This window comes from Nocardioides flavescens (assembly GCF_009823805.1).
GTDB classification, from domain to species: Bacteria; Actinomycetota; Actinomycetes; order Propionibacteriales; family Nocardioidaceae; genus Nocardioides; species Nocardioides flavescens.
Genome location: NZ_WUEK01000006.1, coordinates 113,534 through 170,220, shown reverse-complemented (window position 1 = coordinate 170,220; position 56,687 = coordinate 113,534). Strand labels below are relative to the sequence as shown.

Sequence of the window (56,687 nt, the reverse complement as noted above, 5' to 3'; positions counted from 1 at the left end):
GGCGCCCAGCAGGAGCAGCAGCCCCATCGCGGTCATCGTCTTCTCGCCGGCCTCGCCGGCACCCGCGCTGATGGTGGTGAAGGAGACGGAGCCGAAGGTGACGAAGGCGAGCATGATCGCGGTCGACAGGCCCATGTCACCGACGCGGTTGATGACGAAGGCCTTCTTGGCCGCCGCGGCCGCCGAGTGCTTGTGCTGCCAGAAGCCGATGAGCAGGTACGACGCCAGGCCGACGCCCTCCCAGCCCAGGAACAGCCCGATGTAGTTCTCGGACATGATCAGCACGAGCATCGCGGCCACGAAGAGGTTGAGGTAGCCGAAGAACCGGACCCGTCGCGGGTCGTGCTCCATGTAGCCGATCGAGTAGACGTGGATCAGCGACCCGACGCCGGTGATGAGCAGTAGGAACAGCGCTGTCAGCGGGTCGTAGAGCAGGTCGAAGCCCGCGTCGAGCTCGCCGACCCGGATGAAGGTCCACAGGTGCTGGACGACCTGGCGGTCGGCCTCGTCGCGTCCCTGCAGCTGCAGGAACATCGCCAGGCTGAGCGCGAACGACCCGATCGGCATCAGGGTGCCGAGCAGGTGCCCGAAGGAGGCGAACGCGCGCGGCGCGAGCGCCCCGCCGATCAGCAGCACCGCCGCACCCGCGGCGGGGAGCGCGATCACCAGCCACATCAGGGAGAACACGCCGTCCGCGCTGGTCGGGTCGACCAGCGGGACCGAGTGCCCGCCCTCTGCCATCACATACATCTCGTCGGTGGTCCCGTCAGTACTTGAGCAGGCTCGCGTCGTCGACCGAGGCCGAACGACGGGTGCGGAAGATGGTCATGATGATCGCCAGCCCGACCACGACCTCGGCAGCGGCGACGACCATCACGAAGAAGGCCGCGATCTGACCGTCGAGGTTGCCGTACTGGTGCGCGAACGCGACCAGCGCGAGGTTGCAGGCGTTGAGCATCAGCTCCACGCACATGAACACCACGATGGCGTTGCGTCGGGTCAGCACCCCGATCGCCCCGATGGTGAACAGGATCGAGGAGAGGACGATGAACGGCGTCACGCTGTCCATCACTCACCGCCTTCCGGGGTCGAGCCAGTGTCGGGACCGGTGGAGGCGCCGGGGGCGCGGCCGGTGCTCGTGGAGCGACCGTCGGGCGAGTCCTGCGAGGCGGGCACGCCGGAGCCGGGGCCGTGGTCGATGGCGCGCTGCAGCTCGTCGACGTCGCGCGGGATCGTGCGTCGCACCGATCCGCGGGCGGCGAGCACCCGCGAGACGGAGTCCTCGGCGACCGAACCGTCGGGCAGCAGGGCCGGCGTGCCGACGGCGTTGTGGCGGGCGTAGACGCCGGGGGCCGGCAGCGGGCCGAGGTGCTCCCCGCTCTCGGCGTACGCCGCGACGCGCTCGGCCGCCCGGACCGCCTGGGTCTTGCGCGGGGTGAGCCGCTCGCGGTGGGCCAGCACCATCGCGCCCATCGCGGCGGTGATGAGCAGCGCCGAGGTCACCTCGAAGGCGAAGACGTACTTGGAGAACAGCACGTTGGCGATGGCCTGGATGTTGCCGCCCTCGTTGACCGAGCCGAGCCCGACCACCGAGCCGAGGCTGATCTGGGCGAGACCGAGGACCAGCGTGAGACCGAGCGCCAGGCCGCCGACCATGGCGAGGATGCGCTGGCCGCGGATGGTCTCGATGACCGAGTCGGAGGCGTCGACGCCGACGAGCATGAGCACGAAGAGGAACAGCATCATGATCGCGCCGGTGTAGACGATGATCTGCACGGCGAAGAGGAACGGCGCCTCGAGCACGAGGTAGAGCACCGCGAGGCTGATCATCACGACGGCCAGCAGCATGGCGGCGTGGACGGCCTTGCGCACGAACAGGATCGACAGCGCGGCCAGCACCATGATCGGCGCGAGCACCCAGAACGCGATCACGACGCGGCCCCGTCGTCCGACCCGGGAGTCTGCGGGTCCTCGATCGTGCTGCCGCTGGACGGCGTGGGGGTCGTGGCGCCGCGGTAGTAGTCGCCCTCGTCGTCGCCGAGGAGCATCGCGTGCGGCGGCTGCTCCATGCCGGGCAGCAGCGGCGCGAGGAGGTTCTCCTTGGTGTAGATCAGGTCGGCGCGGTTGTCGTCGGCCAGCTCGTACTCGTTGGTCATCGTGAGCGCGCGGGTCGGGCACGCCTCGATGCACAGGCCGCACAGGATGCAGCGCAGGTAGTTGATCTGGTAGACGCGGCCGTAGCGCTCCCCCGGGCTGAAGCGGCCCGAGCCGTCGGGCAGGTCCTCGTTGGAGGCGCCTTCGACGTAGATGGCGTCGGCCGGGCAGGCCCACGCGCACAGCTCGCAGCCGATGCACTTCTCGAGCCCGTCGGGCCAGCGGTTGAGCTGGTGGCGACCGTGGAAGCGCGGCGCCGTCGGGACCCTCTCGAAGGGGTACTGCTCGGTGACGACCTTCTTGAACATCGTCCGGAAGGTCACTCCGAACCCGGCGACCGGGTCCCAGAACTGCTCCTTGAGCGTGGGCACGTGCTCAGCTCCCGTCTGCGGAGGTGGGGGTGCCGGCGGGCACCGTCTGCTGGCTGGTCCGGCTGGTCGGGAAGGTCAGCGGGGCCGCGCCACCGCGGACCGCGCCGCCGGCGGGCATCGCCGGGGTCGGGAACGCGCCGGGGCGCGCCTCCTGCTGCTCCCCCGCGTCGTCGTCCTCGGCCACTTCGCCGCCGAAGAAGAACAGCGCGATCATCGCGACCGCGAGGACGCCGATGCCGATGAGGAGCCACTGGCGCGAGATGCCGCCGTCGAGCGAGATGGCGCGGATCGTGGCGACCGCGACGATCCAGCCCAGCGAGATCGGGATGAGGTACTTCCACCCCAGCGCCATGAACTGGTCGTAGCGCATCCGAGGCAGCGAGCCGCGCAGCCAGATGAAGACGAAGACGAAGAACAGCACCTTGCCGAAGAACCACAGCACCGGCCAGTAGCCCTCGTTGAACCCGGCGTACAGCTCGTCGATCCAGAACGGCGCGTGCCAGCCGCCGAGGAACAGCGTCGTGGCGAGCGCCGAGACGGTGGCCATGTTGATGTACTCGGCGAGGAAGAACAGCGCGAACTTCAGCGAGCTGTACTCGGTGTGGAACCCGCCGACCAGCTCACCCTCGGCCTCGGGGAGGTCGAACGGCGCGCGGTTGGTCTCGCCGACCATCGCGATGACGTAGATGACGAACGACGGCAGCAGGATCAGGCCGAACCACAGGTTGTCCTGCGCCGCGACGATCTCCGAGGTCGACATGGAGCCGGCGTAGAGGAAGACCGCGACGAGCGCGAGGCCCATCGCGACCTCGTAGGAGATCATCTGCGCGCTCGAGCGCAGCCCGCCGAGCAGGGAGTACGTCGAGCCGCTGGCCCAGCCGCCCAGCACGATGCCGTAGATGCCGATCGAGGCGATCGCCATCACGAACAGCACCGCCACCGGCATGTCGGTGAGCTGCAGCGGCGTCCGGACCCCGAAGAAGTCGACCTCCGGCCCGAACGGGATGACCGAGAAGGTCACGAACGCCGGCACCGTGGCGAGCACGGGGGCGATGAGGAACACCGCCTTGTCGGCGGCCGTCGGGATGATGTCCTCCTTCAGCGCCAGCTTCACGCCGTCGGCCAGCGACTGCAGCAGGCCGAAGGGCCCGTGCACGTTGGGGCCGACGCGGTGCTGCATGCGCGCCACGACGCGGCGCTCCCACCAGATGTTGAACAGGGTGAGGAGCACCAGGACCACGAAGACCATCAGGGTCTTGATGAGGATGACCCACCAGGGGTCGTTGCCGAACTGGTCGAGCGCCATCGGCGTCACGGCGAGCGGGTTCATGCCTGGGCTCCTGTCACGGTGACGCGGCTGCCGGGCGAGGCCAGGTCGGCCAGGACACCGCGTCCGCTGCTGCGGGCGGGGACCCACACCACGTCGTCGGCGATGTCGGCAGCCACCTCGGCGGGCAGGGTGATCGTGCCGCGGTCGCCGGTGAGGGTGAGCAGCGGGCCGTGCTCCTCGTAGGTCGCCGCGCTGACGCGCACGAGCGCCGGCCGGGCGGTCGCCCGCAGGTGCTCGTCACCGTCCTGCATCGTGCCGAGGTCGAGCAGCTGCTTCCAGGTCGCGAGCGCGTAGCCCCCGCTGGCCGAGGAGTCGGCCACCCCGCCGGCCGAGGAGGTCGCGCTCGTCTCGGGACCACTCACGTCGTGCGCCACCCGCTCCCCGTCCCACGGCCCGAGCTGCTCGAGCTGGCGGCGCACCTCGGGGACCGTGCGGAAGCCGAGCGGGCGGCCCAGCTCCTCGGCGATCCCGGCGAGCACGCGGCTGTCGGGCAGGGCCTGCGGGTTGGTGAAGACGGCCTCGAACGGGCGCGGGCGCCCCTCCCAGGTCACGAACGTGCCGGCCTTGTCGGTGACGGCGGCGACCGGGAAGACCACGTCGGCCGCCTGGGTCACCTCGGTCTCGCGCAGGTCGAGCGCGACGACGAACGACGCGGCGCGCAGCGCCTCGCGGAACGCCTCGGGTTCGGCCGTGTCGTCGGGGTCGACGCCGCCGACGACCAGGCCGCGGAGCTCACCGGAGCTGAGCGCGGCGACGATCTGGTCGGCGTCGCGACCGGGCGTCTCCGGCAGCGAGTCGAGACCCCACGCGGTGGCCACGTCGACGCGGGCACCGGCGTCGGTGACCGGGCGGCCGCCGGGCAGCAGGGTCGGCAGGCAGCCCGCCTCGAGGGCTCCGCGGTCGCCGGCGCGACGGGGCACCCAGGCGAGCCGGGCGCCGGTGCGGGCGGCCAGGGCCGCAGCCGCGGTCAGCGCACCGGGGCTCGTGGCGAGCCGCTCACCGACCAGGACGACGGTGTCCTTGCCGATGCCGTGGTCGGCGCGGGTGCCGAGCGACTGCAGCGCCTCGGCCTCCTCGCCGGGGGCGGCCTGGACCAGGGTGCCGTGCAGCTTGCGCAGCGCGCGGGTGGAGTACGCCGCGACCGCGAGCACGCGGGTGCCCGGCGTACGACGCGTCGCCTTGCGCAGGCGCAGGAAGATCGCGCCGGCCTCGTCCTCGGGCTCCAGGCCCGCGAGCACGACGGTGCTGGCCGACTCGAGGTCGGCGTAGGTGACTCCCCCGCCGCCGGGGCCGCGGAGCACGACCTCGGCGCCGAGGAACGACGTCTCCTCGGCCGAGAGCGGACGGGCGCGGAAGTCGACGTCGTGGGTGCCGAGCGCGATCCGTGCGAAGGCGCTGTAGGCGTAGGCGTCCTCGACGGTCAGGCGACCGCCCGGGAGCACACCGGTGGCGCCGGCCTCGCGCAGCCCGCGGGCCGCGACCGCGAAGGCCTCGGTCCACGACGCCGGACGGAGGACCCCGGCCCCGTCCTCGCTCCGGTCCCGCACCTGCGGGTAGGTCAGCCGGTCCTCGGCGGTGAGATAGTGGAAGCCGAAGCGGTCCTTGTCGGTGATCCACTCCTCGTTGACCTCGGCGTCCTCGCCGGAGAGGCGGCGCATGACCTTGCCGCGACGGTGGTCGACGCGGATCGCCGAGCCGCAGGCGTCGTGCTCGCCGACCGCGGGGGTCGAGACGAGGTCGAAGGGCCGCGAGCGGAAGCGGTAGTCGGCCGAGGTCAGCGCGCCGACCGGGCAGATCTGGATGACGTTGCCGGAGAAGTAGGAGTAGAACGGCTCGCCCTCGGCGATGCCGATCTGCTGCTGCGCACCCCGCTCGACCAGCGCGATGAACGGGTCGCCGGGGATCTCCTCGGCGAAGCGCGTGCAGCGCTGGCACACGATGCAGCGCTCGCGGTCGAGGAGCACGACCGGCGAGATGGAGATGGGCTTGGGGAAGGTGCGCTTGACCCCGCCGGAGGTGGAGAAGCGCGACTCGCCGCGGCCGTTGGACAGCGCCTGGTTCTGCAGGGGGCACTCGCCGCCCTTGTCGCAGACGGGGCAGTCGAGCGGGTGGTTGACGAGCAGGAACTCCATCACGCCCTGCTGCGCCTTGTCGGCGACCGGGCTGGTGAGCTGGGTGCTCACGACCATGCCGTCGGCGACCGGGAGCGTGCAGGAGGCCTGCGGCTTGGGGAAGCCGCGGCCGTTGCCGGCGTCGGGCACGTCGACCAGGCACTGGCGGCAGGCACCGACCGGGGCCAGGAGCGGGTGGTCGCAGAAGCGCGGGATCTGCACGCCGATCTGCTCGGCCGCGCGGATCACCAGGGTGTTCTCGGGGACCTCGACCTGGACGCCGTCGATGGTCACGGTGACCGTCTTGACGGCGACCGGGGTGTTCTCGGTGCCGGAGCTCTGGGCGGTCTTCTCTGGGGTGGTGGTCATGGCTACGCCATCTCCAGCTCGTCGGCGAAGAGGGTGGACCGGGCCGGGTCGAACGGGCAGCCGCCCTCGGTGAGGTGGCGGAGGTACTCGTCGCGGAAGAACTGGATCGAGCTCGTGATCGGGCTGGTGGCGCCGTCACCGAGCGCGCAGAACGAGCGGCCCAGGATGTTGTCGCACTGGTCGACGAGCAGGTCCAGGTCGGACTCCTGGCCGATGCCCTTCTCCAGGTTGGAGAGCGTCTGGACGAGCCACCACGTGCCCTCGCGGCACGGAGTGCACTTGCCGCAGGACTCGTGCTTGTAGAACTCCGTCCAGCGCAGCACCGCGCGGACCACGCAGGTGGTCTCGTCGAAGAGCTGCAGCGCCCGGGTGCCGAGCATCGACTTGACCGAGGCGACACCCTCGAAGTCGAGGGGGACGTCGAGGTGCTCGGCGGTCAGCAGCGGGGTGCTGGACCCGCCCGGGGTCCAGAACTTCAGCTCGTGTCCCTCTCGGATGCCGCCGGCGAGGTCGATCAGCTCGCGCAGCGTGACGCCGAGCGGCGCCTCGTACTGCCCGGGGCGTGTGACGTGCCCGGACAGGCTGAAGATGCCGAAGCCCTTGGACTTCTCTGTGCCCATCGAGGCGAACCACGCGGCGCCGTTGTCGACGATGCTCGGGACCGAGGCGATCGACTCGACGTTGTTGATGACCGTCGGGCTGGCGTAGAGACCGGCGACCGCGGGGAACGGCGGGCGCAGGCGGGGTTGGCCGCGACGGCCCTCGAGCCCCTCGAGGAGCGCGGTCTCCTCGCCGCAGATGTAGGCGCCGGCCCCGGCGTGGACCACCACGTCGAGGTCGTAGCCCGAGCCGTGGATGTCCTTGCCGAGGTGGCCCGCGGCGTACGCCTCGGCGACCGCGGCCTGCACCCGGCGGATGACGTGGACGATCTCGCCGCGGACGTAGATGAACGCCTTGTTGGCGCGGATCGCGAAGCTGCTGATGATCACGCCCTCGACGAGGACGTGGGGGTTGGCCATGAGCAGCGGGGTGTCCTTGCAGGTGCCCGGCTCCGACTCGTCGGCGTTGACGACGAGGTACTTCGGCTTCGGGTTGTCCTGGGGGATGAACGACCACTTCATGCCGGTGGGGAAGCCCGCACCGCCGCGACCGCGCAGCCCGGAGTCCTTGACCGCGGTGATGATGTCGTCGGGCGCCATGCCCAGCGCCTTGTCGAGGGCGCGGTAGCCCCCGCGGCGCGTGTAGGTGTCGAGCTTCCAGGACTGCTCGTCGGCCCAGATGTCGGTGAGGACCGGGGTCAGGGTGTTGGTCGTGCGTCCGGCCGTCTGCTCGGTCTGCTGCTCGCTCACTTCGCCTCGTCCTTCTCCGCCGCGGTGGTGCTCGTCGGGCTGGCGTCCTCGACGGCGGCCTGCTCGGCCGCGCGGTCGTCGGACTCCTGGGCTGCGCCCTGCTCGGTGCCGGGCTGCGAACTCGTGGTGCTGTCGGTACGGCGGCCCTCGCCCTCGGGGGCGGACCAGCCGCGCTCGCGGGCGATGCCGAGACCGACCAGGGAGGCCGGACCGGCGCCCGGCCCCTCGTCGACGCGGCCGTCGGGGAAGCCGGCCAGCACGCGCTCGGTCTCACGCCAGGTGCCCAGGCGCGGTCCACGGGTGGAGGTGACCTCGACCCCCGCGCGCAGGTCGTCGACCAGCTGGACGGCGCTCTGGGGCGTCTGGTTGTCCATGAACTCCCAGTTGACCATCACCACCGGGGCGTAGTCGCAGGCCGCGTTGCACTCGATGTGCTCGAGCGTGATGCTCCGCTTGCCCGGCTCCTCGGCGGTGGTCTCGTCGTTGCCGACGTCGAGGTGGTCCTTCAGCCGCTCGAAGATCGCGTCGCCGCCCATGACCGCGCACAGCGTGTTGGTGCAGACGCCGACGTGGTGGTCGCCGACCGGCTTGCGCTTGTACATCGTGTAGAACGTCGCGACCCCGCTGACGTCGGCGGCGGAGAGGCCGAGGAGCTCGGCGCAGACCTCGATGCCCTCGGCCGTCACACGGCCCTCGACCGACTGCACCAGGTGCAGCATCGGCAGCAGGCCGCTGCGGGCCTCGGGGTAGCGCGCCGCGATCTCCCGGAGCTCGGCGTGCGTCTCGGCGGTGAGTGTCATCTGTCGACGCCTCCCATGACGGGGTCGATCGAGGCGATCGCCACGATGATGTCGGAGACCATGCCGCCCTCGCTCATCACGCTGGTCGCCTGCAGGTTGGTGAACGACGGGTCGCGGAAGTGCGCCCGGAACGGGCGGGTGCCGCCGTCGGAGACCACGTGGGCGCCGAGCTCGCCGCGCGGCGACTCGACCGGCACGTAGGCCTGCCCGGCCGGCACGCGGAACCCCTCGGTGACCAGCTTGAAGTGGTGGATCAGGGCCTCCATCGACTCGCCCATGATGTGGCGGATGTGGTCGAGGCTGTTGCCCATGCCGTCGCTGCCGATGGCCAGCTGGCTGGGCCAGGCGATCTTCTTGTCGCCGATCATCACCGGCGCACCCTCGAGGCCGGCGAGGCGCTCGGTGGCCTGCTCGACGATCTTGAGCGACTCCCACATCTCGTTGAGGCGCACCCGGAAGCGACCGTAGGAGTCGCTCGTGTCCCAGGTCTGGACCTCGAAGTCGTAGTCCTCGTAGCCGGAGTAGGGCTGGGTCTTGCGCAGGTCCCAGGGGTAGCCGGTGCTGCGGAGCACGGGGCCGGTCAGACCCAGGGCGATGCAGCCCTCGAGGTCGAGGTGGCCGACGCCCTCGAGACGGCCCTTGAAGATCGGGTTGGCGTTGCACAGCGCGGCGTACTCCGGCAGCCGCTTCTTCATCAGGGCGGTGAAGTCGCGCAGGTCGCCGATCGCGTTGGGCGGGAGGTCCTGGGCGACCCCGCCGGGACGGATGAACGCGTGGTTCATCCGCAGACCGGTGATGGTCTCGAACAGGTCGAGCACCAGCTCGCGCTCGCGGAAGCCGATCGTCATGACCGTCAGCGCGCCGATCTCCATGCCGCCGGTCGCGATGGCGACGAGGTGGGAGGAGATGCGGTTGAGCTCCATGAGCAGGACCCGCATGACCTGGGCCTTCTCGGGGACCTGGTCCTCGATGTCGAGCAGCCGCTCGACGCCCAGGCAGTAGGTCGCCTCGTTGAAGAACGGGGAGAGGTAGTCCATGCGCGTGCAGAACGTGACGCCCTGCACCCAGGAGCGGTACTCCATGTTCTTCTCGATGCCGGTGTGCAGGTAGCCGATGCCGCAGCGGGCCTCGGTCACCGTCTCTCCCTCGAGCTCGAGGATGAGTCGGAGCACTCCGTGGGTACTGGGGTGCTGAGGCCCCATGTTGACCACCACGCGCTCGTCGGCCTCCTCAGCCACGCCCTGGGAGATGGTGTCCCAGTCCTGGCCGGTGACCGTGAAGACGCGGCCCTCGGTGGTCTCGTTGGTGCCGGCGTAGAGGTCCTGCTGCTGGTCGGCGTGCTGGTCGGTGCTCATCAGTTGTAGCTCCGTCGCTGGTCGGGCGGCGGGATGGTGCCGCCCTTGTACTCCACGGGGATGCCGCCCAGCGGGTAGTCCTTGCGCTGGGGGTGACCTGGCCAGTCGTCCGGCATCAGGATGCGCGTGAGCGCGGGGTGGCCGTCGAAGATCAGCCCGAACATGTCGTAGGTCTCGCGCTCGTGCCAGTCGATCGTCGGGTACGTCGCCACGATGGACGGCACGTGCGGGTCGGCGTCGGGAGCGGTGACCTCGAGGCGCACGCGGCGGTTCCAGGTCATCGACAGCAGGTGGTAGACGGCGTGCAGCTCGCGACCGGTGTCGTCGGGGTAGTGCACCCCGGAGACGCCGGAGCAGAGCTCGAAGCGCAGGGCCGGGTCGTCACGCAGCGCCTTGGCGACCGCGGGCAGGGCCTCGCGCCGCACGTGGAAGGTGATCTCGCCGCGGTGGACCACCACGCCCTCGACCGCCTGCGCCTCGACTCCCGCACCGGCGAGCGCCGTGTCGAGCGCCGCGGCGACCTCCTCGTGCCAGCCCTCGAAGGGACGGCGGCTCGGCGCCGGGAAGACCACCGGCTGGCGCAGCCCGCCGTACCCGCTGGTGTCGCCGCTGCCGCGCACGCCGAACATGCCCTGGCGCGCGCCGACGACCTGCACCTCGGGGTCGAGGCTGGCCGGGGCGTTCTCCGGCGACTCCTCGAGCGCCGACTGCGAGGGGCCCTTGTCGCCCTTGATCGGGTCCTCCTGGCCGCCGCTGCTCATCGCAGGAGCCCCTTCATCTCCGAGGTCGGCAGCGCCTTGAGGGCGTCGTTCTCGCGCTGCTCGATGCGCTCGCGCATGTTGGCGCCCATCGGGCGCGACTGCACCTGGTCGTGGAGCTTGAGGATCGCGTCGATGAGCATCTCCGGGCGCGGCGGGCAGCCGGGGAGGTACATGTCGACCGGCACGACGTGGTCGACGCCCTGGACGATCGCGTAGTTGTTGAACATGCCGCCGCTGCTGGCGCACACGCCCATGGCGAGCACCCACTTGGGCTCGGCCATCTGGTCGTAGATCTGGCGCAGGACCGGGGCCATCTTCTGGCTCACCCGGCCCGCCACGATCATCAGGTCGGCCTGGCGGGGGCTGGCCCGGAAGACCTCCATGCCGAAGCGGGCGAGGTCGTACTTGGGCCCGCCGCTGGTCATCATCTCGATGGCGCAGCAGGCGAGGCCGAACGTCGCCGGCCAGAACGACGCCTTGCGCATGTAGCCCGCGACGCCCTCGACGGTCGTCAGCAGGACGCCGCTGGGGAGCTTCTCCTCGATACCCATGTGCGTGGTTCCCGTCAGTCCCAGTCCAGCCCGCCACGGCGCCACACGTAGGTGTAGGCGACGAAGACGGTGGCGATGAAGATGACCATCTCGACCAGACCGAAGAGCTTCATGGCGTCGAAGTGCACGGCCCACGGGTAGAGGAAGATGATCTCGATGTCGAAGACGATGAAGAGCATCGCCGTGATGTAGTACTTCACCGGGAAGCGACCGCCACCCACCGGCTGCGGCGTCGGCTCGATGCCGCACTCGTAGCTGTCGAGCTTGGCGCGGTTGTAGCGCTTGGGCCCGGTCTGGCTGCTCATCACGACCGACCCGGCCGCGAACAAGAAGGCCAGAGCGGCCAGCGCGAGGACTGGGATGTAGAGGTCCATCAGCAGCGCTTCCCTTCACCGTGCCCGTCAGGTGTGCCCCGTGAACTTGTGAATGCGATCACTAAGTGGCGCGGACCTCATCCTGCCACTCGGCGCGATCTGCGTCACGCCGGGGGGACCCCGCCGTTGACCTGCGGATATAGGTCACGTGAGCGTGTGGTAATTGCCGGCCCCGGTGGTTGAGGAGGTCCGCCCGGACCGTCTCGAAGCCGCGTCACCCGGACAGTGGTTTCGAGACAGGACTTCGTCCTTCCTCAACCACCGGGCCCGGCGGTTGAGGAGGTCCGCCAGGACCGTCTCGAAACCACCCGCTACGAGGCGCTCGCCTCAGGCGGTGGCGCGGTGCAGGGCGACGATGCCGCCCGTGAGGTCGCGCCACTCGGGGCGCTGCCAGCCGGCCTCGGCGATCATCGCGGCCAGCCCGGCCTGGTCGGGCCAGGCGCGGATCGACTCGGCGAGGTAGACGTAGGCGTCGGGCGAGGACGACACCGCGCGGGCGATCGGGGGCAGCGCCTTCATGAGGTACTCGACGTAGACCGTGCGGAACGGCGACCAGGTCGGGTGGCTGAACTCGCAGACGACCAGGCGCCCGCCGGGGCGGGTGACGCGGCGCAGCTCGCGCAGGCCGGCGGCCGGGTCGACGATGTTGCGCAGCCCGAAGGAGATCGTGACCGCGTCGAAGGTGTCGTCGGCGAACGGCAGCCGGGTGCCGTCTCCCGCGGTGAACGGCAGTGCCGGACGCGCCTGCTTGCCGACGCGGAGCATCCCGATCGAGAAGTCGCACGGGACGACCGTCGCGCCGCGGTCGGCGAAGGGCTGGCTCGAGGTGCCGGTGCCGGCCGCGAGGTCGAGGACCCGCTCCCCCGGCTGCGGGTCGACGGCGCGGATGACGTCGTGGCGCCAGCGGCGGTCCTGACCCATCGAGAGGACGTCGTTGGTCAGGTCGTAGCGCTTCGCCACCGCGTCGAACATCCGCTGGACGTCGGCGGGCTGCTTGTCGAGGTCGGCACGGGCCACGCTCGAACCTTAGGGCGTGTCGGCAACCAGCCGACCTCCGCGGGCGTCAAGGTGGTGTCGACTCCACTCTCTTCCCCAGGAGCCATGTTGTGACCGCTGCTCGTCGCGCGGGCCTCGGCCTGCTCACCGCCCTCCTCCTCGCCGCCGCCGCGGTCGGCGTCGCCTCCGCCCTGCGACTGCCCACCGGGCCCGACATCCGCGTCGAGGCCTCGGCCGTGCAGGCGAGCCCGTCTCCCTCGGCGGCACCCACGCCCGCCCCGGTCCCGACGCCGACCGCGGCCCCCACACCGGCCGTGACGCCGACCCCGGTCGCCGCACCCACGCCGAGCGTCGTCCCGACTCCCGAGCCGGCCCCGACCCTCGAGCCCGGCCCGGCGCTGCTCGCGTCGGGGGCCGAGGGCGACGAGGTCCGCGACCTCCAGGCGCGGCTCAAGGCGATCGCGTGGTTCTCGGGCGACGTCACGGGCACCTACGGCGAGGTCACCGCCGAGGCCGTGCGCGGGTTCCAGGCCAAGCGGGAGATCCCGGTGACCGGCGCGGTCGACCAGCGCACGCTCGACCGACTGCACGCCATGACCGCCGAGCCGTCGTACGAGGTCCTGCACAACCTCGCCCAGCCCGGGGTCAACGTGCCCGGCGCGCTGGACGCCCGGTGCGAGACCGGGCGCGTCCTGTGCGTCGACAAGTCGAGCCGCACCCTGCGCTGGGTCGTCGACGGGCAGGTGCGGGAGACGGTCGACGTGCGGTTCGGCTCGGCGTACACCCCGACCCGCGAGGGCGCCTTCTCGGTGGAGTCCAAGAGCCGCGACCACGTCTCGTCGCTCTACGACACGGCCATGCCCTACGCGATGTTCTTCTCCGGCGGGCAGGCCGTGCACTACTCCAGCGACTTCGCCGCACGGGGCTACTCCGGCGCCTCCCACGGCTGCGTCAACGTGCGCGACCGCGAGGCCGTGGCGCGGCTGTTCGACCAGGTGCAGGTCGGTGACTCGGTCGTCGTCTACTGGTCCTGACCTGCCGTTGGCCCGCTGCTGACCTGCCGCTGACCTGCACCGGTGTCGCCGATCTCACCGCGTGCGGACTCGGCCGCCCGGCGTACCCGTGGGTACGCTCGAGTGTTGTGAGCAGCCAGATCACGGACGTCGCACGGGGGGCCGCGAGCCCCCTCGTCGTGCGCACCGTCGAGCTGGAGCTGCCCGCCGACGCCCCCTTGGTCGACCTCGTCCCGGAGGACCACCCCGTCACGTGGCTGCGTCGCGGCGACGGCCTCGTCGGGTGCGGGGTGGCCGCGCGGCTGCGCACCAGTGGCGCCGACCGGTTCGCCGAGGCCGACGCCTGGTGGCGCGAGCTCACCGAGCGCGCGATCGTGCGCAGCGACGTCGACGAGCCGGGCAGCGGCCTGGTGGCGTTCGGGACGTTCGCGTTCTCCGACGACAGCGCCGAGGAGTCGACGCTCGTCGTGCCCGAGGTGATCCTCGGCCGCCGCGGCGAGCGCGCCTGGCTCACCACCGTGTCCTCGCGCGGCGGTCTCGACATGCTCGACCGCCGCCTCGAGCTGGCCACCACCCCGCCCGCACCGGTGGGCGTCACCTTCGCCGACGGTGCCCTCGACGGTGAGCAGTGGATGGGCCGCGTCGCCGACGCCGTCGCCCGCATCACCGCCGGCGAGCTGGAGAAGGTCGTGCTCGCCCGCGACCTCGTCGCCACCGCCGAGGAGCCCGTCGACGTCCGCTGGCCGCTGCGCCGCCTCGCCGAGCTCTACCCCACCTGCTGGACCTTCCACGTCGACGGCATGTTCGGTGCCACCCCCGAGCTGCTGGTGCGCCGCGAGCGCGGCCTGGTCACCTCGCGCGTGCTGGCCGGCACGATCCGTCGTACCGGCGACGACGCGCGCGACCTGCACCTGGCCGCCCGGCTGGCCCGCTCGTCGAAGGACCTCGAGGAGCACGAATACGCCGTCCGCTCGGTCGCCGAGGCGCTCGAGCCGCACTGCTCGTCGATGAACGTGCCCGAGGCGCCGTTCGTCCTGCACCTGCCCAACGTCATGCACCTCGCCTCCGACGTCGCCGGCGTCGTCCACGACTCGCGCACCGTCTCCTCGCTCGACCTCGTCGCAGCGCTGCACCCCTCCGCGGCCGTCGGTGGCACCCCCACCGCCACCGCGACGCGCCTCATCGCCGAGCTCGAGGGCATGGACCGCGGCCGCTACGCCGGCCCCGTCGGCTGGATGGACGCCGACGGCGACGGCGAGTGGGGCATCGCCCTGCGCTCGGCGTCGGTCGAGGGACGCACCGTCCGCCTCTTCGCCGGCTGCGGCATCGTCGCCGACTCCGACCCCGAAGCCGAGCTCGCCGAGACCCAGGGCAAGTTCGTGCCCGTCCGCGACGCCCTCACCCGCTGAGCCGAGGTGTCGGAATCCCAGCATCTGCTGGGATTCCTGACGTTCTGGGGTGTTGCAACACCCCAGAACGTTGGCGGTACCAGCATCTGCTGGGGTTCCGACGGCGACGTCTAGGGTCGGGCGCATGCCGACCGGAGCCCAGGACCACCAGCCCGACGAGCGCAACGCCGACATCCTGGTCTGGGTCAACGGCGAGCTGAAGCCGAAGGCGCAGGCGGTGGTGAGCGTCTTCGACTCCGGGTTCGTGCTCGGTGACGGGGTCTGGGAGGGCCTGCGCGTGTACGACGGCCACCCGGCGTTCCTCGACCAGCACCTCGACCGGCTGTTCGAGGGTGCGACGGCGCTGATGATGGACATCGGGATGACCCGCGAGGAGCTCGAGGCCGCGGTCTACGAGACCCTGCGCGGCAACGACATGACCGACGGCGTCCACGTGCGGCTGATGGTCACGCGCGGGGTGAAGTCCACGCCCTACCAGGACCCGCGGGTCACGATCGGCCCGGCGACGGTGGTGATCATCGCCGAGCACAAGCTCCCGACCCCGGCGACGACCGAGCAGGGGCTGGCGCTCTTCACCACCCACGTGCGGCGCGCGACGCCCGACACGCTCGACCCGAAGCTCAACGCCCACAGCAAGCTCAACGACATCACCGCCTGCATCCAGGCCTACACCGCGGGCGCCGACGAGGCCCTCATGCTCGACCCGCACGGGTTCGTCGCGACGTGCAACAGCACCCACTTCTTCATCGTCAAGGGCACCCCCGACGACCCGGAGATCTGGACCTCCGACGGCCGGTTCTGCTTGGCCGGGATCACCCGCTCCAACGTGCTCGCGATGAGCCGGGCGGCCGGCCTCCCGGCGTACGAGAAGACCTTCAGCCTCACCGACGTCTACAGCGCGCAGGAGGCGTTCTGCACCGGCACCTTCGCCGGCGTCTCGCCGGTGCGCTCGGTCGACGGCCGCACCATCGGCTCGGGCACCCGTGGCCCGGTCGTCACCCGCCTGCAGGAGCTGTACGCCGACTGGGTGCGCCAGGACCTCGTCCGTCGGGGGAAGGCGTGACGACCCGGGTGGGCGGCTGGTCGGGGCCGCGCAACATCTCGACCGCGATGATGCGGGCCTGGGAGAACCGCCCTGACACCGTCGTCGTCGACGAGCCGCTCTACGCGGCGTACCTCGCCCGCACGGGCATCGACCACCCCGGCCGCGAGGAGGTGCTGGCCGCGCAGCCGACCGACCTCGACGAGGCGGTCACCGAGCTGCACGCCCGGCTGCCCGACGGCGTGAGCGTGCACTACGCCAAGCACATGGCCCACCACGTCGACATCGGCAGCGACGTGGAGTGGACGACGGCGTTCCGCAACGTGCTGCTGATCCGCGACCCCGCCGAGGTGGTGGCGTCCTACGTGCGCTCGCGCGAGGCGTGCGAGCCCGAGGACATCGGGCTGCTGCAGCAGCAGTGGCTGCTCGAGCAGTGGGACGACGCCGGCCTCGACGTGCCGGTCGTCGACTCGGGCGACTTCCTGCGCGACCCCGAGACGCACCTGCGCTGGTTCTGCGACTGGCTCGAGATCCCGTTCTACGCCTCGATGCTGTCGTGGCCGGCCGGCCCGCGCGACTCCGACGGCGTGTGGGCGCCCTACTGGTACGACGCCGTGCTCGCCTCGACCGGGTTCGAGCCCCACCGCCCCCGCGTCGTCGAGCTCAGCCCGCACGACGCCGCGGTCGCCGAGGCTTGCCGGCCGGCGTACGACGCGCTGCGCGAGCGCAGCCTGCGGCTCGTCTGAGGTCAGCGCAGGGTCAGGCCAGGTCCTCCCCGTCGGTGATCCGCAGCCACTCCTGGCCGCGCGGTCCGACGAGGGTCTCCATCTGCTGGGCGAGGATGCCGTGGGCGGCCTCGGTGTAGATCCGGTCGTGGATGGCGAGGTTGCGCGGCGCCCCGACCGCCCGGACGAACTCGACCGCCATCTCGCTGCGCAGCCACGGCGCCGACGAGGGGCAGAGCAGCAGGTCGACCGGCTCCTCGGGGACGGCGAGCGCGTCGCCGGGGTGGTAGACGGTCGTGTCGCCGACGGTCAACAGGTAGCCGGCGTTGTCGGGGACCGGCAGCTCGGGGTGGATCACCGCGTGCCGCTCCCCCACCACGGTCACGGGCAGCCCGGCGTCGAAGCGCTCGCCCGGCCCGACCGTCGTCACCCGCTCGGCGACGTCGGGTGCCTCCTCGCCGATCTGCGCGGCGAGGTCGGCGACGGTCAAGACCGGCGCGTCGGTGCGGCGCAGGTGGTCGGCGAGGTAGTGGTCGGGGTGCAGGTGGGTGATCAGCACCGCGGTGGCACCGTCGACGGCCTCGGGCTGGGTGAACATCCCCGGGTCGAGCACCAGCACCGTGCCCTCGTGCTCGATCCGGACGCAGGCGTGGCCGAACTTCGTGATCCGCACGCGTCCTAGTCTGCACGGATGGCCCTCCCCGACGGCGTCACGCTGCGCCCCGCCACCCCCGACGACGCCGAGGCGCTGACCCACCTGCACCTCGCCGTGTGGGACGACGCCTACACCGGGCTGATGCCGCCGGGCGTGCTCGAGTCACGTCGCTCGGACCTCGACCGCCGTGTCGAGCGGTGGCGCGAGATCCTCACCGACGCCGAGGAGACGACCTGGCTGGCGGTCGACGCGTCGTCCTCCGAGCCCGGAGGGCTGGTGGGCTTCGCCACGGCCGGGCCGGCGCGCGACAACGACGTCGACGTCTCGCTCGAACTGTGGGCGCTGTACGTGCGCGCCTCGGCGTACGGCACGGGCGTGGGCTTCGCGCTGTTCGAGCAGGTCGTGGGCGACCGGGCGGCGTACCTGTGGGTGCTCGCGGGCAACGAGCGCGCGATCGGGTTCTACGAGCGGCAGGGGTTCCGACTCGACGGCACCGAGGACGAGCTCGACGACGGACGCCACCTGCGGATGGTGCGCGCCGGGGTCTAACTTCTGGTCCATGCCGCTGCACACGTTCGAGGGCAAGGCCCCGACCGTCCACCCGACCGCGTTCGTCGCGCCGAGCGCCGACCTGGTCGGCGACGTGACCGTCGAGGCGGGCGCCTCGGTGTGGTTCGGCGCGGTGCTGCGCGCCGACCTCGGCCCGATCGTCGTGCGCGAGGGGGCCAACGTGCAGGACGGCTCGGTGCTGCACAGCTCGGCCCAGCACGGCACCGAGATCGGCGCCGGCGCGACGATCGGTCACCGCTGCGTCGTCCACGCCTGCACGATCGGGGCCGAGGCGCTGATCGGCAACGGCTCGGTCGTGCTCGACGGCGCCGTCGTCGGTGCCCGCACCCTGGTCGGCGCCGGCGCGCTCGTCACGCCCGGCACCGAGCTGCCCGAGGGCGTGTTCGCCATCGGCACGCCCGTGCGCGTCATGGGCCCGATCGAGGGCACCAGTGCCGAGGAGTGGATCGCCCGCAACCCCGGTGCCTACCAGGAGCTGGCGCGGCGCTACCTGGCCGGGTTCACTCCCGGGTCCTCGGGCTCGTGACCACCCGGTTCGACCTCGGCGACCCGGCGTTCGACGTCACCTCGTCGGTCGTCCACGAGGCCCGCGAGCGGGACTGGTACGTCGAGACCACCTGGGGCTGGGCCGTGCTCCGCCACGCCGAGGCGAGCCTGCTGCTGCGCGACCGGCGCTTCCGGCAGGGCAATGCCCGCTGGCCCGCGCAGAACGGCATCCACTCCGGCCTCTTCTCCGACTGGTGGCAGGAGACCCTGCTCTCGCTCGAGGGCGACGACCACGCGCGGATCCGGCGGCTGATGGTGCCGGCGTTCCGCAAGAAGGCCGTGAGCGACCTCGTGCCGGCGTTCCGGTCCATCGCCGCCGAGCTGATCGCGTCGTTCGCGCCGACGGGGCGGGTGGAGTTCGTGCACGAGTTCGCCGAGCCCTACGCCTCGCGCATCATCTGCCTGCTCCTCGGGCTGCCGCAGGACCACTGGCCCCAGGTCGCCCGCTGGGCCGACGACCTCGGCGCGTCGTTCTCGATCGACGTCGGGCGGCAGGCGCCGCGCATCGAGGCCGCGCTCGCCGGGCTGTCGGCGTACGTCGACGAGGTGGTCGCCGACCGCCGCGCCCACCCACGCGACGACCTCGTCACCACGCTCGTCTCGGCCGAGTCGCTGACCGACCGCGAGCTGTCGGTGGCGCTGGTGTTCCTCGCGTTCGCGGGCATGGAGACCACCCGCAACCAGCTCGGCCTCGCCCTGCAGACCCTCCTCGCCCACCCCGACCAGTGGGCGCTGCTCGCCGAGCGCCCCGAGCTCGGCGCGTCTGCCGTGGAGGAGGTGATGCGCGTCAACCCGACCGTCACCTGGGTGACCCGCGAGGCCGTCGAGGACGTGGTGTTCGAGGGGCTCGCGATCCCGCGCGGCGGCATCGTGCAGGTGCTGTCGCACAGCGCCGGCACCGACCCGCGCTCGACCCCGGACCCGTCGTTCGACATCACGGCGTCGCGCCCGCCGCACCTCGGCTTCGGCGCCGGCATCCACCACTGCCTCGGCCACTTCGTCGCCCGCACCGACATGGCCGTCGCCCTCCCCGCCCTCGCCCGCGCCATGCCCCACGCCACCCCCGACGGCCCCGGCACCTGGCTCCCCGTCTCCGGCAACACCGGCGCGCTCTCGTTCCCCCTCCGGTTCACCCCCACCCCGACCGCCCCGCTGTAACGCGGAGTTTGTGGTGCTCCCGACCCGTTGCAACGGGTCGGGACCGTCACCAACCCCGCGTTACAGCGGGGCGGGGGAGGCGTCATGACGCGCGGGGACGACGCGGACGCGGCCCGGGCACGACGTACGACGCCACGTCGCCGAGGTCGTCGCCGAACCGGCGTCGCGTGGACTCGACCTCGCGGAGCAGCCGTGCCGAGGTGACGGCTCGACGCTCGGGCACGAGGTCGGCCCAGACGAGCCGCGACATGCCGAACCCCAAGGCGCAGATCCAGTCCTGCCGCTTCTTCTCCTCCCAGACGACCTCCTCGGCTGGACGGTCGGCGAGACCGTCGCGCTGGTACTTGACCTTCCCGTCGACCTCGACCAGGTGACGCCCGACCCGCAGGTCGACCCATGCCTCCTTGTCCCCGTCGCGGAGCCCGAACTGCGTCTGAACGGGGCCGACACCCAGACCCGTCAGCACCAGACGACCGAGAGACTCGGCGACGCTGTCGGAGCCGGCGTCCGACAGCGCGACGGCCTCACGTGCCACCGTGACGTTGGGCCAGCAACGCATCGGCGCCAGAGCCGCGTCGAGCTCGTCGCGGCGAGTGCCGAGGCGCAGGGCCGAGTCGCAGGCGACCACACCGAACGCCAGCCCGGTCTGGCCGTGGTTCCGAGCGATGTCGAGCGCGGTGCGTGCCCGGTCGAGCATCGGTACGCCGTCGACCTCGACGATCTGCCACGGCTCGAAGGGTGCGAGGTGGTGGCAGACGCCGTGCCGCTTGCGGCAGCCCTGCACCCCGAACCGGGTGATGTGCACGAGCTCGCTCTCGACCTTCATGACGTCCATCCCGTGCGCCAGGGCGGCCGACTCGTGGCTGAGCAGGTGCGGGACGCTCATGTTCAGGCTGGCGGCGTACGCGCGGAGCAGCGGCCGTCCGCGGCGCACGTCGGCCGCGGCCCAGACATCGGGGGCGGTGTAGACGCCGCGGCGCACCGCCACCAGCGCACCGGTGCGGACCTTGCGCGTGATGTCGTCGAGGCCGAGGCCGGACTCGACCAACTGTCGGCGCAGAATCAGGCCGCGCTGGCGAGCCATCGCTGCGGTGACGGACGGACTGAGCATGGCCGAGAGCGTGCCGCGCTCGGCCCGCCCCGAACCCGCCGTTCGGCGATCTGTGGACAACGCCGCCCGCCGCCTCCTCCGCCCAGCTGTAACGCGGAGTTGGAGACGGTCTCGACCCGTTGCAACGGGTCGGGAGCAGCTCCAACTCCGCGTTACAGCGGATCGCGCGGGGCGGGTCCGGGGGTCAGGCGGTGAGGTGGTGCACGTAGCACCAGCGCCAGTCCTCGCCGGGCTCGGCGGACTGCATGACGGGGTGCGTGGTCTCGTGGAAGTGCGCGGTGGCGTGCTGACCGGTCGAGGAGTCGCAGCAGCCGATCTCGCCGCACTCGAGGCACTGGCGCAGGGCGACCCAGGAGAGGCCCTCGTCGAGGCAGGCCTGGCAGACGGGGGCGGGGTCGGTCTCGACGGCGGGGTGGTCGACCAGGTCGTCGCAGACGTCGCCGGTACGCCGGGCCGAGAGGGTCTCGCGCAGGTCGCGGCGCTCGTCGGTCGCGATGTCGAGCATCGACTCCTCGACGTCGAGCAGGGCGAGCACGTCGGCGACGACCTCGGAGGGCACGGTGCCGGCGGAGCGGATCTCGAGCACGCGCTCGCGCTCGGCCTCGAGGAGCTCGAGACGCACGCGGGCGTAGGTCTCCGACGGCGACTCGCGGTCCGCGACGGTGCCGAGGCGTTCCCAGGCGGCGAAGTTGCGCTGGTCGAGGCGCTGGCGGATCAGGTCGACGACGTTCTGCGGGTCGTCGTACTCCAGGTCGTGGAGGCGGTGCATCGCAGCCTTCGACGCCTGCTGCAGCAGGGTCGCGCGGGCGAGCGCGTCCTCGGCGGGGTCGGGGCCGGGCACTCGCAGGCGGCGCGCGATCCACGGCAGGGAGAGGCCCTGCACGAAGAGCGTCCCGAACACCACCGTGAAGGCCATCATCAGCAGCACCTCGCGGCTCGGGGTGTCCTCGGGGATGACGAACGCCGCCGCGAGGGTGACCACGCCACGCATGCCGGCCCACCCCAGGATGAAGGTGTACGACGGCGGCGGCCGGTGGCCGGCCGCGTCGCCGCCGGGCCGCACGATGGCGTAGCGCGCCGGGAACACCCAGAGCAGCCGCAGCGCGACGACCGTGACCAGCGTGGCGAGGCAGACCAGCGCGATCCGGCCGTTGCCGACGGGACCGGCCCCGGCCTCCTCGATGATCCACCGGGCCTGGAGGCCGATGAGCAGGAAGACGGCGTTCTCCAGGACGAAGGAGATCGTGCGCCAGTTGAGCCGCTCGGCGATCCGCGACTGCGCGGACTGCAGCACCGGCGCCTTGTGGCCGAGCAGCAGGCCGGCGATGACGACGGCGATGACGCCGGAGGCGTGCACGTGCTCGGCGAGGACGTACGCCGCGAACGGCACCACGAGGGAGACGCCGCTGTCGAGCACCGGGTCGTCGAGGCGGCGGCGCACCTTGGCGACCAGCAGGAACAGCACGAAGCCGACGAGCACCCCTCCGCCCGCGGCCACGACGAAGTCGACGCCGACCATCGCGGGGTCGAAGCCGTCGCCGGCGACGATGCCGAGCGCCGTGCCGAGGAAGACCAGCGCGGTCGCGTCGTTGAGCAGCGACTCGCCCTCGAGGATCGTCACGATGCGCCGCGGCAGCCCGATGCGGCGACCGATCGCCGTGGCCGCCACCGCGTCCGGCGGCGCGACGACGGCGCCGATGGCCAGCGCGATCGGCCACGAGACGCCGGGCAGGAGCAGGTGCGTCACCAGCCCCACGCCGAACGCCGTGAAGGCGACGAGGCCCACCGACAGCAGCAGGATCGGGCGCCGGTTGGCGTTGAAGTCCACGAGCGAGGTCTGCCGCGCGGCGGCGTACAGCAGCGGCGGCAGCAGGCCGTAGAGGACGACGTCCTCGGTGAGCTCGATCTGCGGTACGCCGGGGACGTACGACGCCACGATGCCCGCGACGATCAGCACGAACGGCGCGGGGACGTCGATCCGCTCCGCCAGCCAGGTGCACGTGAGCACGCCGACCGCCAGGCCGCAGAGCAGCAGGGTGATCTCCACGTCCTGCATTCTGGACGGTCAGGGCGGGGCTGACCCAGCCCGTCCGCTCTCGGCGCAAACAGCCGACACCGGGAATACGGGACGGACCCCGAGCCGTACTCCGAGACGGGCTCAGCGCAGGGAGCCGACGCCGCTCATGTAGTCCGTGGCGTAGGTGAGCGCGAGGTCGGCGCCGGGAGTCAGCAGGGCCGAGGCGTGCTGGGTCATCCGGTCGGCCTCGACGTGCACGCTGAGGTGGCAGGCGCGGTCGGCCGGCACCTCGAAGGCGACGGCGCCCCAGTAGACGACGTACTGCCGCCCGTCGATCGACACGATCGGCGCCACCTGTCCCTTGGCCAGTGAGTTGCCGCTGGTGAGGTGCAGGGTCAGCACGCGCTTGGGGCCGTCGTGGTGGTCGACGTAGGGGATCACGCCGTCAGGAGTGGGCACGGGCCCCTCCTTCCCTACGGTGGGAGCCGTGACACCCGTCAGGCTCTTGCACAGCCCCTGGGTCGGTCCGCGCACGTGGGCGCCGGTCGCCGAGCGGCTGCACGACGCCGGCCGCGACGTCCGCGTGCAGGACCCCCGCGAGCCGTGCGAGGTCCGCCGGCCCCTGTTGGTGCCGCACAGCGGCGCGGGACTCTGGGCGCCGGGCCTCGCCGCACGGCTCGACGCGGTGGGCACCGTCTTCGTCGATGCGGCCCTGCCCGCCGGCACCGGGTCGACCCCGACTGTGCCGTCCGACCTCGCGCAGCACCTGCGGGGGGTCGCGGACGCGGACGGCCTGCTGCCACCGTGGACGCGGTGGTGGCCCGAGGAGGACGTCGCCGCGCTCTTCCCCGACGACCTCACCCGCGCGGAGGTCGAGGCGGAGGTCCCCCGCCTCCCCCTGTCGTACGCCGAGGGCCGGGTCGAGGCACCGGCCGGGTGGGAGTCGCGTCGGTGCGCCTACCTCGCCTTCGGTGCGACGTACGCCGAGGAGACGGCGCGGGCACGCGAGCTCGGCTGGCCGGTGGAGGTCTTCGACGGCGGCCACCTGCACCAGCTCGTCGATCCCGACCGGGTCACCGACGCCGTGCTGCGCCTCGCCGACCAGCTGGCCTGACGGGTCAGGGCCGCAGCGCCCGGACCGCCTCGTCGAGGGCACGGCGCCGGGAGCGGTCGACCCGCACCTCGACGACCTCGACGCCGCCGGCGGGCGAGTCGAGCGCGTGGGTGAGCTCGGGAGCGGAGTCGACGCGCCAGTGCGGGGTGCGGGTCGCCTGGCAGAGCGCGGCGAGGTCGACACCGTGGGGCGTGGCGAAGACGCGCTCGAAGGCGTGCGCGTGCTCGGGCGCACCCTGCTCGAGGGTGGCGAAGATCGAGCCGCCGTCGTCGTTGGCCACCACGACGGTCAGGTCGGGGCGCGGCTCGTCGGGGCCGATCACGAGCGCCCCCGCGTCGTGCAGGAACGTCACGTCGCCCATGAGCGCGAGGTTGCGGTTGCCCTCGCGCCGCGCGAGCGAGGCGCCGATCGCCGTCGACACGGTGCCGTCGATGCCGGCGAGGCCGCGGTTGGCAATGGTCTTGCGCCGGCTGCCGACGTCGTAGGCCGGCTGCATGAGGTCGAGGTCGCGGACGGGGTTGGAGGCGCCCACGACGAGGTGGCCACCGGGCGGCAGCGCGCGGCCGACCGCCCGGGCGACGTGCAGGCCGGTGAGCCCGCCCCGCGCCTCCTCGGCGTCGAGGAGAGCGTCGAGCTGGCGGGAGACCGAGGCGTCGGCCCGCTGCCAGGCCTCGAGCCAGGCGGGGTCGTCGGGGCCGTCGACGACGGGATCGGCGACCAACGTGGCGGCGTACGCGCGGGTGGTGGGCTCGGCGTCGAGCACCTCGGCGCGGGCGAGCAGCTGCGCGACCGGACGCGAGAGCGTCGGGTGGCCGAACACCACCACCCGCTCGACGTCCGCGCCGAGGGAGGAGCCCAGCAACAGGCGGTAGGTGCGCAGCGCCGGGCCGGTGCGCGACCCGCTCGACGGCTCGGCGAGCAGCGGCCAGCCGGCCGCGGCCGCCAGCCGACGCGCACGGGGGCCGGCGTCGTCACCGGCCACGACCACGGTGCGCGGTCCGAGCGGGACGGTCGTGCCCACGGGCTCGGCGGGCCGCGGCGGCGGGGGCGCCGCCGGCACCGCGTCGGGGTGCCACCGGTCGGGCGGCACGAGCGGGTCGTCGAGCTGCACGTTGAGGTGGAGGGGACCGTCGGCAGCGGGGAGGTCGTCGAGCACCGTGTCGAGGTCGTGCGTCGCGACCTGGGGCCCGAACAGCCCCATCTGGTCGGTCGTCTGGTTGGCGTCGGTGCCGCGCAGCCGGGCGGGCCGGTCGGCGGTCACGGCGACGAGCGGCACGCCGGCGTGCCACGCCTCGAGGACGGCGGGGTGGAGGTTGGCGACGGCGGTGCCCGAGGTGCACACGACGGCCGCGCGCGAGCCGCCCCTGGTGAGCCCGAGGGCCAGGAACGCCGCGGTGCGCTCGTCGATGCGGGTGTGCAGGCGCAGCAGCCCCGCCTCGGCCGCGTCGTACGCCGCGAAGGAGAGCGGGGCGTTGCGCGAACCCGGCGCGACGACGACCTCGCGCACCCCGGCGCGCACGAGCGCGAGCACGACCGAGCGGGCGACGTCGGTCGCGCTCACCGGACCGCCCCCAGACCCCGCACCGCGGCCAGCCGCGCCTGCCAGTGCGCGACCCGGTCGGGCGGCGCGGCGAGCCGCTCGAGCGCAGCGAGATCGATCGAGGGCACCCGCACCGGCAGCTCGCCGTCGACCGGCAGCAGCGGCGCGTCGACGACGTCGTCGGTCAGCAGCTGGACGGTGGCGAGGCCGCACGCGAAGGGCAGCTCCGGCAGCGCTCCGGCCAGGGCGAGGCCGGCCGCGATGCCGACCGAGGTCTCGAGCGCGGACGACACGACGACGGGGAGTCCGATGTCCTCGGCGATGCGCAGGCAGGCCCGCACGCCACCGAGCGGCTGCACCTTGAGCACGGCGACGTCGGCGGCCTCGAGGTCGCGCACGCGGTAGGGATCGGCGGCACGGCGGATCGACTCGTCGGCGGCGATCGGCACGTCGACCCGGCGGCGCACCTCGGCGAGCTCCTCGACCGATGCGGACGGCTGCTCGGCGTACTCCAGCCCGCCGGAGGCGACCTCCAGCACCCGCAGCGCGGCCACCGCGTCGGAGACCGACCAGCCGCCGTTGGCGTCGACCCGGATCCGGCCCGACGGGCCGAGGGCGTCACGCACGGCCTCGAGCCGCGCCTGGTCGTCGGCCAGCGTCTGGCCCGGCTCGGCGACCTTGACCTTGGCGGTGCGACAGCCGCCGGCGGAGACGATGCGGTGGGCCCGCTCGGCTCCGACGGCGGGCACGGTGACGTTGACCGGCACGGTGTCGCGCACGGCGGCCGGCCAGTCGCCGGCGGCGGCCTCGAGCGCGCAGCGCAGCCACGGCTCGGCCACCTCGTCGTCGTACTCCAGGAACGGGCTCCACTCGCCCCAGCCGGCCTCGCCGCGCACCAGCGCGCCCTCGCGGACGGTGATGCCGCGGAACCGGGTGCGCAGGGGCACCGACCACACCCGCACCTCGCTCACGCCTCCGACCCTACGAGCCTGCGGCGAGCCGGCGCAGGGCCATCCGGTCGGTCTTGCCGTTGGCCAGCAGCGGCACCGCGTCGAGGCGCACGAGCTCGCGCGGCGCCCACGAACGCGGGTGCGCCTCGGCGACCCAGGCCCGGACCTCGTCGAGCGGGAGGTCGTAGCCGGCCGGGTCGACGACGACGAACGCCACCAGCCGGTTGCCCCACTCCTCGTCGGGCACCCCGAGCACCTCGGCCTCGCGCACCGCCGGGTGCTCGCGCAGCCGCCGCGCCACCGCGGGCGCCGGCACGTTGACGCCGCCGGTCACCACCACGTCGTCGAGTCGGCCGAGCAGCTGCAGCCGCCCGTCCTCGTCGATGCGGGCGGCGTCCTCGGTGCGGAACCAGCCGTCGACCAGCACCCGCGCCGTCAGCTCGGGGTCACCGTCGTAGCCGTCGAACAGGGTCGGCCCGCTGACGCGCAGCCGGCCGTCGCGCTCGGTCGCGACGGCGACGCCGTCGAGGGGCACGCCGTCGTAGACGCAGCCGCCCGCCGTCTCCGCCGAGCCGTACGTCGCCACGACGCGCACGCCGAGCTCGGCCGCCCGTGCGCGCAGGGCCGGGTCGACCGGGCCGCCGCCGAGCAGCACCGTGCGCATCCCCCGCAGCGCGTCGAGGTCGTCGGCGCGACCCTCCAGCATCCGCAGCAGCTGCGTCGGCACCAGCGAGACGTAGTCGCAGCGCGCCGCGGCCTCCGCGAACGGGGTCCCCTCCAGCACCACCGGCTCCGCGCCCGCCAGCACCGAGCGGCACACGACCTGCGCACCGGCGACGTACGCCGCGGGCAGGGCGAGCAGCCAGCGACCCTCGCCGCCGAGCCGCCGCGCGGTGGCCGCGACCGAGGCGTGCACCGCCCGGCGCGACAGCACGACGCGCTTGGGCCGCCCCGTCGACCCGGACGTCTCCACCAGCAGCGGCTCGTCGTCGGTGCCGACGACCCACTCGCCCAGCGCCGCCACCACCTCGGCCGTCGTCCCGCGCAGCTCCACCCCGTCACGGTAGTGAGGCCGCGGGCGTGCTTGGATCAGCCCTCGTGGCGAGTGCAGGCGAGTGGGTGCAGGGAGCGCGACCGCGCACCCTGCCTGCCGCGGTCTCGCCGGTGCTCGCCGGCACCGGCGTCGCGGCGTACGTCGACGGTGCGGTGTGGTGGAAGGCGCTGCTCGCGCTCGTGGTGAGCCTGGCCCTGCAGGTGGCGGTCAACTACGCCAACGACTACTCCGACGGCATCCGCGGCACCGACGACGCGCGGGTCGGCCCGATGCGCCTGGTCGGCTCGGGCGCGGCCACCCCGGCCGCGGTGAGGCGCGCGGCGTTCCTTGCCTTCGGGGTCGCCGGCGTCGCCGGTCTCGTCCTCGCGGCGACCACGGCGTGGTGGCTGGTCGCCGTCGGGCTCGTGTCGGTGCTGGCCGCGTGGTACTACACCGGCGGCTCGAAGCCCTACGGCTACCTCGGTCTCGGCGAGGTCATGGTCTTCGTCTTCTTCGGCCTCGTCGCGGTCGTCGGCACGACCTACGTGCAGACCGAGACGTGGGAGTGGCCGGCGCTGTTCGCGGCCGTCGGCATCGGATCGCTGGCCTGCGCGATCCTCGTGGTCAACAACCTGCGCGACATCCCCACCGACACCGAGGCCGGCAAGCGCACGCTGGCCGTCCTGCTCGGCGCCGACCGCACCCGCGCCCTCTACCTGCTGCTCGTGCTGGCGGCCGCGGCGGCGGTCGTGGCCGTCGGTGTCTCGACGACCTGGTGGGCCCTGCTCGGGCTCGGCTTCCTCGCCCCCGCACTGCCCGGCGTAGGCACGGTCCTCGGCGGCGCCGTCGGCCCGGCGCTCATCCCCGTGCTGCAGTCCACCGGCGTCGCGGAGCTGGTGTGGGCGGTGCTGGTCGCCGTGCCGCTGATGCTCCGCGGCTGAGCCGCTCGGGAGACGAGCGGCCCTGGGCCGCCTCCGTAGGCTGGCCGCATGGGTTTCATCATCTTCATCGCACTGGTGGTCGTCGCCTACCTCGCCTGGCGCAACCGGGTGCCGCTGCTGGCCAAGGTCCTCGGCCAGTCCGAGGCGCGGGTCTCCCGCCGCCTCGACAAGCGCCGCGACTGAGAGTCCCCTCTGAGCTCCGCCGGCGCCGCGCGGGACGTCAGTCGACGTCCTCCTTGGCCTGGATCCGCTGCATGCTCCGGCTCGCCCGCTCGTCGACGCGGCGCGCGAAGGCCTCGCGCTGGGCGTTGAGCAGGAAGTACGACCCGATCCCGCTGACCACGAACCCGATCAGCACCGCCCAGAAGACGTCGGCGCTCGTGATCTCGCCCGTCACGACCTGCCACACGCCGATGACGACCCCGAAGGTCGCGCCGAACATCAGCAGCCGCAGCGCGGTGTAGACGACGAACTCCTTCATGCCTCCGAGCCTACGTGCGGCCAACCACCCGGCGCATAACCTGGAGACGTGCTCAAGGTCCTGCTCGTGGTGCTGCTCTTCGCCGTGGCGACCTACGCGCTGATCCGCGTGATCGAGCGCCGCGGGGTGGCCAGGCCCGTACGCCGCCGCACCGAGCCCCGTCCTCCGGCCCGCCCCGTCGGCCCCGACGACGACGAGGACTTCCTGCGCGACCTGGACCGCAAGCGCCGGCACCCCGAGGACCCTGACGCCCCTGCGTCCTAGCGTCCCCGGAGGTCACGCCGCAGGCGGTTTCGAGACGGCCCTGGCGGGCCTCCTCAACCGGCAGTGGTGCAGTCCGATGGTTGAGGAAGGACGAAGTCCTGTCTCGAAACCACCCGGTCCAGGGCCAGACGACTCAGCCGGGGATGCGGACCCAGTCGCGCTTCTTGCCGGCCACGACGAACGTGCCGCCGGCGTACTGGCAGCGCACCCGGTAGCGACCCGGCTTGAGCCCGACGAAGCGGGCGACCGCCTTGCCCTTCTTGAGCGTCACGGTGCGCGAGCCCTTGCCGACGCGGACCGTCATCGTGCCGTCGGGGAGCGCGACGCCGGGGGCAGTCACCTCGACGTGGATGATCGCCTTGCCGCCGGGCTTGCGCTGGGTGCGCACCGCGAGCGTCGGCACCGAGGCGACGCCGCCCGAGATCGAGACGCCCTGCTGCACGGCAGCTGAGCCCGGGAGGCTGCCGCTGACGACGCAGCCCACGACCTGGCCGATGTCGGCCTCGGTGAGCTGGTAGGTCTGGGCGACCGCGCCGTCGATCGCGACGCCGGCCCGGGTCCACTGGAAGGTCACCGCGGTCTCGGCGGGCTTGAACTTGCCCCCGTCGGCGGTCAGCACCGAGCCGACCACCGGGGTGCCCGAGATGGCGTAGTCCTTCTTGAGCTTGATGGTCGCGGCGGCGATGGTGCCCGCCGCGCCGGCCCGGATCTGCGGCAGCGCGTTGTAGACGTTGGTGCCGGGGCAGGCGGTGTCGTTGGTGTCGCGGTGACCGTCGATGACGGGGAGCGACACGGTGCGCCCGCGCGGGAACTTGTCGCTGCCGGTCGAGACGACCGAGGCGATGCCGTTGGGGTCGCGGCCGTAGAGGCCGAGCTTCCACCCGGCCAACGCGGAGACGGAGCTGAGCAGCGCCGGGGTCGGCGCGGTGGTCTCGAAGTTGCCGATCATGGAGAAGCCGGTCGAGTCGTTGTTGAACCCGAGGGTGTGCGCGCCGCGCACCACCTGGTCGACGCCGCCGTAGCGACCCTCCCAGATCGCGCCGTACTGGTCGACGAGGAAGTTGTAGCCGATGTCGGACCACCCCAGGGACTTGGTGTGGTACTTGTACATGCTCCGGATCATCGCCGGCACCGCCGAGGCGGCGTAGCCGTTGGACGTCGCGGTGTGGTGGATGTGGGCCTGCACGATCGTGGTGTCGTACGTCGGCGAGCCCGAGCGCCACGACTCGTCGGCCTGCCACTGGGCCCGGCTGAGGATCGGCGGCGCAGCCTCGGTCCGACCGGCCTGCGGCGGCACGATCGGCGCCCGTCGTGCCGCGACCACGCGCGAGTCGGCGAGCGTGGGCTCGGAGTGCAGCAGGGTCAGCGAGATGTCGCGGGGCAGGTGCCGCCCGACCCGCACCTGCAGGCCGTCGACCGGATCGATGAGCAGCGGGGACGTGCCGCGGCGCCCGCGGCCCTCGGCGGCGGGGTCGGGACCGTCCTGCAGGAGCGGCACCGGACGCCACAGGCCCCAGCCGCGTCGGGTGCGCAGCCGCACCCAGATCGCCGGCTCGCGCTGCGCCTGCTGAGCGGCCGACCCACGGGGGGCGGCCCACGTGAAGCCCAGCATCGAGACCGTGGAGGTGTCGAGCTCGGGCGTCACCCACTCCCCCGGTCGGGGCGAGGTCAGGCCGAGGTCGCGCAGCGGGCGCTCGAGCGAGCCCACCCCACCCACGCTCTCGCCCTGCAGTCGCAGCCGTCCGCCGAGGCTCTCGCCCGGCTTGACGGTGTGGAGGATGCCGACACCGGCTCCCGTCACTGCGCCGGCCCCGACGACCGTGGCCGTCGCGGCGCGCAGGAAGGAGCGGCGTCGGGTTCTGATCGCACCCGGAGCGTCGTTGTCAGTCACTTCAGTCTCACCTGTCACTCATGACACCACATCATCGGCCGCCCTGCCCAGCGAACGCGCCTCGTTCGCCCGATCGGATGAACGGGAGGGGCGAGGACCGGACCCGACGCCGACGCGACACTCGTTCGACGGTGCCCGAGGGCACTCGGTTGGGTCGCGGTCTCTCTGAGCCCGCAGCGAACGCCGGACACGAGGCCCGCACGTCCCTACCGTGGAAGCATGGCCGATCCCCTGCCACCGCAGCACGACCTGCTCGGGCGCTGGCTGGCTCACCGGGACACCACCGCCGACGACGCGGGCGTCCCGGCACCCGAGCCCGCTCCCGCCCCGCCGACGCCCGTCACAGCACCCGTCACGACGGCCGGCGGGCGCCACCGGGGCGAGCCGGCGCCCGAGACGTCGCCCGCGCCCGAGGGAGCGAGCCTGCGCGAGGCGGTGACAGCGGCAGTCCTGCGCTCCCTCGAGCCGACGGCCGCCGCCCACGTGGAAGAGCCGCACCCCGACCCCGCAGCCCGGGCCGAAGCGGATGTCGACCCCGAGCCCGACGCCCCGCAGCCCTCCGCGCCCGCTCCTACCGGCGTACGCGCGGACCACGTCTTCGCTCCCCGGCGCGGGACCCGGCGGCTGCTGAGCGCGGTGACGGCGGCCGCCGCGGCGGTCACCGTCTGGGCCCTGGTGGAGGCGCTCGCCGGGTCTCGGACCGACTCGACGAGCGTGGGCCTCGTCGTCATCGCGGCCGTGGCCACGCTGACCCTGTGGGCGGTGCGCGCGAGCGCCTCGCCCGCGCGGCTGCGCGTCCAGCTCGGCCAGCTCGAGGTCGTGCGCGGCAACCGCCGCGACGTCGTCGACCTCGCCGGCGACTACACCGTCGTGGAGGTGCACGGACGGCCCGGTCGACGCGGGTGGCGGGTGGATTTCCCGCGCCGCGAGGGCGAGCCGCTCGTCGTGGACGCCTCGCTCGTCGACCCGGAGGAGTTCATGCGGGTCCTGCGGGCCTACCGCCCCGGGGTCGGCGCCGGGGTCGGTGCCGAGGACGCAGAGGTGTCGATCCAGTAGCGCCGCTTGAGGCCGCGCACGTCCTCGAGGACTCCCCCGCCGGACTCGATCGTCGCGGCGGAGGCGAGGTTGTCGTCGTCGCAGGTCACCAGGAGCCGGTCGAGACCGAGCTCGCCCGCGCGGCGTACGGCGAGCGCGAGGGCCCGCGAGGCGTGTCCCCGCCCCCGATGGGAGGGCGCGATGCTGTAGCCGACGTGACCGGCGTGCTCCAGCAGCCACTGGTTGAGGCCGAGGCGCAGCGCGAGCACCCCGACGACCACCGGTCGACCGTCCTCGGCACCACCCTCCTCGACGACCCAGGAGAACTCGCAGGGGACGTCATCGCTCTCCGGGTCCGACGGCGGCGCCACGGCCGCGCGCAGCACCTGCACCAGCCGGGCGCACCCCTCGGGCGTCAGGTCCCAGCGCTCGTCCTCGGGCAGCAGCCAGAGCCCGGAGCCGTGGACGTGGGTCCCCTCTCGGTGCAGCTCGGCCATGGCCACGGCCCAGGAGTCGCACAGGGCGACGTCGGGCCGCGCCAGAGCCGTCATGCGTCGTGCGCCAGCCGCCCCGGTCAGCCCGGTCAGCGCGAGGCGCCCGCGGTGCGGTCTGCCTCGTCCGACACGCCGCCCGAGTGGCCCGACTGGTCGGTGTGGTCGTCGTGGTGGCCCCGCTCGTTCTGGTCGGTGAGGCGAGCCTCCTCGAGAGCGGTGGCCTCGAGCTCGGCGCGCCGCTGCTCCTGCAGCCGACCGATCTCGGTGCCGGCGTCGTCGGGCTCGGAGACGAGCTCCTGCACGCCGCGTTCGAGCCGCTTCATCGCCTGGCGGCCGAAGATCTGCTGCTCGGTGGCCGTGCGCTCGGAGCGACCGCGGCCCAGGAACGACACACCCCAGTGCAGGACGGCGGTGACGCGGTTCTTGAAGCCGGTCACGTAGAACAGGTGGACGACCAGCCACATCAGCCAGGCGATGAACCCGCTGAGCCGGATCTTGCCGATCAGCGCGACCGCCCTGAAGCGGCTGATGGTGGCCATCGAGCCCTTGTCGAAGTACTTGAACGGCTTCTGCGGCGGCTTGCCCTCGAGGCGGTGGTCGATCGAGGTGGCGGCGTACTTCGCGCCCTGGATCGCGACCTGTGCGACACCGGGGAGGTGGTCGAGGGCGATCATGTCGCCGACGACGAAGACCTCGGGGTGGCCCGGGAGGGTGAGGTCGGGATTGACGCCGATGCGGCCGGCGCGGTCGAGCGGGGCGCCGGTCTGCTCCGAGAGCGTCTTGCTCAGCGAGTTGGCCTGCACGCCGGCGGCCCAGATCTTGGTCACGGCCTCGATCCGCTGGGTGGACCCGTCCTTGTACTTCACCTCGAGACCGCGCTCGTCGACGTCGGTGACCATCGCGCCGAGCATGACCTCGACGCCCAGCTTCTCCAGCTCGCGCTTGGTCTTCTCGCCCAGGGTGGCGCCGAACGGCGGCAGCACCTGGCTGGCGGCGTCGACCAGCACGACGCGCGCGTCGCGGGAGCTGATGGCCCGGAAGTCGCGCTTGAGCGTGCGACGCGACAGCTCGGCGATCTGGCCGGCCATCTCCACGCCGGTCGGGCCGGCGCCCACGACGACGAAGGTCAGCAGGTGGTCGACCGGGCGGCCGGCGAGGGTCCAGAGCTCGGCCAGCTCGAACGCGCCGAAGATGCGGCCGCGCAGCTCGAGAGCGTCGTCGATGCTCTTCATGCCGGGGGCGAACTCGGCGAAGTGGTCGTTGCCGAAGTAGGACTGGCTCGACCCGGCCGCGACGAGCAGCGAGTCGTAGGGCGTCACGGTCTCGCGACCGAGCACCTGCGAGGTGACCGTCTGGGCCTCGAGGTCGATGTCGGTGACCTCGCCCAGCAGCACCCGCGCGTTCTTCTGCCCCGAGAGGACCTCGCGGGTCGGGGGCGCGATCTCGCCCTCGGACAAGATGCCGGTGGCCACCTGGTACAGCAGCGGCTGGAACAGGTGGTGCGTGGTCTTCGCGATCATGGTGACGTCGACGTCCGAGCGCTTGAGCGCCTTGGTGCCGAACAGGCCACCGAATCCGGAGCCGATCACCACCACCTGGTGGCGCGGCGGACGCGGCGGGACGGACGCCGCGACGGTTGCGGGCGCCCGCGTGGGCGTGTCGTTGCTGGTGTTCAGCTCGGTGTTCGGCTCGGTCATCGGTGCATCACTCCTCGCGACCATCTTGGCGGTCCGGTCGCGGTCGGGCGGGGGGTGGGCCCGCGCGGCCCACCGAAGAGGTAACCGCCGTCACCGCCTCCTACGTCCCGACATGGCTGTGGATCCGGACACGGTGGGTCGCCCAGCGATATCTTGAGCCATCGCACGGCGGTCCGCGACCCCGTCTCACGGGCCAGGTTTGACCCTCACCGACCCGGGTAGACCAGCCGTGGAGCACCTGCAGCACCAACACCGCACCACCCGCGCCGCCCGGGCGGCGCACGACCCACCACTGCCCCGACGACCTGGAGACCCCGTGCCGCTCAACCGGCCTCCCCTCGCCCTCGGACCGGGTGCCCGAGGCGTGCAGGACGCACGCCACTGGGTGTCCGACCTGTGCGGCGACATCGGCCGCACGGACCTCGTCGAGTGCGCGCAGCTGGCGGTCTCCGAGCTCGTGACCAACGCCCTCCTGCACGGCGAGCCGCCGATCTCGGTACGTGTCCGGGGGACGGTGGAGCACCCGCGGGTCGAGGTGCGTGACAGCTCGGTCGAGGCGCCGATCCTGCCGACCGAGGCCCTCGACCGCCCCGAGACCGACGACCTCCTGCTCACGTTCGGGCGGGGTCTGTCGATCGTCGCCCGCTGCTCCGACGCATGGGGCGCCGAGATCGAGGACGACGGCAAGGTGGTCTGGTTCGCCCCCGCCGACGACTTCGCCGACGGCGACGGCGTGCCCGGGGTCATCACCGGCACGGACCGCCACCAGCAGCGCCCGGCCCCCACCCGCGACCGCGTGCGGATCGAGATCCGCGACGTCCCGCTCGCGCTCTACGTCGGCTTCCAGCACCACTTCCGCGAGCTGCGGCGCGAGGTCCGACTGCTCTCCCTCGCCCACGAGTCCGACTACCCGTTGGCCAAGGACCTGTCCGACCTGTTCAGCACGCTCGACCGTCAGCTGCGCGACGGCATCGGCGTCGAGCAGATCGACGTGGCCCTGCAGCAGGGTCTCGAGACGACCGACCTCGTCGTCCACATGCCCCGGGCCCATGCGAGCACGCTGAGCCGCTTCGTCCAGCTGCTCGACCTCGCTGACGACTTCTGCCGCGAGGAGCGTCTGCTCTCGCTGGCCCGCACGCCCGACCAGCGCCGGTTCCAGACCTGGTTCCTGACCGAGTTCGTGCGACAGGCCGGAGGCGAGCCTCCGCTGTCGTGGCACGCGACCAGCCCGGCCACGCAGAACGAGCTGCTCGGCTGAGCAGCGTCCCACTGCGCGCCGGCCTGCTGGTCGCGACCTTCGGCGCCCTCGGCGGGGTGATCCGCTGGCTGCTCGGCGACCTCGCACCCGACGGCTCCGGGTTCGCGTGGACGACCTTCGCGATCAACGTGTCGGGCTCGGCCGCCCTGGCGGCCCTCCCGGCGATCGGGGCCGTGCGCCGTCGGCCCGCACTCGCCGCCGGGCTCGGGAGCGGGCTGCTCGGCGGCTACACCACCCTGTCGGCGTACTCCGAGCAGACGCGAGCGCTGCTCGCCGACGGCCGGGTGGCCCTGGCCGGCGCCTACGCCGCCGGCACGCTCCTTGCCTGCCTGGCGGTCGTCGCGCTGGTGAGCCGGTGGTCCACGCCTGCTGCGCAGCGCCCCTTCGCGGACGGCGAGGGCGACGAGTGACGCCGCTCTGGGTGGCACTCGGCGCCGGCCTCGGGGCGACGCTGCGCTTCGTCGCGGCCACCCGCTTCGACCGCGACCGCGCACCACGCGGCACGTTCGTCGTCAACGTCGTGGGCTCGCTGCTGCTCGGACTGCTGTTCGGCCTCGCAGTCGGCGAGCACACGATGGCGCTGCTGGGTGTCGGGTTCTGCGGCGGACTGACGACGTTCTCGGCGTTCTCCGTGCAGACCCACCGGCTCGGTGCCGGCCGCGGCTCGGCGTACGCCGCCGCCACCGTCGTGGTGTCGCTGGCGGCCTGCGCCCTCGGCTACGGCGTCGGCACGCTCGCGTGACCTGTCCGGCCCGGTCTCAGCCGTAGCCGAGCTCGTGGAGGCGACGGTCGTCGATGCCGAAGTGGTGCGCGATCTCGTGCACGACGGTGATCCGGACCTCCTCTACCAGCTGCTCGTGGCTGTCGCACAGGTCGAGCAGCGGGTTGCGGAAGACGAAGATCCGGTCGGGCAGCTGCACCGTCCAGCTCGCGTCGCGCTCGGTGAGCGCCACCCCGTCGTAGAGGCCGAGCAGGTCGTCCGGCTCGTCCTCGGGAGGCTCGTCCTCGACGAGCACGACGACGTTGTGGACCAAGGAGGCGAGCTCGTCGGGGATCTGGTCGAGCGCGGTGTCGACCAGCGCCTCGAAGGCGGCGCGGTCCATCTCGATCGGCACGCGCTTCATCGTGGCAGGGCCGGTCAACTCCACTCCTGGGCCCGAAATCGACTCAGGCGCCGGAGGACCGGCGCCTGAGAGGGTGTGGCGACCCCGACGGGACTCGAACCCGCGGCCTCCGCCGTGACAGGGCGGCGCGCTAACCAACTGCGCTACGGGGCCAGGTTGCGACCTCGACCCAGGGGGCCGCGGCGCTCGGGAACTCTAACGCACCCCGAGCGACGCGTCCCAATCGTGGGTCCCCCGAGTCCGGGTCCGCCCCGCCGAGCGGGGCGGACCCACCGATCACGAGGTGCTGACCGTCGACCCGCCGATGAGCCAGGACCCGCCGACGAGCTTGGTCGTGTAGGTGCCGCTCAGGTCCTGCTGCTTGTAGGTGAGGCGCACGACGGCCGTCTTGGCCGTCCGCTTCTCGATCTTGAGCGTGAACGCCGGGATCCCGCCGTTGGCCTTCACCTGCTCGCCGAGCTGACCCATGACCTGGGTGCAGGTCGAGTCGGCCGGCGCGCCGGCGGAGACCGCAGCCTTGATGATCTTGCGCTGGTAGCCCTTGGTCATCACCTTGCAGGTGGCCTTGCCGTCGGCCTTCTCCAGGCTCTTCGCGAACGTCTTGACCGCCGCGATCGGGCTGCCGGCGGCGCGAGCGCTGGCGGCGGCCGGTGCGGCGGCGGAGGCGGAGGAGGCGAGGCCGGCGGCCGGGGCGGCGAGGAGCAGGGCGGTGATGCCGGCGGCAAGGGTGCGACGAGGAGTCTTCACAGACGGGTCCTTTTCGAGAGGAGGCGGCCCACCCCGAGCGGGACCGGCCGCGACGTGGGCCGTGGCTCTGGTGGTTGTACCCACCTCGTCGCCGGGAAACCGCCGCGCCGCACTTCGTGGTTTCGAGACAGGACTTCGTCCTTCCTCAACCACCGAGGCCCTCGCCCGGTGGTTGAGGAAGGCCGCTGGGCCTGTCTCGAAACCACTGTTCGGCAGAGACGAGCTGGCACCCCCAACGGGATTCGAACCCGTGCTACCGCCGTGAAAGGGCGGGGTCCTGGGCCGCTAGACGATGGGGGCCGGACTTCGGACTTGCTCTGCCGAAGCATAGAGCGTCCCGGCCCGGGGCGGTCGCGGAGGCGACCGACCCGGACCGGGACCCGGGGGGTGGGGGGTCAGCGACGAGGGCTCTTGACCTTCACCGTGACCGTGTCGGCGCTCGTGGCCGTGGTCGAGGTGCCGAGGTAGGTGACGAGCAGTGCGTGCCGCGTCTTCTTCCCCTTCAGCCTGACCTTCACCTTCGCGGTGCCGTCGGCTCCGAGGGTGACCGTGGCGATCACCTTGCCCTTCTCGGTGATCTGCACCGGCGCGCCCGGCGCCCCGCCGGCGACCGCGACGACGAGCTGGACCTTGCGTCCGGGACGGACCGTCTTCGGGGCCTTGACCGTGGTGGTGGTGGTGGCCTCGACCTGCACGGCCGGGGCCTGTCCCGTGGTCGGGCCCGTCGTGCCCGGGTCGGTCGTGCCCGGCTGACCCGTGCCGTTGCCGGTCTCGACCGGAGCCGTGCCCTCGACGACGCGCAGGGTGTAGGCGCGCTTCGTCGTGTGGTCCTGCGCGTAGGACACGATCGACAGCTGCTTCGCCGTGCCCGGGGTCAGGTCGACGGTGCGCGGCTGGGTGTCGTCGACGAGCGCGCCGTCCACCGTGACCAGGCCGGTCGACAGGTGCGGGTCGAGGTCGAGCGCCGTCTGCGTGGTGCCGGTCGGGACGTAGAGCGTGTAGCTCGTGGTCGCTGGGGCGAACGCCGGCGCGAGGGTGCCGACGTTCGCCGACAGCTTCGACAGGCCCGGGTCGGCGTCGTAGGTGAGCGGACGCATCGTCCGGACCCCGTAGACGCCACCCACCAGGCCGCCTGTCGACTGGAACCGGACCGTCACCTTGCCGTCGGCCGTGGCCGCGGCCGGCAGGGTGTCGTCCTGCCAGTAGAAGGTGTCGGTGCCCTTCGAGGCGTCCGGACGCTCGGACTTCAGCTTGACGTCGTCGACGTAGACGTCGAACGTGCGTCTCGAGTCCCCGGAGAAGTAGCGGACGCCCAGGGTGGCGGGCTGCGAGGGGTCGACCGTGAGGTCGTAGCTGAACGAGCCGCCCGCCTGCGCGTCGCGGTAGTTCTGCCCCATCCAGAGACCGACCGAGGACGTGCCCGTCGTCCTCAGTCCCTTCGCCGCCTCAAAGTTGTTGTTGTCGAAGGTCGTCAGCGAGTCGGTGGTGAACGCCGCGGCACGGTCGCGCTCCTTGGCGTCGCGGATGCGCTGCTGCGAGGCCTGCGAGTCACGGACCTCGTAGGTCATGTAGAGGCCGTAGCGCTCGTCGTGGCGCTGGTAGTGCGGGGTGAACCGCAGCTGATCGGCGTTCAGGGTGCCGCGCAGGGCGAACTGCACCTGCCCGTCGGCCGTGTCGGCGACCCGGACGACGTTCTTCGCGGCGTCGGCGAGCCAGGTGTCCACGGAGGCGGAGTCGACGACGACGACCTGCTGGGCGTCGTCGTCACGCGCCGAGACCCGCACACCGATCCCGACCGGGTAGCTCCGGTCGATGCCCTTCGTGCCGAGTCCGGCACTGAGCAGCACCGGGCCGTACTTGAAGGCCGCGAAGGACGTGTCGTCCTCGGTGGTGACGGCTCTGACCGTCATCGGCATCGTGTAGGCCACGCTGTCGCCGGCCTTCAGACCGGTCAGGACGACGTAACCCCCGTCGATGCGCGGGGTGACGGTCGCGCCGTTCACCTTCAGCGTCGGCGACCCGGCGATCCAGTCGGGGACCCGCAGCCGCAGCCCGGTGGTGCCGGTGCCGCCGCCGGTGCCCGCGGCGACCGTGAAGGTCACTGTGGGGTCGTTGGGCAGGTGGGCACTCTGGATGATGGCGAGACCGCTGGCCGGGTCCTGGAAGGTCGAGCTCAGGAACATGTTGACCCAGACGGTGCCGTCGCCGCGGTAGTAGATCGAGTCGCCGAGCTTGGCGAAGCTCTCGATGCCGGTGCCGAGGCAGCACCAGAAGTCGGTGAACGGCATCGAGTAGAGCTTGTTGTAGCCCGGGGCCATGGCCTGGAAGTAGGTCACCATGCCGGTGTCGGGGTTCTGCGAGGACAGGATCGTGTTGATGAAGGTGTTCTCGTAGTAGTCGGCGTACTGCTTGTCGAAGGTGATCTTGAACAGCTCACGCGAGAGCTTGAGCATGTTGTACTCGTTGCAGGTCTCGGCCGTCTCGGCGTTGCCGGACTCACCGCGCGCCGTCGCGAACTGGTGGAGCGAGTCCGGGTCGTGGAAGTGCTCGGCCTGGCTGTTGGCCCCGGTCGCGTAGGTGTGGTCGTCGCGCACGATGCGGAAGAAGTTCTGCGCTGCCGCGAGGTACATCGGCAGGTCGGCCTTCTCGGCGTCGGTGAGCGTGGCGTAGAGGGACGGGTTCTGCGTGAAGAGGGTGTAGCGCTTGAGGGCGCCGATCAGCTTCGGGATGGTCGTGTTGGCGTGCCGGCCGGGCAGCACGTCCTTGCCTGCGGCGAGGTCGCGGAACAGCGAGGTCTCATCGAAGGCCTCCGCGGCGACCTTGAAGTGGGGGTTGCCGCCGCTCTGCTCGTAGAGCGAGTAGAGCGCGTCGTTCATGCCGCCGTACTCGACGCTGAGCAGCGCGGACCTGTTCTGCAGGGTCGAGACCCGGCGGTAGAGGTACTCGCCGAAGTCCTGCGCCACGGCCAACGCCTTCGCACCTTCCGTGCCGCCGACGTACTGGTGGACGGCCAGCAGTCCGGCGAGGATCTTGTGCAGGTTGTAGTAGGGCACGATCACCGGGTCGGTGGAGGTGCCGCGACCCTCCACCGCGGCGAGCGCCGACTCGTCGAACGGCGCGAGGTATCCGTCCCTGCTCGTGCCGTCGTACGCCGCCTGCACCTCGGCCAGACCGTCGACGGACTCGACGATCTTGGCGCGGAGCGCGCTCCTGGTGGCCTGGTCGGGGGCGGACGACCACGCCATGGCCAGGGCGGACATGTAGTGACCGAAGGCGTGGCCGCGGAAGTTGCCGCCCGGGTTGTCCTTGTCCTCCCAACCGCCGTAGTCGGAGTCGGCCGGGGCCGGGAGACCGGCCACGCGGTAGTTCCAGTAGAGGAACTTCTTCGGCTCGAGCTCGAGCAGGTACTGCTGCTCCTGCTGCGTCGCGTTGACCAGGTAGGAGTCCGCCAGGCTGACGCCGGCGACGCCGCTGTCGAGCAGCGGGGAGCCAGCGGCGGCCGGGACGGTCACCGTGAAGTCGCGGGTGATGACCGGCCCGTCGGCGAACCGGGTCGAGGACGTGAGGGTCACGACCGCGTCGTCCTCACCGGCCTCGGGCGGCGTGACCTTGCCTGCGGGCGAGATCACGGCGGGGTCGCTGGAGGCCCACGCGATGCTCGAGCCGTTGCCCCCCTCGGCGGGCAGCGAGACGGCGAGGGTGGCCGTCGAGGGCACGGAGAGCGCCTCGGAGTCGGCACGGGCGAGCGCTTCACGGTTGAGCTGACCGCCGCCGGCCTCGAAGAGCTTCGCCACGTCAGTGGTGGTCACGACACCGTCGAAGAGCTCGACGTGGTCGAGAGCGCCGTCGAGGTACGCGCCGTTGTAGGGCCCGTTGTAGCCCATGGTCTTGCGGATCGCCTCCGAGCCCGTGATGGTGCCCGTCGCACTCCCGCCCACCGCGGCAGCGACCCGCGTCTTGACCGGGAGGCCGTTGCGGAAGAAGCGGACCTGCTTGGTCGAGGTGTCGAAGCTGACGACGACGTGCGTCCAGGTGTCGGCCGGGAAGAAGGACGCCCGGTCGGTCGAGGCGACGGCGACCTTGTAGGGCTGGTTCGAGCCCGGGCCGATGGAGATCGCCAGCGGGCTGCCGTCGCCCTCGGAGGAGAGGTACCAGCCGTCGCTGTTGTAGGCCTCCTTGTTCCAGGTGATGATCTCCTCGCCCTGCATCGCGCCGTTCGGCTTCAACCAGAACGAGTACGACAGGTTCGACGGCTGCAGGTCGACCCGCGTGCCGAGGTCGAGGTAGGTCCCACCGGCGAACCTCAGTGCCTGGGCGCCGGCGACGGTGCCGGCGACGTACGTCGGCGCCGCGCCGTGGGAGGTCACGGGGTGAGGCGTCGCCGCGGAGTCGGTGAGGTCGCCCTCGAACTCCAGGTCGAGCACCGGCAGGCCGACGGAGAGGTCAGGTGCGGCCTCGGCCGAGGTCGGCAGTCCCACGACCAGCAGGGCGGGGACGAGCAGGGTGAGCAGGGCGCGGGCCGAGCGGCGACCCACCTGTGACGACGGACACATGATCGACAGTGTTAGCGCTCTCACCCGATTCCGTCAATCTCCGGAGGAACACCTGTTCCATCTGTCCGCATCATCCGATCAGGCATTGACGGGACTAGTGACGACGTTCACACTCGGCATCTGTTAACGCTCACACCCTGCTCAGAGGAGCCCGCATGCCTCGGTCCCACCCACCCACCCCGCCAGGACGCCGTGCGTCCCGGGCGATCACCCTCGCCGTCCTGTCCGGACTGACCCTGAGCGGGCTGGCCGGCGTCACCGCCGCGCCGGCCACCGCAGCCGGCAGTGCGAGCGAGGTCACGGACGGGCTGGTCCTGCGCTACGGCCTCGACCAGACGAGCGGCACGACGGTCACCGACACCTCGGGCAACAACCGCAACGGAACCCTGGTGAACGGAGGCACCTGGTCCAACGGATCCCTCACCCTCGACGGGGTCGACGACTTCGTCAAACTGCCCGACGACGTGATGGAGGGCCTCTCGTCGATCTCGGTCTCGGTCGACGTCTTCGTCGAGCCGACCCAGGGCTCGCCGTACTTCGTGTGGGGCCTGGGCAACCGGGCGCCCGGTGACGGCGGCTACCTGATGGTCGCCGGCGAGCACCTGCGGGCCGCGATCACGCCGACCGACTACCGCGCCGAGCAGCTCACCAACTCAGCCGGCAACAAGCCGCTCGGCCGGGGGGTGTGGAAGAGCCTCACCTACACCCAGACCGGCAAGACCGGGACCCTCTACGAAGACGGGGTCCAGATCGGCCAGAACACCAACGTCACGCTGCTGCCGAGCCAGATCGGCAACGGGACGACCACGCTGAACGTGCTCGGCGAGAGCAGTTACGCGCCCGACAGCAGCCTCAAGGGCAAGGTCTCCGACTTCCGGATCTACAACCGCGCGCTCAGCAGCGCGGAGGTCAAGACCCTGGCCCTCGACGACGCCGAACGAGTCGCGGGGGACAAGGGCACTCTCGGCCTCGGCGACCTCAGCGGGGTCACCACCGACCTCACCCTCCCGACCACCGGCGCCTACGGCTCCACGGTCAGCTGGGCGACCAGTGACGCCTCGCGCATCACCGCTGCGGGCAAGGTCACCCGGCCCGGCGCCGGAGCCCAGCCAGCGGCCGTCACCCTCACGGCCACCATCACGCGCGGCAGCGAGACCACCACGAAGGCGTTCCAGGCCACGGTCTCGCCGCAGGACTCGCCGCAGGACTCGCCGCAGGCGAAGGCCGACGCCGCCGCAGCCGCTCTCGCGCTGGTCGACCCCGACGACGTCCGCGGTGACCTGACGCTCCCGACGACCGGGCAGTTCGGCTCGACCGTCACCTGGGCGAGCTCGGCCCCGAGCGTCGTGTCGGCGACCGGGCTCGTCTCGCGCCCCGCCAACGGCGCAGGCAGCACCACGGTGACGATGACCGCGACGGTCACGGTCGACGGTGCCACCGCGACCCGCGCCGTCGAGCTGACGGTGAAGGAGAAGCCCGCCGCCGCGCCGTACGCCGGCTACGCGTTCAGCTACTTCACCGGCAACTCGGTGCAGGGGGAGAACATCTACTTCGCCGCGAGCCGCGGCAACAACGCGCTGCGCTGGGACGAGCTGAACGGCGGCCAGCCCAAGCTCACCTCGACCATGGGCGAGATGGGTCTGCGCGACCCGTTCCTGATCCGCAGCCCCGAGGGCGACAAGTTCTACCTCATCGCCACCGACCTCTCCATCGGCCGCAACGGCGACTGGGGCCGCGCGCAGCGCACCGGCAGCCGCTACCTCGAGGTCTGGGAGTCCACCGACCTCGTCAACTGGGGCCAGCAGCGCCACGTGCTCGTCTCGCCGCCGACCGCCGGCAACACCTGGGCGCCGGAGGCCTACTGGGACGAGACCCTGCGCCAGTACGTCGTGTTCTGGGCCTCGCCGGTGTTCGCCGAGTCCGACCCGAACCACACCGGCAACGGCAGCTACCAGAAGATGATGTACGCCACGACGCGTGACTTCGTCACCTTCAGCCAGCCGAAGATCTGGCAGGACCGCGGCGCCTCGCGCATCGACTCGACGGTGATCAAGGACAACGGCACCTACTACCGCTTCACCAAGGACGAGGGTGCCGGCAGCACCGGCTGCTCCGACATCATCCAGGAGAAGTCCACCTCGCTGACCGCGGTGGACTCCCCCGGCGACTTCACGTGGGCCTTCCAGACCGGCTGCATCGGCGCGAAGGCCGGCACCTCGGCCGTCGAGGGTCCGTCGATCTTCAAGGCCAACGAGGGCGACACCTCGGGCAACGAGTTCTACCTCTTCGTCGACGAGTACGGCGGCCGTGGCTACATCCCCCTCGGCACCGACGACCTCGAGAACCCGAACTGGAAGGTCCCCTCGACGTTCCGCCTGCCCAGCAGCCCGCGTCACGGCACGGTCATCCCGGTGACGCAGGCCGAGCTCGACCGCCTGCGCGCCGGGCTCGTGCTGCCCACTCCGGTCCAGGCGAACGCCGACGGCCTGGTGGCGCACCTGCCTCTGACCAGCGACGCCAAGGACGTCAGCGGCCACGGCTACGACGGCACGCTGCAGAACGGTCCGACGTTCGTCGACGGCAGCCTGAACCTGGACGGCACCGACGACTACGTGAAGCTGCCCAACGACATGCTGGCCGGGCTCGACGCCGTCACGGTGTCCAGCAAGGTGTGGCTCTCGCCGCAGCAGAGCGGCAACTACTTCATGTGGAACTTCGGCAACCAGGCCAACGGGGTCGGCAACGGCTACCTCTTCGCCACCGGTGACAGCCGGCTGCGCGGCGCGATCGCGACGGGCAACTGGACGACCGAGCAGAACGCCCAGAGCGGCGCCGCGCTCGGCCGCGGGGCCTGGCACACGGTCACGTGGACCCAGGCGAACAAGTCCGCGGTGCTCTACCTGGACGGTCGCGAGGTCGCCCGCAACGACGCCACCACGACGATCCCGGACGACATCGGGGGCGGCCGCACCACGGCCAACTTCCTCGGGCGCTCGGCCTACGACGCCGACCGGCGGATGATGGGCAAGCTGCGGGACTTCCGCATCTACGACCGGGCGCTGAGCGCCGACGAGGTCTACGACCTCGGCGGGGCCACCACCGGGATCAAGGCGGTCGAGCTCGCCAGCCAGCGGGTGCCGGCAGTCATCGACGACGCGGCGAGCACGGTGCAGCTGCGGGTGAAGCCCGGCACCGACCTCGCCACGCTCGCCCCGACGTACACCGTCGCGAAGGGGTCGACGGTGACCGGTGGGCATGGCGACTACAGCGACCCCGTGAAGGTGACGGTGACGGCTGCGGACGGCACGAGCCGCACCTGGACCGTCTCAGCGGTCGTCATGAACTCGCCGGTCATCCCGGGTCTGTACGCCGACCCGAACATCGCGGAGTTCGACGGCACCTACTACGTCTACGCCACCACCGACGGGACCCCGGGCTGGGGCGGCAAGGACTTCTACGTCTGGTCCTCGACGAACCTGCTCGACTGGACCCGCTCGGAGAAGCCCTTCCTCACCCTGGACGGCGCCAACGGCAACGTCCCGTGGGCGACCGGCAACGCGTGGGCACCGACGATCATCGAGCGGGGCGGGAAGTACTACTTCTACTTCTCCGGCCACAACGCCTCGCTCAACCGCAAGACGATCGGTGTCGCGGTGGCGGACTCGCCGACGGGGCCGTTCACGGCCCAGCCGCAGGCGATGGTCCTGAACAGCGACGGCGTCACCGGCCAGGCGATCGACCCGGCGGCGTTCCGAGACCCGAAGACCGGCAAGTACTACCTCTTCTGGGGCAACGGCAACCCGGTCTACGCCGAGCTGTCCGACGACATGCTGTCGCTGAAGTCCGGCACCACCAAGAAGATCAGCGGACTCACCGACTTCCGCGAGGGCACCTTCCTCAACTACCGCCCGGCACCCGACGGCACGGGCCTCTACCACCTGACCTACTCGATCGACGACACCGGTTCGCCGAACTACAAGGTCGGCTACGCCACCTCCACCAGCATCGACGGCCCGTGGACCTACCGCGGCGTCATCCTGGAGAAGGACGCGTCGCAGGGCATCCTCGGCACCGGCCACAGCTCGATCGTGCAGGGGCCGGGGACCGACGAGTGGTTCATCGCCTACCACCGCTTCGCCATCCCGGGCGGTGACGGCACCCACCGCGAGACCACGATCGACCGGCTGACCTTCGACGCCAACGGCTTCATGCAGAAGGTCACGCCGACGCTCACCTCGGTCGCGACGGCTCCGGCCGTCACCGCGTCCGCGCCGAGCGGCTGGGTCTCGAGCGGGACGCTGACGTTGACGGCTCCGTCCGGCTCGATCGTGCAGTACCGCCTCCCCGGCGGCACCTGGACGACGTACGCCGGGCCGGTGACGCTGCCCGACGGCGCGTACGCGGTCGAGCACCGCGCCCGCACCTCCCGCTCGACGTGGGGCTCGATCGGCACCACGGCGGTCCAGGTCGACAGCACTGCACCGGTCGTCACGGCGACCCTCGCAGGTCGCGCCGTCACCCTCGCCGCGACCGATGCGGGGTCGGGGGTCAAGAGCGTGGAGTACCGCCTCGACGGTGGCGCCTGGTCGCTCTACGTCACCCCGGTGACGCTCGACGGTGGCGCTCACTCGGTGGAGTACCGCTCCACCGACATGCTCGGCAACGTCGCGCCGGTCGGCACCCTCCAGGTGCCGGCGACCACGCAGCCGGGCACGGGCCAGACCCCGGGTCAGACCGCGCCCAGCACGCCGACCACGCCGAGCACCAAGGCGACCTCCACCGTCACGGTGAAGATGGCCAAGCGTGGTGCCGTGCAAGGTAAGAAGGTGAAGGTGTCGATCGACGTCGACTCCAGCGCCGCCCTGTCGGGTCAGGTGCAGGTCTTCGTCGGCGGCAGGACGGTCACCGCGACCGTCGACGCCGCCGGTGAGGCGGTCGTGAAGGTGAAGCTGAGGAAGGCCGGCAAGCAGAAGCTGCGCGTCGTCTACCTCGGCTCCGCCACCGTGGCCGGCAGCGAGAAGACCGTCACGGTCAAGGTCCGCCCCCGCCGCTAGCCGCACCGGCGAGCAGCACACAGGGCAGACCACGGTGCGGTCCCCGAGTCCTCGGGGACCGCACCGGGCATGTATCCTCATCACCGTCCGAGGCGCTCACGCGCCCTCGCTGCTCGCAGCGGGAGCCGTGCTCGGAGTGGGGCAGGTAGCTCAGTTGGTACGAGCGTCCGCCTGAAAAGTGGAAGGTCGGCGGTTCGACCCCGCCCCTGCCCACCAGCACCGCAGGTCGCCGACCTGCACGAAGGCCCCGCCGGGAACCCGGCGGGGCCTTCTGCGTCGTTCTGGCGGACCAGCGTGAGCTCAGAGCAGGTAGAGCATCTCCTGGTACGTCGGGAGGGGCCACAGGTCGTCGGCGACGACGGCCTCGAGGGCGTCGGACGCGGTGCGGACCGCGGCCATGGCCGGGAGCACCTGGTCGCGGATGGTCGTCGCCGTCACCAGGGCGTCGTCGTCGTGCTCGTGGCCGAGCAGGTCGCCGAGCGCCTTCAGGCTGCTGCGCAGGTCGGAGACGAGGGCGCTGACCGCCTCGAGGTCCGACAGGTCGGCCTCCACGCCGGCGCCCTTGAGCGCGGCGACGTTGGTGGCGAGCTCGGTCTGGTAGCGGACCGCGGCGGGGAGGACGACGGTGCGGCCCATCTCGAGGGTGAGGTTGGCCTCGACCGTGACCGACAGGACGTACTGCTCGAGACCGATCTCGTAGCGGCTGTGCATCTCGCGCTCGGAGAAGACGCCGTAGCGGCCGAACAGCTCGATCGCCTCGGGCGCGACCAGCTCGGGCAGAGCGTCGACGGTGGTGCGGAGGTTCTTCAGACCTCGCTGCTCGGCCTCCACCGGCCACTCGTCGGAGTAGCCGTTGCCGTTGAAGATCACCGCCCCGTGGTCGGCGATGATGTCGGCGAGCAGCTGCTGGACGGCCTCGTTGAAGTCGGTCCCGGCGGCGACAGCCGTCTCGAGCGCGGTGGCGCAGTGGTCGAGCGCCTCGGCCATGATCGTGTTGAGCACGACCATCGGCGCGGCGACCGTCTGGTTGGAGCCCGGTGCCCGGAACTCGAAGCGGTTGCCGGTGAAGGCGAACGGGCTGGTGCGGTTGCGGTCGCCGGCGTCCTTCGTCAGGTCGGGCAGCGTGTCGACCCCGATGACGAGGGTGCCCTTCTCCTTCGAGCGGGTGGCACCGCCCTTCGCGACCTGGTCGAAGACGTCGGCGAGCTGGTCGCCGAGGAAGATCGAGATGATCGCCGGCGGCGCCTCGTTGGCCCCGAGCCGGTGGTCGTTGCTGGCGGAGGCGACGGAGGCGCGCAGCAGGCCGCCGTACAGGTGGACCATGCGGATCACCGCGGCGCAGAAGACGAGGAACTGCGCGTTGTCGTGCGGGGTGTCGCCGGGCACGAGCAGCGAGCCGAGCTCGCTGTTGCCGATGGAGAAGTTGACGTGCTTGCCCGAGCCGTTGACGCCCTCGAACGGCTTCTCGTGAAACAGGCACTCCATGCCGTGCTTCTTGGCGACGGCGCGGAACGTCGTCATGGTCAGCTGCTGGTGGTCGCTGGCCTCGTTGGCGCGCTCGAACATCGGCGCCACCTCGAACTGGCCCGGGGCGACCTCGTTGTGCCGGGTCTTGGCCGGGATGCCGAGCTTGAACAGCTCGCGCTCGGTGTCGCACATGAACGCCAGCACGCGCTCCGGGATCGCCCCGAAGTAGTGGTCGTCGAACTCCTGGCCCTTCGGCGGCTTCGCCCCGAAGAGCGTGCGGCCGGCGTTGATCAGGTCGGGGCGGGCGTCGAAGAAGTGGCGGTCGACCAGGAAGTACTCCTGCTCGGGACCGCAGTAGGCGACGACGTTGTCCGGGTCGGCGTGCCCGAAGAGCTCGAGTACGCGCCGCGCCTGCGTCGCCATGGCCTGCTGGCTGCGCAGCACCGGCGTCTTGTGGTCGAGGGCGTCACCGGTCATCGAGATGAAGATGGTCGGGATGCACAGCGTGTTGCCGTTGGGGTTCTCGAGGACGTACGCCGGGCTCATCACGTCCCAGCCGGTGTAGCCGCGCGCCTCGAAGGTGTTGCGCAGCCCGCCGTTGGGGAACGACGAGGCGTCCGGCTCGCCCTGGATCAGGGTCTTGCCGGAGAAGCTCGCCAGCGCCGTGCCGTCGCCGACAGGGTCGAGGAAGCTGTCGTGCTTCTCCGCGGTCAGCCCGGTCAGCGGGTAGAAGACGTGCGCGTAGTGGGTCGCGCCCTTCTCCAGCGCCCAGTCCTTCATCGCCGACGCGACGGCGTCGGCGACCGCCGGGTCGAGCGCCACCGACTTCTCGATCGTCGCCAGCACGGACTTGTAGACGCCCTTGGGCAGCCGCTTCTGCATGACGCTGAGGCTGAAGACGTTCTCGCCGAAGACCGCGCCCGGCTCCTCGCCCGGGTCGAAGGTGTACGGCGGTGGCGTGGCGGCGGCGACGCCTGCGATGGCGTGGCGGCGTACCTGGTTGGCGGTCACGTGCTTCCCCCTTGGACGGCCCGAGCTCGGCTGATGGCCGTCACCGTAGGCACGGCCGGTCACGCGCTTGTTTCGGGCGGGTGACGGCGGGTGTCCGACCTCCGCGCGGGTCCGTGACGCACGTCTCGTGCACAAGGAGTGACACCCCTGGGGGTGGGGGCGACCAACGGGTGTCAACACACCACACGAGGGTCGCCCGAGAGCGATCCGGACAGGAGAGACCATGTCTCGCGCCAGCACCGCTCGCGCTGTCGCACCCAGCAGCGCCCCCGCCACCCCGCCGACCTACTCCCGCCTGGGTGCGGAGGCGTTCGGCACCTTCTGGCTCGTCCTCGTCGGGTGCGGCACCGCCGTCCTCGCCGGCGACGAGGTCGGCTACCTCGGTGTCGCGCTCGCCTTCGGACTCTCCGTCGTGACGATGGCCTACGCCGTCGGCTCGATCTCCGGCGGCCACTTCAACCCGGCCGTGACGGTCGGTCTCGCCGTCGGCCGCCGCTTCCCCTGGCGCGATGTGCCGGCGTACGTCGTCTCGCAGGTGGTCGGCGGCACGATCGCCGCGGCCGTGCTGTACGTCGTGGCCTCGGGTCGCGCGGGCTTCAGCACCGCCGACGGGTTCGCGACCAACGGCTACGGCGCGCAGTCCCCTGACGGCTACTCGCTGCTCGCCGCCGCGGTCGCCGAGATCGTGCTGACCGCGATGTTCGTCCTCATCATCCTGGGCGTCACCGACCGTCGTGCCCCGGTCGGCTTCGGCCCGCTGGCCATCGGCCTCACCCTGACCGCCATCCACCTCGTGTCGATCCCGGTCACCAACACCTCGGTCAACCCGGCCCGCTCGCTGGCCGTCGCGTGGTTCGACACCGCCGCCCTCGGCCAGGTCTGGCTCTTCATCGTGGCGCCGGTCGTCGGCGCGGCGATCGCGGGCCTCACCTGGAGCCGCCTCACCGCCGAGCCCGTCGAGGAGCCGGCCACCGCCTGACCAGCCCACGCCAGCACCCAAGGCGGTGTCGACATCCGATGTCGACACCGCCCCGTCGGGTACCGGCGCGGGTGCCGCGCGGCAGAATGGTGTCCGCCGCAGACCGCTGAACAGCAGGAGGACGACGTGAGCGAGCACCACCCGACCGGGGCGGACCTCGAACGACGCGAGCCGGCACCCGCGCCGGCCGTGCCGAGCGTGCCCCCGCGCCGTACGGTGCCGGAGCCGGCGCCGCGCAGCTTCTCGCTCGCCTTCGGCTGGACGCTGGTCGCCGTGGCCACCGGGCTGCTCGCCTTCGCGAGCTGGGACCTCTACCCCGACGACGGGCCCGGGATGTGGGCCGGCTACCGCGACTCGCTGCTGGTGCTGGTCATCGCGTTCTCCCTGGCCCTGCTGCGGGTCAACGTGCCCAAGACGCCGTTCATCGGCGCCTGCGGCATCGTCGGCGTCCTGCTCGTCCTCGAGGGGATCTTCCTGGCCTCGACCTTGCGCATCAGCATCCCGGAGATCATGGCCGGCGTCGTGATCGTCCTCGGCTCCGTGCTGATGGCCTCTGCTCCGGACCGCTGACGGCCGGCTCCCGGGGTCACTCGCGGGCCCGCGCTCAGGCGATCCTGAGCGCGACGAACAGCATGATCGCCAGGACGACGACGAAGCCCGCGATGTAGAGCAGCACGATCCTGATCTCGCGCCTCGGGGGGAAGAGCTTCACCGTCGGTCCTCTCGTCGTCGTGCGGCTGGCCGTACGCCGACCGGTGACCGGCTCCGGCGTCCCCATGCGCACCGCTCCTCGCCCGTGAGCGGGCCGAGAAGTGGCTGAGAACCGACTGTGCTCGCAGGGTCGGGGGTGGGCAGCCGGACCCCGTCGGGGTGAGGAGCGGCAGGCACCTTGCGCACCGCGGTTACCCGTTGGTTAACTTGCGGTTCCGGCGACGTGTCATCCATGCGTCACCGCAGGTCAGACCCCCGAACGGAGACCCCGTGCGTCGTCACACCGGCTCGATCACCGCTGCGATCACGGCTGCGGTCCTCGCGGCCGGCGCCCTCGTCGGAGCCGGGTCGGCCCAGGCCGCGTCCCCCGCGCGCGACCGTTTCTCGTCCTACGTCGCCATGGGCGACAGCTACTCCGCGACGGGCCTCGCGCCGCTCGACCCGGGCCCGGCGGGCTCGGAGTGCGGCCGCTCGGACGCGACGTACTCCCACCTCGTGGCCGCGCAGCTCGAGATCCGCTCGTTCCGCGACGTGGCCTGCAGCGGCGCCACCACCGACGACTTCTTCAGCGAGCAGCACGCCGACACCCCGCCGCAGCTCGACGGCCTGCGCCGCAGCACCCGCCTGGTCACGATGACGATCGGCGGCAACGACCTGAACGTCTTCTCGGGCCTCATCACCGCCTGCGTGATCGCCTCGACCGCCGAGCGCAACCTGACCGGCTCGATCAGCGGCGCCCCGTGCAAGACCCAGTTCGGCTCCGACTTCCGCGACAAGGTCCGGGACTTCACGCAGCCCAACCTGGTGCGAGCCCTGAAGGCCGTGCACAAGCGGGCCCCGAAGGCGACCGTCGCGATCCTCGGCTACCCGCAGATCCTGCCCGCGCAGGGTGTCGCCTCGTGCTACTCCAGCATGCCGATCTCGCTCGGCGACGTGCCCTACCTCAACCGCACCCAGCGCACGCTCAACCGCGTGGTGGAGCGGGCCGCCCGGCGCACGGGCTCGGTCTTCGTCGACACCACGGCGCTCTCGGCCGGCCACGACGTCTGCCAGCCCGTCGGGACCCGCTGGATCGAGCCGCTCATCGGGGCGCAGTCGACCCCGGTCCACCCCAACGTCGCTGGCCACCAGGCCCTCGCCGCCAAGCTGCTGAAACGGCTCGACCGCGTCCGCCCCTGAGCTCTCCTCCCCAGCTGCACCGCACCACCCGCACCACAGCACCACCTCTGACCCGGCGCCTCACGGGCACCGGGCACGACTGAAAGGCACCACGTTGAACCTTCCTCGTCACACCTCCCGCCTCGCCGCCGGCGTCGGCGTCGCCGCCATGGCCGCCACCGCCCTCGTCGGCGCAACGGCCAGCACCGCCTCGGCCGCTCCGGTCTCCGGCGTCTACCAGTGCGCCAACTCCGCCGGCGTCGGTCTGGGTAACTTCACCACGACGATCAACGCCACGCTCCCCGCCACGGCCAAGGCTGGTGCGTCTGTGCCGGCGGGGCTGCTGCCCGCCTTCACCGCGCAGATCACCAGCCCGGCCAACACCGCCACCCTGCTCACGACGACGACGAGCGGCAAGTCCAGCGACTTCTCGGTCTCCATTGGCTCGACGGCCGTCTCGGCCCCGATCACCGCCACGGGCAAGACCGTCAACCCCGACAACTCGGTGACCTTCGAAGGGAAGGGCACCAACGCCGCCTTCGTGACTCCGGGGGCTGGCACCTACAGCATCAACATGCCCGCAAAGTTCACGCTCCAGGGCACCGACGCCAGCGGCAACCCGACCGTCACGGCGACGTGCCAGATCGCTACCCCTCCGAGCCTCGGCAGCGTGACCATCAGCAAGCAGGACTCGACGGTCTCCGCCAAGGCGAAGGCCGCGAAGGTGAAGGTCGTCGTCACCAACGAGTTCGGCAAGACTGGTGGCGAGATCGCCACCGGCAAGGTCACCGTCAAGGACGGCAAGAAGAAGATCGGCAAGGGCACGCTGAAGAACGGCAAGGTGACCATCAAGCTCAAGGGCAACAAGAAGCTGTCCAAGGGCAAGCACAAGCTGGTCATCAGCTACGCCGGCGACGACTTCACCAGCGCCGCCAAGGCCAAGGTCACCGTCAAGATCAAGTGACACCTGCCTGATCGCACGACCTGACTGCGGAGGCCCCCACCGGTACGCCGGTGGGGGCCTCTCCGCATCTCTGCTCGGTGTCGGGGCAGCGTCAGCCCGCGCGCTCCTCGGGAACGTCGAGGCGCGGGATCCCGCCGAGCCCGAGGCGGTAGCGCACGTGGTCGGCGTACTCCTCGAGCGTGCGCCACAGCGTCTGGTGGGCGGCCCAGGGCAGCGGCTCGGCCCCGGAGTACCAGCTCGCGCCGAAGGAGATCCACACCGGCACCCAGTGCGCGGCGTCGTCCCACGCGCCGCGGCGCGCCATGAGCATCCGCCGCCGCAGCTGGAAGGCACGACGGGGCCCGTCGGTGCAGATCGGCGCCGTGGCCACCGGCCACAGCCGCAGGTCGAGGGTCATCAGGTGCACCTCGAGGTCGTGCAGCACCGCCGGGTCGACCAGCACGGTCGCGGCGTTCACGTGCGGAGCGCGCTCCATGACGGAACGTTCTCTCCGGCGACCGGGCGGCGTCAAGGTCGGGTGCACCACCGCTGGTCGAGCAGAGCGGCGCTAGCGCCGTCTCGAAACCACTGTCCGGCGGAGGTGGTTTCGAGACAGGACTTCGTCCGTCCTCAACCACCGGCGCGCACCACCGCTGGTTGAGGAGGTCGTGCAGCGACCGTCTCGAAACCACTCCCCCAGCAGCCGCGCCGGGAGAGGATCGGCCGGTGCGCCGTCTCGCGGTCCCCTCGCTCCTGTTGCCGGCGGCGCTGGCCCTCGTCCTCGCGGCGCCGGGACCGGCCCCGGCGCGCGTGGAGGCCGTGGCCGTCGCACCGGCAGTAGCATCAGCTGCCCCGAAGCCCGCCGCCGGGCCCCGTCTCACCGTCGACCTGCGCCGCGGCGAGCACCGCATCTCCCCGATGGTCTACGGCCTGAACGGCGCCGACGCCGCGCTGGCGAAGCGGCTGCGGCTGCCCCTGAACCGCTGGGGCGGCAATGCGACGGAGATGTACAACTGGCGGCTGCGGGCCAGCAACCGCGCGGCGGACTGGTACTTCGAGAACCTCGCCGACTGCTGGGAGGAGCGCTTCTCCTGGTGCCAGGGCACCCGCGACGTGAGCGCCGTCGACGAGCAGCTGCGTCAGGACCGCGCGAACGGCACCGCCAGCCTGGTGACGCTGCCGATGATGGGCTGGGTCGCCGAGGACGTGTCGTACGACGGCCCGAGCTCGTGCGCATACCCGGCGCCGGCGTTCGACCCGCAGGACGGTCACGACCCCTACCACCCGCGGTGCGGCAGCGGCCGCCGCGGCGGGCGCTGGATCGCCGGCGCCGACCCGGCGACCGCGGGCACCCAGGTCGGTCCGGAGTTCGCCGGCGCCTGGGTGAGCGCGCTGCGCGAGCGGTACGGCGCGGGCGGGGTGCGGTTCTACGGCCTGGGCAACGAGCCGGCGCTGTGGGACGAGACGCACCACCCGTTCCACCCCCAGCCCACGACGTACGACGAGCTGTGGGCCCGCAGCCGCGACCTCGCCGCCGCAGCCAAGACCGCCGACCCCGCTGCGTCGGTGGTGGGGCCGTCGGAGTGGGGCTGGCCCAACTGGTTCTGCTCGGCCGCGGACGACGTCGACCGCGGCTGCTTCCCGACCTCGCCCGACCGCGCCGCCCACGGCGGCGTGGACCTGTCCTCGTGGCTGCTGCGTCAGTTCGCGGCCTACGAGCAGCAGACCGGCACCCGCCTGCTCGACGTCTTCGACCTGCACTACTACGAGCAGGGCACCTACTCTCCGGCCACCGACGTCACCCGGTCGCTGTGGGACCCGACCTTCACCGACCCGTCGTGGATCGGCCAACGGATCGAGCTGCTGCCGCGCATGCGCGCCTGGGTGCGCGACAACTACCCCGGCACCCGGCTGGGCCTGAGTGAGTACAACCTCGGCTCCGGCACCGACCGCCGCACGCAGGTGCTCGTGCAGGCCGACACCCTCGGCCTCTTCGGCCGGGAGGGGCTCGACCTCGCGGCGTTCTGGCCGCTGCCCGACTCGCCGGTGCCGGTGCGCGCGTTCGAGCTGTTCCGCGACTACGACGGGCGCGGCTCGGCGTTCGGGGACCGCGGGGTCGCCGCGACCTCCAGCGACCAGACCCGCGTCTCGGTGTACGCCGCGCGGGTGGGACGGCGGGGGCCGCTGACCGTGGTCGTGATCAACAAGGCGCGCCAGGCGGTGCGCAGCCGGCTCGCGCTGCACGGGGTGCGCGGCGCACGCCGCGTGACGGCGTACCGCTGGGCCGGGCGCGACATCGCCCGGGTCCCGTCGAGCCGGGTGCGCCGCGGCGCGGTGCGCCTGGCGCTGCCGGCCTCGTCGGTCACCGTGCTGCGGATCGCGCTGCCCCGCCGAGGTAGGGGGTAGCGGGTCGGCCCTGACGGGGTACCTGCGAGTCATGCGCCTCGCCAAGCTCGCGACCCGTGTCCTCGTCGGCGGCCTCTTCGTGGGCCACGGCACCCAGAAGCTGAAGGGCTGGTTCGGCGGTCCCGGGATCGACGGCATGACCGCGGGCATGGAGCAGATGGGCATGCACCCGCCGCGCCGCAACGCCTACGCCGCCGCGCTGAGCGAGACCGTCGGCGGCGGGCTGCTCGCCCTCGGGCTGTTCACCCCGCTCGCCGCGTCGGCGCTGACCGGCACGATGATCGTCGCGATCAAGAAGGCTCACCTCGCCAACGGCCCCTGGGTCTCCGACGGCGGCTGGGAGTACAACGCCGTGCTGATCGCGGCCGCGCTGAGCTTCGCCGAGGACCCGGGCGAGCTCTCGCTCGACCGGCTGCTCGGGACCGAGCGCGCCGGGTTCGCGAGCGCGCTGACCGCTGCCGCGGTCGGGGCGGTGGCGGCCTACGCCACCCTGGAGTCGGCGAAGTCGGCCGCCCCCACCGGCGCCTGACGCTCGCGCCGGCGCCGCTCCACCGGCCCGTCCCGAGACGGTCCGGGAAGTGACGCCAACATGACAGAACGCCGCTCTCGGGTGTCCTACAGTGAAATCGCGCCGGCGCCCCGCCGGCCTGAGCACCACCGAGAGAAGAAGCAGATGCGAGTACGTCGAGCCGCCGTCGCCTCCGGCGTCACCCTGACCCTGGCCCTCAGCGCCGTCACCACCGCCGGTCTGGGCGGCGCCGCTCAGGCGAGCGACGCCGGAAGCAGCGCGGGCGCCGAGCGCGCCGCCACCACCGGTCGCCTCATCACCGCCACCAAGAAGGGCGTGGTCCTCGTCGACGAGGACGGGCGCCGCGAGCGCACCCTGATCCGGGTCCGCGGACAGCGCGCAGACGTGCTCGAGATGCACCCCGAGACCGGGGTGTTCCTCTGGTCGACGACCACGGGCAAGCGCACGACGTTCCACATCTCCAACGTCTTCGGCGCCGACCTCGGCGACTTCCGCACCCCGAAGGGCGCCTCGGAGCCGGCGATCGACAACGGCGGCTAC

53 protein-coding genes and 3 tRNA genes (2 of these 56 running past the window's edge) are annotated in these 56,687 nt (G+C 72.0%); 24 read left to right on the top strand and 32 right to left on the bottom strand.

Annotation, left to right across the window (positions count from 1 at the left end; translation table 11 throughout):
- The 13 genes from nuoL to GRQ65_RS11465 form a co-directional block, all read right to left on the bottom strand.
- Positions 1–741, bottom strand: partial view of an NADH-quinone oxidoreductase subunit L gene (nuoL, locus tag GRQ65_RS11525; protein WP_237448131.1) — the beginning only. Its footprint begins 1,197 nt before the window's first position; the window shows 741 of its 1,938 coding nt (coding positions 1–741); the start codon lies at positions 739–741; its stop codon lies off the left edge, out of view.
- 25 nt (positions 742–766) lie between these two features.
- Complete coding sequence (nuoK, locus tag GRQ65_RS11520; RefSeq protein WP_160878110.1) at positions 767–1,069, bottom strand: NADH-quinone oxidoreductase subunit NuoK; 303 nt, start codon at positions 1,067–1,069, stop codon at positions 767–769.
- A complete protein-coding gene (locus GRQ65_RS11515; RefSeq protein WP_160878109.1) occupies positions 1,069–1,932 on the bottom strand; it encodes an NADH-quinone oxidoreductase subunit J in 864 nt (287 codons plus the stop codon). The genes nuoK and GRQ65_RS11515 overlap by 1 nt, the downstream gene beginning before the upstream one ends.
- Complete coding sequence (nuoI, locus tag GRQ65_RS11510) at positions 1,929–2,525, bottom strand: NADH-quinone oxidoreductase subunit NuoI (RefSeq protein WP_160878108.1); 597 nt, start codon at positions 2,523–2,525, stop codon at positions 1,929–1,931. Before nuoI ends, GRQ65_RS11515 begins: the two co-directional genes overlap by 4 nt.
- A gap of 4 nt (positions 2,526–2,529) precedes the next feature.
- On the bottom strand, positions 2,530–3,855 hold the full coding sequence (gene nuoH, locus GRQ65_RS11505; protein WP_160878107.1) for an NADH-quinone oxidoreductase subunit NuoH: 1,326 nt from the start codon (positions 3,853–3,855) through the stop codon (positions 2,530–2,532).
- Positions 3,852–6,335 (bottom strand): NADH-quinone oxidoreductase subunit G, encoded by a 2,484-nt coding sequence (locus tag GRQ65_RS11500; RefSeq protein ID WP_160878106.1) that lies wholly within the window; start codon positions 6,333–6,335, stop codon positions 3,852–3,854. Before GRQ65_RS11500 ends, nuoH begins: the two co-directional genes overlap by 4 nt.
- Positions 6,336–6,337: 2 nt before the next feature.
- Positions 6,338–7,684, bottom strand: coding sequence for an NADH-quinone oxidoreductase subunit NuoF (gene nuoF / locus GRQ65_RS11495; RefSeq protein ID WP_160878105.1), 1,347 nt, complete (start codon positions 7,682–7,684; stop codon positions 6,338–6,340).
- Positions 7,681–8,484 (bottom strand): NADH-quinone oxidoreductase subunit NuoE, encoded by an 804-nt coding sequence (gene nuoE, locus GRQ65_RS11490; RefSeq protein ID WP_160878104.1) that lies wholly within the window; start codon positions 8,482–8,484, stop codon positions 7,681–7,683. Before nuoE ends, nuoF begins: the two co-directional genes overlap by 4 nt.
- Positions 8,481–9,839, bottom strand: coding sequence for an NADH-quinone oxidoreductase subunit D (locus GRQ65_RS11485; RefSeq protein WP_160878103.1), 1,359 nt, complete (start codon positions 9,837–9,839; stop codon positions 8,481–8,483). Before GRQ65_RS11485 ends, nuoE begins: the two co-directional genes overlap by 4 nt.
- Positions 9,839–10,600 carry an NADH-quinone oxidoreductase subunit C gene (locus tag GRQ65_RS11480; protein ID WP_160878102.1) on the bottom strand — a complete coding sequence of 254 codons (762 nt, stop codon included), beginning with the start codon at positions 10,598–10,600 and terminating at the stop codon, positions 9,839–9,841. The genes GRQ65_RS11485 and GRQ65_RS11480 overlap by 1 nt, the downstream gene beginning before the upstream one ends.
- Positions 10,597–11,151: a NuoB/complex I 20 kDa subunit family protein gene (locus GRQ65_RS11475; RefSeq protein WP_160878101.1), complete on the bottom strand. Its 555-nt coding sequence runs from the start codon at positions 11,149–11,151 to the stop codon at positions 10,597–10,599. Before GRQ65_RS11475 ends, GRQ65_RS11480 begins: the two co-directional genes overlap by 4 nt.
- Positions 11,152–11,165: 14 nt before the next feature.
- Positions 11,166–11,525 carry an NADH-quinone oxidoreductase subunit A gene (locus GRQ65_RS11470; protein WP_160878100.1) on the bottom strand — a complete coding sequence of 120 codons (360 nt, stop codon included), beginning with the start codon at positions 11,523–11,525 and terminating at the stop codon, positions 11,166–11,168.
- A gap of 327 nt (positions 11,526–11,852) precedes the next feature.
- Entirely contained in the window at positions 11,853–12,542 is a 690-nt protein-coding gene (locus GRQ65_RS11465) for a demethylmenaquinone methyltransferase (RefSeq protein ID WP_160878099.1), read from the bottom strand.
- Between the two features lie 89 nt (positions 12,543–12,631).
- On the opposite strand from GRQ65_RS11465, the gene GRQ65_RS11460 reads away from it, so the two are divergent.
- The 4 genes from GRQ65_RS11460 to GRQ65_RS11445 all read left to right on the top strand — a co-directional run bounded on the left by GRQ65_RS11460 (position 12,632) and on the right by GRQ65_RS11445 (position 16,731).
- Positions 12,632–13,555 carry a L,D-transpeptidase family protein gene (locus tag GRQ65_RS11460; protein WP_160878098.1) on the top strand — a complete coding sequence of 308 codons (924 nt, stop codon included), beginning with the start codon at positions 12,632–12,634 and terminating at the stop codon, positions 13,553–13,555.
- 107 nt (positions 13,556–13,662) lie between these two features.
- Positions 13,663–14,943 carry an isochorismate synthase gene (locus GRQ65_RS11455; RefSeq protein ID WP_160878097.1) on the top strand — a complete coding sequence of 427 codons (1,281 nt, stop codon included), beginning with the start codon at positions 13,663–13,665 and terminating at the stop codon, positions 14,941–14,943.
- Positions 14,944–15,067: 124 nt separating this feature from the next.
- A complete protein-coding gene (locus GRQ65_RS11450) occupies positions 15,068–16,006 on the top strand; it encodes an aminotransferase class IV (protein ID WP_160878096.1) in 939 nt (312 codons plus the stop codon).
- A complete protein-coding gene (locus GRQ65_RS11445) occupies positions 16,003–16,731 on the top strand; it encodes a sulfotransferase-like domain-containing protein (protein WP_202387968.1) in 729 nt (242 codons plus the stop codon). The genes GRQ65_RS11450 and GRQ65_RS11445 overlap by 4 nt, the downstream gene beginning before the upstream one ends.
- A 13-nt stretch (positions 16,732–16,744) precedes the next feature.
- On the opposite strand, the gene GRQ65_RS11440 is transcribed toward GRQ65_RS11445, so the two are convergent.
- Complete coding sequence (locus GRQ65_RS11440; protein ID WP_160878095.1) at positions 16,745–17,383, bottom strand: MBL fold metallo-hydrolase; 639 nt, start codon at positions 17,381–17,383, stop codon at positions 16,745–16,747.
- Between the two features lie 18 nt (positions 17,384–17,401).
- On the opposite strand from GRQ65_RS11440, the gene GRQ65_RS11435 reads away from it, so the two are divergent.
- The 3 genes from GRQ65_RS11435 to GRQ65_RS11425 are packed head-to-tail and all read left to right on the top strand — an operon-like array spanning position 17,402 to position 19,639.
- Positions 17,402–17,914: a GNAT family N-acetyltransferase gene (locus tag GRQ65_RS11435; RefSeq protein WP_160878094.1), complete on the top strand. Its 513-nt coding sequence runs from the start codon at positions 17,402–17,404 to the stop codon at positions 17,912–17,914.
- 10 nt (positions 17,915–17,924) lie between these two features.
- Positions 17,925–18,461: a gamma carbonic anhydrase family protein gene (locus tag GRQ65_RS11430; RefSeq protein WP_160878093.1), complete on the top strand. Its 537-nt coding sequence runs from the start codon at positions 17,925–17,927 to the stop codon at positions 18,459–18,461.
- The gene (locus GRQ65_RS11425) at positions 18,458–19,639 is read left to right on the top strand and encodes a cytochrome P450 (RefSeq protein WP_160878092.1); all 1,182 of its coding nucleotides are present in this window, start codon (positions 18,458–18,460) and stop codon (positions 19,637–19,639) included. The genes GRQ65_RS11430 and GRQ65_RS11425 overlap by 4 nt, the downstream gene beginning before the upstream one ends.
- 82 nt (positions 19,640–19,721) lie before the next feature.
- Here the strand turns inward: GRQ65_RS11425 and GRQ65_RS11420 are convergent, their stop codons facing one another.
- The 3 genes from GRQ65_RS11420 to GRQ65_RS11410 form a co-directional block, all read right to left on the bottom strand.
- Entirely contained in the window at positions 19,722–20,750 is a 1,029-nt protein-coding gene (locus GRQ65_RS11420) for a type IV toxin-antitoxin system AbiEi family antitoxin domain-containing protein (protein WP_160878091.1), read from the bottom strand.
- A 184-nt stretch (positions 20,751–20,934) separates the two neighbouring features.
- Positions 20,935–22,806 carry a Na+/H+ antiporter gene (locus tag GRQ65_RS11415; protein WP_202387967.1) on the bottom strand — a complete coding sequence of 624 codons (1,872 nt, stop codon included), beginning with the start codon at positions 22,804–22,806 and terminating at the stop codon, positions 20,935–20,937.
- Between the two features lie 102 nt (positions 22,807–22,908).
- Positions 22,909–23,226 carry a hypothetical protein gene (locus GRQ65_RS11410; protein ID WP_160878089.1) on the bottom strand — a complete coding sequence of 106 codons (318 nt, stop codon included), beginning with the start codon at positions 23,224–23,226 and terminating at the stop codon, positions 22,909–22,911.
- Positions 23,227–23,254: 28 nt separating this feature from the next.
- On the opposite strand from GRQ65_RS11410, the gene GRQ65_RS11405 reads away from it, so the two are divergent.
- On the top strand, positions 23,255–23,881 hold the full coding sequence (locus GRQ65_RS11405) for an alpha/beta hydrolase (protein ID WP_160878088.1): 627 nt from the start codon (positions 23,255–23,257) through the stop codon (positions 23,879–23,881).
- Positions 23,882–23,885: 4 nt separating this feature from the next.
- On the opposite strand, the gene menD is transcribed toward GRQ65_RS11405, so the two are convergent.
- The 3 genes from menD to GRQ65_RS11390 are packed head-to-tail and all read right to left on the bottom strand — an operon-like array spanning position 23,886 to position 27,425.
- A complete protein-coding gene (menD, locus tag GRQ65_RS11400) occupies positions 23,886–25,442 on the bottom strand; it encodes a 2-succinyl-5-enolpyruvyl-6-hydroxy-3-cyclohexene-1-carboxylic-acid synthase (RefSeq protein WP_337191663.1) in 1,557 nt (518 codons plus the stop codon).
- Positions 25,439–26,383 (bottom strand): o-succinylbenzoate synthase, encoded by a 945-nt coding sequence (locus tag GRQ65_RS11395; protein WP_160878237.1) that lies wholly within the window; start codon positions 26,381–26,383, stop codon positions 25,439–25,441. Before GRQ65_RS11395 ends, menD begins: the two co-directional genes overlap by 4 nt.
- Positions 26,384–26,402: 19 nt before the next feature.
- Entirely contained in the window at positions 26,403–27,425 is a 1,023-nt protein-coding gene (locus GRQ65_RS11390; RefSeq protein ID WP_337191662.1) for an AMP-binding protein, read from the bottom strand.
- A gap of 44 nt (positions 27,426–27,469) precedes the next feature.
- On the opposite strand from GRQ65_RS11390, the gene GRQ65_RS11385 reads away from it, so the two are divergent.
- A complete protein-coding gene (locus tag GRQ65_RS11385) occupies positions 27,470–28,345 on the top strand; it encodes a 1,4-dihydroxy-2-naphthoate polyprenyltransferase (protein ID WP_160878087.1) in 876 nt (291 codons plus the stop codon).
- A 48-nt stretch (positions 28,346–28,393) separates the two neighbouring features.
- The gene (locus tag GRQ65_RS23400; RefSeq protein ID WP_272917658.1) at positions 28,394–28,528 is read left to right on the top strand and encodes a hypothetical protein; all 135 of its coding nucleotides are present in this window, start codon (positions 28,394–28,396) and stop codon (positions 28,526–28,528) included.
- A 37-nt stretch (positions 28,529–28,565) separates the two neighbouring features.
- On the opposite strand, the gene GRQ65_RS11380 is transcribed toward GRQ65_RS23400, so the two are convergent.
- Entirely contained in the window at positions 28,566–28,826 is a 261-nt protein-coding gene (locus GRQ65_RS11380; protein ID WP_160878086.1) for a DUF4229 domain-containing protein, read from the bottom strand.
- Between the two features lie 48 nt (positions 28,827–28,874).
- Here GRQ65_RS11380 and GRQ65_RS11375 point away from each other — a divergent pair, with 48 nt between their 5' ends.
- A complete protein-coding gene (locus GRQ65_RS11375; RefSeq protein ID WP_160878085.1) occupies positions 28,875–29,090 on the top strand; it encodes a hypothetical protein in 216 nt (71 codons plus the stop codon).
- A 133-nt stretch (positions 29,091–29,223) separates the two neighbouring features.
- On the opposite strand, the gene GRQ65_RS11370 is transcribed toward GRQ65_RS11375, so the two are convergent.
- Positions 29,224–30,981, bottom strand: a complete 1,758-nt coding sequence (locus GRQ65_RS11370) for an N-acetylmuramoyl-L-alanine amidase (RefSeq protein WP_160878084.1) — start codon at positions 30,979–30,981, stop codon at positions 29,224–29,226.
- 219 nt (positions 30,982–31,200) lie between these two features.
- Between GRQ65_RS11370 and GRQ65_RS11365 the strand changes: the two genes are divergently transcribed.
- On the top strand, positions 31,201–32,037 hold the full coding sequence (locus tag GRQ65_RS11365) for a hypothetical protein (RefSeq protein WP_160878083.1): 837 nt from the start codon (positions 31,201–31,203) through the stop codon (positions 32,035–32,037).
- Here the strand turns inward: GRQ65_RS11365 and GRQ65_RS11360 are convergent.
- Entirely contained in the window at positions 31,977–32,567 is a 591-nt protein-coding gene (locus GRQ65_RS11360) for a GNAT family N-acetyltransferase (protein WP_160878082.1), read from the bottom strand. The two genes, GRQ65_RS11365 and GRQ65_RS11360, sit on opposite strands and share 61 nt — an antisense overlap.
- A gap of 32 nt (positions 32,568–32,599) precedes the next feature.
- On the bottom strand, positions 32,600–34,207 hold the full coding sequence (locus GRQ65_RS11355; RefSeq protein ID WP_160878081.1) for an NAD(P)/FAD-dependent oxidoreductase: 1,608 nt from the start codon (positions 34,205–34,207) through the stop codon (positions 32,600–32,602).
- A gap of 364 nt (positions 34,208–34,571) precedes the next feature.
- Here GRQ65_RS11355 and GRQ65_RS11350 point away from each other — a divergent pair, with 364 nt between their 5' ends.
- From GRQ65_RS11350 to GRQ65_RS11340, 3 genes are read left to right on the top strand one after another with little or no spacing between them, the layout of a single operon-like run.
- Positions 34,572–35,465 (top strand): ATP-binding protein, encoded by an 894-nt coding sequence (locus GRQ65_RS11350; protein WP_337191661.1) that lies wholly within the window; start codon positions 34,572–34,574, stop codon positions 35,463–35,465.
- Positions 35,420–35,875 (top strand): CrcB family protein, encoded by a 456-nt coding sequence (locus GRQ65_RS11345; RefSeq protein ID WP_160878079.1) that lies wholly within the window; start codon positions 35,420–35,422, stop codon positions 35,873–35,875. The genes GRQ65_RS11350 and GRQ65_RS11345 overlap by 46 nt, the downstream gene beginning before the upstream one ends.
- Positions 35,872–36,207: a CrcB family protein gene (locus GRQ65_RS11340; RefSeq protein WP_160878078.1), complete on the top strand. Its 336-nt coding sequence runs from the start codon at positions 35,872–35,874 to the stop codon at positions 36,205–36,207. The genes GRQ65_RS11345 and GRQ65_RS11340 overlap by 4 nt, the downstream gene beginning before the upstream one ends.
- A gap of 16 nt (positions 36,208–36,223) precedes the next feature.
- On the opposite strand, the gene GRQ65_RS11335 is transcribed toward GRQ65_RS11340, so the two are convergent.
- The 5 genes from GRQ65_RS11335 to GRQ65_RS11315 form a co-directional block, all read right to left on the bottom strand.
- The gene (locus GRQ65_RS11335; protein WP_160878077.1) at positions 36,224–36,580 is read right to left on the bottom strand and encodes a metallopeptidase family protein; all 357 of its coding nucleotides are present in this window, start codon (positions 36,578–36,580) and stop codon (positions 36,224–36,226) included.
- An 85-nt stretch (positions 36,581–36,665) separates the two neighbouring features.
- Positions 36,666–36,742, bottom strand: a tRNA-Asp gene (locus GRQ65_RS11330).
- A 123-nt stretch (positions 36,743–36,865) separates the two neighbouring features.
- A complete protein-coding gene (locus GRQ65_RS11325) occupies positions 36,866–37,336 on the bottom strand; it encodes a hypothetical protein (protein ID WP_160878076.1) in 471 nt (156 codons plus the stop codon).
- 224 nt (positions 37,337–37,560) lie between these two features.
- Positions 37,561–37,636: transfer RNA gene (locus tag GRQ65_RS11320), tRNA-Glu, on the bottom strand.
- A gap of 95 nt (positions 37,637–37,731) precedes the next feature.
- Positions 37,732–41,889 carry a beta-L-arabinofuranosidase domain-containing protein gene (locus GRQ65_RS11315; protein ID WP_160878075.1) on the bottom strand — a complete coding sequence of 1,386 codons (4,158 nt, stop codon included), beginning with the start codon at positions 41,887–41,889 and terminating at the stop codon, positions 37,732–37,734.
- A 155-nt stretch (positions 41,890–42,044) separates the two neighbouring features.
- Between GRQ65_RS11315 and GRQ65_RS11310 the strand changes: the two genes are divergently transcribed.
- Together GRQ65_RS11310 and GRQ65_RS11305 are read left to right on the top strand one after the other, a co-directional pair.
- Positions 42,045–46,943 (top strand): family 43 glycosylhydrolase, encoded by a 4,899-nt coding sequence (locus GRQ65_RS11310; protein WP_160878074.1) that lies wholly within the window; start codon positions 42,045–42,047, stop codon positions 46,941–46,943.
- A gap of 139 nt (positions 46,944–47,082) precedes the next feature.
- A tRNA-Phe gene (locus tag GRQ65_RS11305) sits at positions 47,083–47,159 on the top strand.
- Positions 47,160–47,243: 84 nt separating this feature from the next.
- Here GRQ65_RS11305 and GRQ65_RS11300 read toward each other — a convergent pair.
- Positions 47,244–49,421: a glutamine synthetase III domain-containing protein gene (locus tag GRQ65_RS11300; protein WP_160878073.1), complete on the bottom strand. Its 2,178-nt coding sequence runs from the start codon at positions 49,419–49,421 to the stop codon at positions 47,244–47,246.
- 223 nt (positions 49,422–49,644) lie between these two features.
- On the opposite strand from GRQ65_RS11300, the gene aqpZ reads away from it, so the two are divergent.
- Both aqpZ and GRQ65_RS11290 read left to right on the top strand, forming a co-directional pair.
- Positions 49,645–50,400 carry an aquaporin Z gene (gene aqpZ, locus GRQ65_RS11295; protein WP_160878072.1) on the top strand — a complete coding sequence of 252 codons (756 nt, stop codon included), beginning with the start codon at positions 49,645–49,647 and terminating at the stop codon, positions 50,398–50,400.
- Positions 50,401–50,526: 126 nt separating this feature from the next.
- Entirely contained in the window at positions 50,527–50,970 is a 444-nt protein-coding gene (locus GRQ65_RS11290; protein WP_160878071.1) for a hypothetical protein, read from the top strand.
- A 34-nt stretch (positions 50,971–51,004) separates the two neighbouring features.
- Here GRQ65_RS11290 and GRQ65_RS11285 read toward each other — a convergent pair whose 3' ends face one another.
- Complete coding sequence (locus tag GRQ65_RS11285) at positions 51,005–51,178, bottom strand: hypothetical protein (RefSeq protein ID WP_160878070.1); 174 nt, start codon at positions 51,176–51,178, stop codon at positions 51,005–51,007.
- 203 nt (positions 51,179–51,381) lie between these two features.
- On the opposite strand from GRQ65_RS11285, the gene GRQ65_RS11280 reads away from it, so the two are divergent.
- Together GRQ65_RS11280 and GRQ65_RS11275 are read left to right on the top strand one after the other, a co-directional pair.
- A complete protein-coding gene (locus GRQ65_RS11280) occupies positions 51,382–52,290 on the top strand; it encodes a GDSL-type esterase/lipase family protein (protein WP_160878069.1) in 909 nt (302 codons plus the stop codon).
- A gap of 94 nt (positions 52,291–52,384) precedes the next feature.
- Positions 52,385–53,233, top strand: a complete 849-nt coding sequence (locus GRQ65_RS11275) for an Ig-like domain repeat protein (protein ID WP_160878068.1) — start codon at positions 52,385–52,387, stop codon at positions 53,231–53,233.
- A gap of 91 nt (positions 53,234–53,324) precedes the next feature.
- Here the strand turns inward: GRQ65_RS11275 and GRQ65_RS11270 are convergent, their stop codons facing one another.
- On the bottom strand, positions 53,325–53,708 hold the full coding sequence (locus GRQ65_RS11270; protein WP_160878067.1) for a hypothetical protein: 384 nt from the start codon (positions 53,706–53,708) through the stop codon (positions 53,325–53,327).
- Positions 53,709–53,938: 230 nt separating this feature from the next.
- Between GRQ65_RS11270 and GRQ65_RS11265 the strand changes: the two genes are divergently transcribed.
- From GRQ65_RS11265 to GRQ65_RS11255, 3 genes are all read left to right on the top strand, one after another.
- Positions 53,939–55,618, top strand: a complete 1,680-nt coding sequence (locus GRQ65_RS11265) for a glycoside hydrolase family 44 protein (protein ID WP_160878066.1) — start codon at positions 53,939–53,941, stop codon at positions 55,616–55,618.
- Between the two features lie 31 nt (positions 55,619–55,649).
- Entirely contained in the window at positions 55,650–56,147 is a 498-nt protein-coding gene (locus GRQ65_RS11260) for a DoxX family protein (protein ID WP_160878065.1), read from the top strand.
- 144 nt (positions 56,148–56,291) lie between these two features.
- A protein-coding gene (locus GRQ65_RS11255; RefSeq protein ID WP_160878064.1) for a hypothetical protein crosses the window boundary here: on the top strand, positions 56,292–56,687 show its beginning. Its footprint extends 939 nt past the window's final position; only the first 396 of its 1,335 coding nucleotides appear in the window; its start codon is at positions 56,292–56,294; the stop codon falls past the right edge of the window.

Coding starts and splice junctions, on each gene's coding strand:
- nuoK (WP_160878110.1), bottom strand. CDS start 1,069: ATGGACAGCGTGACGCCGTTCATCGTCCTCTCCTCGATCCTGTTCACC.
- nuoH (WP_160878107.1), bottom strand. CDS start 3,855: ATGAACCCGCTCGCCGTGACGCCGATGGCGCTCGACCAGTTCGGCAAC.
- GRQ65_RS11500 (WP_160878106.1), bottom strand. CDS start 6,335: ATGACCACCACCCCAGAGAAGACCGCCCAGAGCTCCGGCACCGAGAAC.
- nuoE (WP_160878104.1), bottom strand. CDS start 8,484: ATGACACTCACCGCCGAGACGCACGCCGAGCTCCGGGAGATCGCGGCG.
- GRQ65_RS11485 (WP_160878103.1), bottom strand. CDS start 9,839: ATGAGCACCGACCAGCACGCCGACCAGCAGCAGGACCTCTACGCCGGC.
- GRQ65_RS11480 (WP_160878102.1), bottom strand. CDS start 10,600: ATGAGCAGCGGCGGCCAGGAGGACCCGATCAAGGGCGACAAGGGCCCC.
- GRQ65_RS11475 (WP_160878101.1), bottom strand. CDS start 11,151: ATGGGTATCGAGGAGAAGCTCCCCAGCGGCGTCCTGCTGACGACCGTC.
- GRQ65_RS11470 (WP_160878100.1), bottom strand. CDS start 11,525: ATGGACCTCTACATCCCAGTCCTCGCGCTGGCCGCTCTGGCCTTCTTG.
- GRQ65_RS11450 (WP_160878096.1), top strand. CDS start 15,068: ATGCCGACCGGAGCCCAGGACCACCAGCCCGACGAGCGCAACGCCGAC.
- GRQ65_RS11435 (WP_160878094.1), top strand. CDS start 17,402: ATGGCCCTCCCCGACGGCGTCACGCTGCGCCCCGCCACCCCCGACGAC.
- GRQ65_RS11430 (WP_160878093.1), top strand. CDS start 17,925: ATGCCGCTGCACACGTTCGAGGGCAAGGCCCCGACCGTCCACCCGACC.
- GRQ65_RS11420 (WP_160878091.1), bottom strand. CDS start 20,750: ATGCTCAGTCCGTCCGTCACCGCAGCGATGGCTCGCCAGCGCGGCCTG.
- GRQ65_RS11415 (WP_202387967.1), bottom strand. CDS start 22,806: ATGCAGGACGTGGAGATCACCCTGCTGCTCTGCGGCCTGGCGGTCGGC.
- GRQ65_RS23400 (WP_272917658.1), top strand. CDS start 28,394: ATGGGTTTCATCATCTTCATCGCACTGGTGGTCGTCGCCTACCTCGCC.
- GRQ65_RS11380 (WP_160878086.1), bottom strand. CDS start 28,826: ATGAAGGAGTTCGTCGTCTACACCGCGCTGCGGCTGCTGATGTTCGGC.
- GRQ65_RS11365 (WP_160878083.1), top strand. CDS start 31,201: ATGGCCGATCCCCTGCCACCGCAGCACGACCTGCTCGGGCGCTGGCTG.
- GRQ65_RS11360 (WP_160878082.1), bottom strand. CDS start 32,567: ATGACGGCTCTGGCGCGGCCCGACGTCGCCCTGTGCGACTCCTGGGCC.
- GRQ65_RS11355 (WP_160878081.1), bottom strand. CDS start 34,207: ATGACCGAGCCGAACACCGAGCTGAACACCAGCAACGACACGCCCACG.
- GRQ65_RS11315 (WP_160878075.1), bottom strand. CDS start 41,889: ATGTGTCCGTCGTCACAGGTGGGTCGCCGCTCGGCCCGCGCCCTGCTC.
- GRQ65_RS11310 (WP_160878074.1), top strand. CDS start 42,045: ATGCCTCGGTCCCACCCACCCACCCCGCCAGGACGCCGTGCGTCCCGG.
- aqpZ (WP_160878072.1), top strand. CDS start 49,645: ATGTCTCGCGCCAGCACCGCTCGCGCTGTCGCACCCAGCAGCGCCCCC.
- GRQ65_RS11285 (WP_160878070.1), bottom strand. CDS start 51,178: ATGGGGACGCCGGAGCCGGTCACCGGTCGGCGTACGGCCAGCCGCACG.
- GRQ65_RS11270 (WP_160878067.1), bottom strand. CDS start 53,708: ATGGAGCGCGCTCCGCACGTGAACGCCGCGACCGTGCTGGTCGACCCG.
- GRQ65_RS11260 (WP_160878065.1), top strand. CDS start 55,650: ATGCGCCTCGCCAAGCTCGCGACCCGTGTCCTCGTCGGCGGCCTCTTC.